This is a genomic window from Streptomyces sp. NPDC085927 (genome assembly GCF_044540975.1).
GTDB classification, from domain to species: Bacteria; Actinomycetota; Actinomycetes; order Streptomycetales; family Streptomycetaceae; genus Streptomyces; species Streptomyces hirsutus.
This window is the reverse complement of sequence record NZ_JBITSN010000010.1, coordinates 111,797-169,467: the sequence shown is the minus strand read 5'-3', so window position 1 is coordinate 169,467 and position 57,671 is coordinate 111,797. Positions and strand designations below refer to the sequence as shown.

At 70.6% G+C, this 57,671-nt stretch carries 41 protein-coding genes and 8 pseudogenes (1 of these 49 cut by a window edge); 24 read left to right on the top strand and 25 right to left on the bottom strand.

Annotated elements, in window-relative coordinates:
• A protein-coding gene (locus tag ACIF80_RS25180) for a Vms1/Ankzf1 family peptidyl-tRNA hydrolase (protein ID WP_399808590.1) crosses the window boundary here: on the top strand, positions 1 to 430 show its final stretch. The gene continues 716 nt to the left of window position 1, outside the view; only the last 430 of its 1,146 coding nucleotides appear in the window; its start codon lies beyond the left edge, outside the window; it ends in the stop codon at positions 428 to 430.
• 170 nt (positions 431 to 600) lie between these two features.
• On the opposite strand, the gene ACIF80_RS25175 is transcribed toward ACIF80_RS25180, so the two are convergent.
• Positions 601 to 2,652: a SpoIIE family protein phosphatase gene (locus tag ACIF80_RS25175; RefSeq protein ID WP_399808588.1), complete on the bottom strand. Its 2,052-nt coding sequence runs from the start codon at positions 2,650 to 2,652 to the stop codon at positions 601 to 603.
• A gap of 584 nt (positions 2,653 to 3,236) precedes the next feature.
• On the opposite strand from ACIF80_RS25175, the gene ACIF80_RS25170 reads away from it, so the two are divergent.
• Positions 3,237 to 4,067 carry a DUF1998 domain-containing protein gene (locus ACIF80_RS25170; RefSeq protein ID WP_399808587.1) on the top strand — a complete coding sequence of 277 codons (831 nt, stop codon included), beginning with the start codon at positions 3,237 to 3,239 and terminating at the stop codon, positions 4,065 to 4,067.
• A 365-nt stretch (positions 4,068 to 4,432) separates the two neighbouring features.
• On the opposite strand, the gene fxsT is transcribed toward ACIF80_RS25170, so the two are convergent.
• The 5 genes from fxsT to ACIF80_RS25145 form a co-directional block, all read right to left on the bottom strand.
• On the bottom strand, positions 4,433 to 7,528 hold the full coding sequence (fxsT, locus tag ACIF80_RS25165; RefSeq protein ID WP_399808584.1) for an FxSxx-COOH system tetratricopeptide repeat protein: 3,096 nt from the start codon (positions 7,526 to 7,528) through the stop codon (positions 4,433 to 4,435).
• A 50-nt stretch (positions 7,529 to 7,578) separates the two neighbouring features.
• Positions 7,579 to 8,652 (bottom strand): AAA family ATPase, encoded by a 1,074-nt coding sequence (locus tag ACIF80_RS25160; RefSeq protein WP_399808581.1) that lies wholly within the window; start codon positions 8,650 to 8,652, stop codon positions 7,579 to 7,581.
• Positions 8,653 to 8,767: 115 nt separating this feature from the next.
• Positions 8,768 to 10,204, bottom strand: a complete 1,437-nt coding sequence (locus ACIF80_RS25155) for an SAV_2336 N-terminal domain-related protein (RefSeq protein WP_399808578.1) — start codon at positions 10,202 to 10,204, stop codon at positions 8,768 to 8,770.
• Positions 10,201 to 11,646, bottom strand: a complete 1,446-nt coding sequence (locus ACIF80_RS25150) for a hypothetical protein (RefSeq protein ID WP_399808576.1) — start codon at positions 11,644 to 11,646, stop codon at positions 10,201 to 10,203. Before ACIF80_RS25150 ends, ACIF80_RS25155 begins: the two co-directional genes overlap by 4 nt.
• 68 nt (positions 11,647 to 11,714) lie before the next feature.
• Entirely contained in the window at positions 11,715 to 16,856 is a 5,142-nt protein-coding gene (locus ACIF80_RS25145) for a hypothetical protein (RefSeq protein WP_399808573.1), read from the bottom strand.
• Between the two features lie 78 nt (positions 16,857 to 16,934).
• On the opposite strand from ACIF80_RS25145, the gene ACIF80_RS25140 reads away from it, so the two are divergent.
• Positions 16,935 to 17,699, top strand: coding sequence for a hypothetical protein (locus ACIF80_RS25140; protein WP_399808571.1), 765 nt, complete (start codon positions 16,935 to 16,937; stop codon positions 17,697 to 17,699).
• 473 nt (positions 17,700 to 18,172) lie between these two features.
• Here ACIF80_RS25140 and ACIF80_RS25135 read toward each other — a convergent pair whose 3' ends face one another.
• From ACIF80_RS25135 to ACIF80_RS25125, 3 genes are all read right to left on the bottom strand, one after another.
• On the bottom strand, positions 18,173 to 18,541 hold the full coding sequence (locus ACIF80_RS25135) for a discoidin domain-containing protein (RefSeq protein ID WP_399808569.1): 369 nt from the start codon (positions 18,539 to 18,541) through the stop codon (positions 18,173 to 18,175).
• A 138-nt stretch (positions 18,542 to 18,679) separates the two neighbouring features.
• Positions 18,680 to 21,103: a beta-N-acetylglucosaminidase domain-containing protein gene (locus ACIF80_RS25130; protein WP_399808566.1), complete on the bottom strand. Its 2,424-nt coding sequence runs from the start codon at positions 21,101 to 21,103 to the stop codon at positions 18,680 to 18,682.
• A gap of 158 nt (positions 21,104 to 21,261) precedes the next feature.
• Positions 21,262 to 23,241: an RICIN domain-containing protein gene (locus ACIF80_RS25125; RefSeq protein WP_399808563.1), complete on the bottom strand. Its 1,980-nt coding sequence runs from the start codon at positions 23,239 to 23,241 to the stop codon at positions 21,262 to 21,264.
• Between the two features lie 638 nt (positions 23,242 to 23,879).
• Between ACIF80_RS25125 and ACIF80_RS25120 the strand changes: the two genes are divergently transcribed.
• A complete protein-coding gene (locus tag ACIF80_RS25120; RefSeq protein WP_399808560.1) occupies positions 23,880 to 25,784 on the top strand; it encodes a beta-galactosidase family protein in 1,905 nt (634 codons plus the stop codon).
• Positions 25,785 to 26,122: 338 nt separating this feature from the next.
• Here ACIF80_RS25120 and ACIF80_RS25115 read toward each other — a convergent pair whose 3' ends face one another.
• Entirely contained in the window at positions 26,123 to 26,323 is a 201-nt protein-coding gene (locus ACIF80_RS25115; RefSeq protein WP_399808557.1) for a DUF397 domain-containing protein, read from the bottom strand.
• A pseudogene (locus ACIF80_RS25110) lies at positions 26,320 to 26,847 on the bottom strand (DUF5753 domain-containing protein); the annotation flags it as partial. The pseudogene ACIF80_RS25110 and the gene ACIF80_RS25115, both read right to left, overlap by 4 nt.
• Before the next feature lie 559 nt (positions 26,848 to 27,406).
• Here ACIF80_RS25110 and ACIF80_RS25105 point away from each other — a divergent pair.
• From ACIF80_RS25105 to ACIF80_RS25095, 3 genes and pseudogenes are all read left to right on the top strand, one after another.
• Positions 27,407 to 29,326 (top strand): ABC transporter ATP-binding protein, encoded by a 1,920-nt coding sequence (locus ACIF80_RS25105; RefSeq protein ID WP_399808554.1) that lies wholly within the window; start codon positions 27,407 to 27,409, stop codon positions 29,324 to 29,326.
• A gap of 173 nt (positions 29,327 to 29,499) precedes the next feature.
• Entirely contained in the window at positions 29,500 to 29,634 is a 135-nt protein-coding gene (locus ACIF80_RS25100) for a hypothetical protein (protein ID WP_399808553.1), read from the top strand.
• Between the two features lie 760 nt (positions 29,635 to 30,394).
• Positions 30,395 to 30,757, top strand: a pseudogene (locus ACIF80_RS25095) (hypothetical protein).
• Positions 30,758 to 31,024: 267 nt separating this feature from the next.
• Here the strand turns inward: ACIF80_RS25095 and ACIF80_RS25090 are convergent.
• Positions 31,025 to 32,851, bottom strand: coding sequence for a glycoside hydrolase family 3 protein (locus ACIF80_RS25090; RefSeq protein ID WP_399808550.1), 1,827 nt, complete (start codon positions 32,849 to 32,851; stop codon positions 31,025 to 31,027).
• Positions 32,852 to 34,218: 1,367 nt separating this feature from the next.
• Here ACIF80_RS25090 and ACIF80_RS25085 point away from each other — a divergent pair.
• Complete coding sequence (locus tag ACIF80_RS25085) at positions 34,219 to 35,688, top strand: dihydrolipoyl dehydrogenase family protein (protein WP_399808547.1); 1,470 nt, start codon at positions 34,219 to 34,221, stop codon at positions 35,686 to 35,688.
• Between the two features lie 227 nt (positions 35,689 to 35,915).
• Here ACIF80_RS25085 and ACIF80_RS25080 read toward each other — a convergent pair whose 3' ends face one another.
• The 5 genes and pseudogenes from ACIF80_RS25080 to ACIF80_RS25060 all read right to left on the bottom strand — a co-directional run bounded on the left by ACIF80_RS25080 (position 35,916) and on the right by ACIF80_RS25060 (position 38,660).
• Positions 35,916 to 36,404, bottom strand: a complete 489-nt coding sequence (locus ACIF80_RS25080; protein ID WP_399808544.1) for a hypothetical protein — start codon at positions 36,402 to 36,404, stop codon at positions 35,916 to 35,918.
• A gap of 81 nt (positions 36,405 to 36,485) precedes the next feature.
• Positions 36,486 to 36,758 carry a DUF6510 family protein gene (locus ACIF80_RS25075; protein WP_399808542.1) on the bottom strand — a complete coding sequence of 91 codons (273 nt, stop codon included), beginning with the start codon at positions 36,756 to 36,758 and terminating at the stop codon, positions 36,486 to 36,488.
• A gap of 56 nt (positions 36,759 to 36,814) precedes the next feature.
• A pseudogene (locus ACIF80_RS25070) lies at positions 36,815 to 37,566 on the bottom strand (ferredoxin reductase).
• On the bottom strand, positions 37,503 to 38,135 hold the full coding sequence (locus ACIF80_RS25065) for a sulfite oxidase-like oxidoreductase (protein WP_399808539.1): 633 nt from the start codon (positions 38,133 to 38,135) through the stop codon (positions 37,503 to 37,505). The pseudogene ACIF80_RS25070 and the gene ACIF80_RS25065 overlap by 64 nt, the downstream one beginning before the upstream one ends.
• Positions 38,136 to 38,237: 102 nt before the next feature.
• Positions 38,238 to 38,660 (bottom strand): cation:proton antiporter, encoded by a 423-nt coding sequence (locus ACIF80_RS25060; RefSeq protein WP_399808537.1) that lies wholly within the window; start codon positions 38,658 to 38,660, stop codon positions 38,238 to 38,240.
• Positions 38,661 to 38,778: 118 nt separating this feature from the next.
• Here ACIF80_RS25060 and ACIF80_RS25055 point away from each other — a divergent pair, with 118 nt between their 5' ends.
• The 3 genes and pseudogenes from ACIF80_RS25055 (at position 38,779) to ACIF80_RS25045 (ending at position 41,215) form a co-directional block, all read left to right on the top strand.
• The gene (locus tag ACIF80_RS25055; RefSeq protein ID WP_399808533.1) at positions 38,779 to 39,219 is read left to right on the top strand and encodes an OsmC family protein; all 441 of its coding nucleotides are present in this window, start codon (positions 38,779 to 38,781) and stop codon (positions 39,217 to 39,219) included.
• Positions 39,220 to 39,408: 189 nt separating this feature from the next.
• A pseudogene (trxB, locus tag ACIF80_RS25050) lies at positions 39,409 to 40,408 on the top strand (thioredoxin-disulfide reductase).
• Positions 40,409 to 40,606: 198 nt separating this feature from the next.
• Positions 40,607 to 41,215, top strand: a complete 609-nt coding sequence (locus tag ACIF80_RS25045) for a TOPRIM nucleotidyl transferase/hydrolase domain-containing protein (RefSeq protein ID WP_399808530.1) — start codon at positions 40,607 to 40,609, stop codon at positions 41,213 to 41,215.
• An 899-nt stretch (positions 41,216 to 42,114) separates the two neighbouring features.
• Here the strand turns inward: ACIF80_RS25045 and ACIF80_RS25040 are convergent.
• Both ACIF80_RS25040 and ACIF80_RS25035 read right to left on the bottom strand, forming a co-directional pair.
• Positions 42,115 to 42,579: pseudogene (locus ACIF80_RS25040) on the bottom strand (short-chain dehydrogenase); the annotation flags it as partial.
• 263 nt (positions 42,580 to 42,842) lie between these two features.
• Positions 42,843 to 43,082 carry a hypothetical protein gene (locus ACIF80_RS25035; RefSeq protein ID WP_399808528.1) on the bottom strand — a complete coding sequence of 80 codons (240 nt, stop codon included), beginning with the start codon at positions 43,080 to 43,082 and terminating at the stop codon, positions 42,843 to 42,845.
• An 87-nt stretch (positions 43,083 to 43,169) separates the two neighbouring features.
• Between ACIF80_RS25035 and uvrA the strand changes: the two genes are divergently transcribed.
• The 4 genes and pseudogenes from uvrA to ACIF80_RS25015 all read left to right on the top strand — a co-directional run.
• Positions 43,170 to 45,638, top strand: a complete 2,469-nt coding sequence (gene uvrA / locus ACIF80_RS25030) for an excinuclease ABC subunit UvrA (protein WP_399808525.1) — start codon at positions 43,170 to 43,172, stop codon at positions 45,636 to 45,638.
• 175 nt (positions 45,639 to 45,813) lie between these two features.
• A complete protein-coding gene (locus ACIF80_RS25025) occupies positions 45,814 to 46,476 on the top strand; it encodes an SDR family oxidoreductase (protein WP_399808523.1) in 663 nt (220 codons plus the stop codon).
• A gap of 32 nt (positions 46,477 to 46,508) precedes the next feature.
• On the top strand, positions 46,509 to 46,889 hold the full coding sequence (locus tag ACIF80_RS25020) for a hypothetical protein (RefSeq protein ID WP_399808960.1): 381 nt from the start codon (positions 46,509 to 46,511) through the stop codon (positions 46,887 to 46,889).
• A 91-nt stretch (positions 46,890 to 46,980) separates the two neighbouring features.
• Positions 46,981 to 47,562: pseudogene (locus tag ACIF80_RS25015) on the top strand (PucR family transcriptional regulator); the annotation flags it as partial.
• A 78-nt stretch (positions 47,563 to 47,640) separates the two neighbouring features.
• On the opposite strand, the pseudogene ACIF80_RS25010 reads toward ACIF80_RS25015, so the two are convergent.
• A pseudogene (locus ACIF80_RS25010) lies at positions 47,641 to 47,837 on the bottom strand (transposase); the annotation flags it as partial.
• A 451-nt stretch (positions 47,838 to 48,288) separates the two neighbouring features.
• Here ACIF80_RS25010 and ACIF80_RS25005 point away from each other — a divergent pair.
• A complete protein-coding gene (locus tag ACIF80_RS25005) occupies positions 48,289 to 48,609 on the top strand; it encodes a DUF2795 domain-containing protein (RefSeq protein ID WP_399808520.1) in 321 nt (106 codons plus the stop codon).
• 128 nt (positions 48,610 to 48,737) lie between these two features.
• Positions 48,738 to 49,265 (top strand): transposase, encoded by a 528-nt coding sequence (locus ACIF80_RS25000; protein ID WP_399808937.1) that lies wholly within the window; start codon positions 48,738 to 48,740, stop codon positions 49,263 to 49,265.
• On the opposite strand, the gene ACIF80_RS24995 is transcribed toward ACIF80_RS25000, so the two are convergent.
• Positions 49,223 to 50,647 (bottom strand): NAD-dependent succinate-semialdehyde dehydrogenase, encoded by a 1,425-nt coding sequence (locus tag ACIF80_RS24995; RefSeq protein WP_399808518.1) that lies wholly within the window; start codon positions 50,645 to 50,647, stop codon positions 49,223 to 49,225. The genes ACIF80_RS25000 and ACIF80_RS24995 overlap by 43 nt on opposite strands.
• A gap of 103 nt (positions 50,648 to 50,750) precedes the next feature.
• Between ACIF80_RS24995 and ACIF80_RS24990 the strand changes: the two genes are divergently transcribed.
• From ACIF80_RS24990 to ACIF80_RS24980, 3 genes are all read left to right on the top strand, one after another.
• Entirely contained in the window at positions 50,751 to 50,951 is a 201-nt protein-coding gene (locus tag ACIF80_RS24990; RefSeq protein ID WP_399808515.1) for a hypothetical protein, read from the top strand.
• 58 nt (positions 50,952 to 51,009) lie between these two features.
• Positions 51,010 to 51,390 carry a DUF2267 domain-containing protein gene (locus tag ACIF80_RS24985; protein WP_399808512.1) on the top strand — a complete coding sequence of 127 codons (381 nt, stop codon included), beginning with the start codon at positions 51,010 to 51,012 and terminating at the stop codon, positions 51,388 to 51,390.
• A gap of 303 nt (positions 51,391 to 51,693) precedes the next feature.
• On the top strand, positions 51,694 to 52,002 hold the full coding sequence (locus ACIF80_RS24980; protein ID WP_399808509.1) for a hypothetical protein: 309 nt from the start codon (positions 51,694 to 51,696) through the stop codon (positions 52,000 to 52,002).
• 78 nt (positions 52,003 to 52,080) lie between these two features.
• Here ACIF80_RS24980 and ACIF80_RS24975 read toward each other — a convergent pair whose 3' ends face one another.
• From ACIF80_RS24975 to ACIF80_RS24965, 3 genes are all read right to left on the bottom strand, one after another.
• A complete protein-coding gene (locus ACIF80_RS24975) occupies positions 52,081 to 52,887 on the bottom strand; it encodes a TIGR03571 family LLM class oxidoreductase (protein ID WP_399808506.1) in 807 nt (268 codons plus the stop codon).
• Entirely contained in the window at positions 52,772 to 53,290 is a 519-nt protein-coding gene (locus ACIF80_RS24970) for a glycogen debranching N-terminal domain-containing protein (RefSeq protein WP_399808934.1), read from the bottom strand. Before ACIF80_RS24970 ends, ACIF80_RS24975 begins: the two co-directional genes overlap by 116 nt.
• A 122-nt stretch (positions 53,291 to 53,412) precedes the next feature.
• Positions 53,413 to 53,790: a DUF2267 domain-containing protein gene (locus ACIF80_RS24965; protein WP_399808503.1), complete on the bottom strand. Its 378-nt coding sequence runs from the start codon at positions 53,788 to 53,790 to the stop codon at positions 53,413 to 53,415.
• Positions 53,791 to 53,922: 132 nt separating this feature from the next.
• On the opposite strand from ACIF80_RS24965, the gene ACIF80_RS24960 reads away from it, so the two are divergent.
• The 3 genes from ACIF80_RS24960 to ACIF80_RS24950 all read left to right on the top strand — a co-directional run bounded on the left by ACIF80_RS24960 (position 53,923) and on the right by ACIF80_RS24950 (position 55,963).
• Positions 53,923 to 54,351 carry a hypothetical protein gene (locus ACIF80_RS24960; protein ID WP_399808500.1) on the top strand — a complete coding sequence of 143 codons (429 nt, stop codon included), beginning with the start codon at positions 53,923 to 53,925 and terminating at the stop codon, positions 54,349 to 54,351.
• A 114-nt stretch (positions 54,352 to 54,465) separates the two neighbouring features.
• Entirely contained in the window at positions 54,466 to 54,975 is a 510-nt protein-coding gene (locus ACIF80_RS24955) for a DinB family protein (RefSeq protein ID WP_345584165.1), read from the top strand.
• Between the two features lie 76 nt (positions 54,976 to 55,051).
• Positions 55,052 to 55,963, top strand: coding sequence for an IS982 family transposase (locus tag ACIF80_RS24950; protein ID WP_399808497.1), 912 nt, complete (start codon positions 55,052 to 55,054; stop codon positions 55,961 to 55,963).
• A gap of 294 nt (positions 55,964 to 56,257) precedes the next feature.
• Here the strand turns inward: ACIF80_RS24950 and ACIF80_RS24945 are convergent.
• Positions 56,258 to 57,186, bottom strand: a pseudogene (locus ACIF80_RS24945) (amino acid transporter); the annotation flags it as partial.
• A gap of 115 nt (positions 57,187 to 57,301) precedes the next feature.
• On the opposite strand from ACIF80_RS24945, the gene ACIF80_RS24940 reads away from it, so the two are divergent.
• Entirely contained in the window at positions 57,302 to 57,616 is a 315-nt protein-coding gene (locus ACIF80_RS24940) for a Beta-galactosidase C-terminal domain (protein ID WP_399808495.1), read from the top strand.
• Positions 57,617 to 57,671: the final 55 nt, after the last annotated feature.

Here is a 57,671-nt window from a genome sequence, read left to right as displayed (position 1 = left end):
GGCCATCGAACAGGCCCGGCAGCAGTACGCCCGTCGCCGCGTCGAGGAGGCGCTCGACCGCTTCCGCGCCGGACGGGTGGGCACCGACCGGCCCACGGACGCGGTGGAAGGCGTCCCGGCCCTGGTGGAAGCCGCCCGGGAGCACCGCATCGACACGCTGCTCGTCCGGCCCGACGGGGCGGATCTGGCCCGCGAGACATGGGTGGGCGGGAACCCCGACCAGGTGGCGGTGCGCCGGAGCGACGCGCAGACCCTCGGCGAGGGCGATCCGACGTCCGTGCGCGCCGACGACGCGCTGCTGCGGGCGGCAGCCGCCACCGCCGCCGACGTACTGATCGTTCCGCCCTCGGACGGGGACGACGGTGAGGACATTCCGGCAGGTGGCCTCGGTGCCCTGCTGCGCTGGACGTACGAACCGGCCGCTGTGTGACGGTGCCGCCCACCGCACGCGAAAGGGAAGGGGGCGGGACATGGAACGAGCAGCGATCCCGCCGGTCCGCGTAAGGACGACGGCATCCGGGTGACCCGGGCGTAGCTGACGCCACCCGGTGAGGAGCGTGAGCGGGCTCGGGCGGGAGCCGGGGCAGGGAATCCGTTCATTCACTGGGGGCTGAGGAGGAGCAGGGCGATGTCGTCGCCGGGAGTGGGGGCGTGGCGGATGAGGAGGTCGGCCATGGCGCCGAGGTCGGTGGGGTCGGCGTGTTCGAGAAGCCCGGCGAGGGCCGCGGTGGCGTCGTCGATGTCGGCTCCGGGGGCTTCGACGAGCCCGTCGGTGTAGAGGGCGAGCACACAGCCCGGCGGCAGGGGGACCTCCAGGGCCGGGTAGCGGGTGTCCGTCTCTATACCGAGCAGGAGACCGGGCGGAACCGGGAGGAGTTCGGTGCGTCCGTCGGCATGGCGCAGGAGGGGCGGCGGATGGCCGGCGGTGGCCAGGCACACGCGGTGGGTGGCGAGGTCGAGGCGGACGTAGAGGCAGCTGGTGAACAGGCCGGGGTCGAGGTCGGTCAGCAGGCGGTTGGTGCCGGCCAGGACGTCCTCGGGGGACGCGCCCACGGTGGCGTGGGCGTGGACGGCGGTGCGGACCTGCCCCATGAGGGCCGCGGCGTCCACGTTGTGCCCCTGTACGTCGCCGATGGTGGCGCCGACCGTTCGCTCGTCGAGACGGATGAGGTCGTAGAAGTCGCCGCCGATGCCCAGGCCCCGAGCAGCCGGCAGGTAGCGGGCGGCGACCTTCAGACCGGGGACGTGGGGGAGCGTGTGCGGCAGGAGGGCGGACTGCAGGCGGTGGACGAGGTGGTGTTTGGCGTCGTAGAGACGGGCGCGGTCCAGGGCCTGCCCGACCAGACCGGCCAGCGACGTGAGAACGGCGCGCTCGCCGGGCGGGAAGGCATGGGACCGGCTGTAGGCGAGGAGGAGGGAGCCGATGGGGCGGCCGGATGCGATCAGCGGCAGAAAGGCCCAGGAGGCCATTCCGTCCTCGTGCACGGTGGACGGGTAGGCGCGCCGGAGTTCCGCGAAGGTCGCGAAGAAGTCCGGGACTCCGGTGGTGAGGACCTCACTGCCGGGGATGTCCGAGCTCAGGGGGATGGAGTCGAAGCGGTCCACGATGTCGGCGTGGTAGCCGCGGTGGCCGTGGATCTTCAGGCGGCCGCCCTCGGCCGTCATCAGCACCATGGCCTGTGCGCCCAGAGCGGGCAGTAGCTGGTCGGCGCTCTGCTCGACCACGTCCCGCACGCCGACGGCCTCGGTGAGGGTGGCGGCCAGATGCATCAGGTGGTACAGCAGGACGGCGCGGCTGGGGCCCGCGGCCGGCGATGCGGGAACACCCCCGGACGGGTCGGTGCCGATGATGCGGACGCTGATGCCGGAGGGGTCCGGGTACAGCTCGAAGGACAGCCACGCGTCCGGGGGGCGCAGGACGGTGAACGCCTGTGGCCGGCGGCTGACCATCGCGGCCCGGTAGCGGTCCTCCACCTGGGGGACGTCCATCCACGGCAGCGCTTCCCAGGGCAGGGCACCCACCAGGTCGGCCTGATCGGCACCGACGAGCTCGGCGGCGGCCGGAGTGATGAAGGTGATGCGGCCCTCCGTGTCCAGTGCGCAGGACCCTCCGGGCAGGCGGTCGATGAAGGCCGTGACCGCTGCCGCCTCGGCAGGGGAGGGGATGCGCCCGGCCGGCGGGGGCAGGGTCCGCGGCCGGCCGGAGGGCAGAAGCGGATCGCCGCGGTCCGAGGCCTGTCGCAGGAGGTCGCCCAGGTGGTGGCAGCCCGTCTCGATGGCGCCACGCTCGTGCGGACTCAGCTGCGGTGGGTGGGCCCCGGGCCACAGCAGCACCAGCCCGCCCTGAAGCGCCGCCCCGGAAGTGACCGGAGCGGCCGACAGTGCGAAGTCGTACGGCAGCACGAGCGCCGGCCGCGGGTAACGGCGCGCCATCTCCTCCTGACCGCTGATCCACACCAGGCGCCGCTCGCGCACGGCGTCCGCCACCGGCATCGGGTCGGACAGCGTGATCCGCCGCCACGGGGCCGTGAACTCGGGAGGTGTCCCCGCCACGATGACCAGCCACAGAGCGTTGTCACCCGGGGACAGCACATACAGCAGCCCCCCGAACGCACCGGTCTCCCGCACCACGGCAGCCATCGCGGCGTCCATCAGCCGTCCACCCGAACCCGCAGCAGCAGAGAGGTCGGCCCGGCCGCGTCGAGCGGCAGCCGTCGGGAACCCCGTGCCCACCGGAAGCGAACCCCGGCCGCCCCACCCCCGGTGCCGGAACGCGCCCCGAACTGCGGCCGTCTCGCCCAGACCCGCCACCAGACCCGCTGCCGGGCCGGTGGCGCCGAGTGCGCCGGCTTCCGGCTGTCGGCCGCGTCCTGCGGTGCGCCGTGGGTGATCTGCCGGCGGTGCCGTGTCCGTTCCGTCGTCTGCCGGCGCGCTGAACGACGGTGGCGGCTGTCGTGTCCGACCGGCTCCGGCAGGGCCGCACCACGACGGCCACCCCGAACATCACCCATATGTGGACAGTACGCCCGGCTCGCCGCGATGGCATATCGCCCTCGGTAGGACGCGGACGAGGACGACGGGTGCCCGGCCCCGGGCCGGCAGCTCGTACGCGCCGATCGTGCCACCGCCCGAGCTGAAGGCGACCAGACGGCCACCGGGGCCAGGGCGCGCACCCCGAGGCCGAGGAGTTCTCCGCCGGCCCCGGCGGAGACGGGAACGCCCCAGGCCTCGTCCCCATGAGCGGGGGAGAAGCAGAGACCGGTGACGCGGGCGCTCACGGCGAAACCGACGACGCCGTCACCGGCGGCGGCGGTGCCTGCTGTCTCGCCGCGCGCGGACCTCAGCGTCGACCGGGGCAGACCCCGCCGCGCCGCTCCTGGTACGGCGACGGCCACATGTCCACCGACACCGCGGACGTCCACGAGGGGACCACCGTCTTCACCTCCGGACACACCACGACCTGGCCGGCGGGAGCCCGGGGCGAGATGGTCGTCGTCTCGGAGGGGCCGGGCGGTGCCGGGTACGAAATCTGCGACCGGTGCGGCTGGGGCCGTCCGCACGCCCGCGGGGCGTCCCAGCGTGCGGGACACCCTCATCTCCTGAAGGACGCGCAGTGCACCGGCCCGCTGCGGGTCGTGTCCCTCGCCCACCGGTACCAGACGGACTTCCTCCAGATCCGCCTCGACCCGCTCACCGCACTCTGCGCGACGCGGGAAACCCTGCGGTCCGGTCTCCACGCACTGCTGGAAGGCGCGGCCACCCACCTGGAGATCGGCCGGGACGACATCGACGGCACGGTCCGCACGGGAACCGATGGCCTGCCTTCGCTGGTGCTCTTCGACACCACGCCGGACGGGGCAGGAAACGCGATCCGGATCGGAGAGCACCTCGAACCGGTCGTCGAGGCCGCATTCGCCGCGTGGGCGGATGCGAGCGCGGCCCGGAGAGCAGCTGCTACGCATGCCTGCGAACCTTTCGCAACGAGCGCTTCCACGAGGTGTTGTGCCGTGGTGAAGCCGTCGCGCTGCTCGATGCCCTGGCGGGCAGAAGTACGAGCTGAAGGATGAGCAGACGCCTGCCTTGCACCACCTCCTTGTGATCGGAACCGAGAACATGGGGCAATCCGGTCTTGACCTGGGCGTTCATCAGGAAAGCCGGTAACGGGTCAGCGAGAGTCCTGAAGCATCTGGCCGAACATGCGAAGGGTCGTGCGCTGCCGGCACCGCCCTTGACCTGCAGAGGCAGGCGGGGAGCGGCGCAGATCCGGAGAGGCCAAGGAGCACGAAGGGGAACCCCTGCCTACTCCGGTCCTGCCGAACGTGCCGTTGAAACTGCGCGGGAACAGGCGTTGAAACCTGCGTGACCCGTGACATCGGGCCGGGATCATCGGAGCCAGGGCAGTCGTGTACGGATGGGTGCGGCTCCTGCTCTGTTACGGAAGGTGGCGTGTCAACTCGGCCAACTCCGCTGCGGTCACCGCTCCGGTGCGCGACCAGCCCTCGCGCACCGTTTTGGCCAGGCGGCACTCCTCGCCGGTCAGGCCCTGTGCCGCCAGCCATCGCAACTGCTCCAGGAGCGCGGACCGCACGGCGGGGTGCCGGGACTCCGCGGCTCGGCAGGCGAGCAGGTGGGCGGTGCGGGAATGGCTCGGCGGGAGGGAGGCGGCGAGTGACCGGGCCCTCCGGCGGGAGCTGTCGCGGTCGCTGTCCGGCATGGAATCGCGCAACACGTGACTCAGCAGGCGGTGCAGTTGGATGGTCGCGGTGCGGTGGTCGATACGGGCCAGCGCATGGCGGTTGATTGCGCGGATGGCGCGGGAGACCGCCAGGGGGTTGCCCGCCGTCGGGCACGCGCCGTCGTAGTGGTGGAACACCGACGTGGGGACCGGTTCGGGAGCCAACCAGGCCAGGGTGTGGAGCAGTTCCACGGCCGTGGGGTTCTCGTTCCGCAACCGGTCCAGGCTGAGGTTCCACGCCGCGCTCACACCGTGCGCGTAGTCGTACGGCGGCGCCTCGTCCAGGAGCGCCAGGAGTTGCTGGTTGAACAGCCCGAGGTACTCGCTCACCGGCATCCCGGTGTCCAGCAGCCAGACGGACGCCTGCTCCAAGGCGAGGGGAAGATCACCCAGTGCCTCGGCCAGAGCGTCGGCCTCGTCCTCGCCGAGGCGGGGGTTGCGGCGGCGCACCAACGCCATGCTCTCCTCCCGACTGAACACGTCGACCTCCAGCGTCCGGGCTACATGGGCCCACTGCGAGGAGCGCGCGGTGACCAGCACGGCTCCCGGGCCGCCGAGGGGGAAGAAGGGGCGGACCTCTTCGACCGACTCGGCGTTGTCGAAGACCAGCAGCCACCGTTTCCGTATATCACCGGCGCGCAGAGCTTCCCGTACGGCAGGCACCGCGTCGTGGCGGGGGCCGTCGGGGGTGGCCAGCAGGCCGAGCGCCTGGGCCAGGTCGTGGAATCCGGAGACCATCGTCGCAGGCTGCGCGGCCCGGATCCACCAGACGAGGTCGTAATCGGTGTGGTACCGGTAGACGTACTCGACGGCGAGTTGGGTCTTGCCCACGCCGCCCAGGCCCGTCAGCACATGGACCGTCTCCGTCGGCCGGTCGGGGGCCAGCAGGCCGTGCAGGGTCTCCAGGAGGTGCTGCCTGCCGGTGAAATGCACGTTGCGGGGCGGTACTTCGCCCCAGATTGTGGATGCGAGGCGGGACTCGGACCGAGGGGAGGCGGTGGCGGACGGCTCCGGCGCGTCCAGGGTGTGGACGTCGGATCCCAAGGCCGGTCGGTCCGGCGCGGCCGTCGTGTGGTGCGACTCCTCGTCGCGGTTCATGAAGTCCGGCCTCGTCCGGAGGGCGGCCTCGGTGCGCCGTGCCGTGGCACGGTGGGGCCCCGACAGGGCCCTCAGCACCGTCGCCGCGAGCAGGATCGAGTCCCGGTTGCCGTCGGTGATCTCGGGTACCGGTGGCTCCCGGCCGTCGAGCGCCTCGATCAGGAAGCGCTGCCCGTCGCTCCACTGTTCGGCGGGCAGGGAGCGGCTGACCTTGCGCACGACCTGTGCGGTGTCCCGGTAGGTGCCGTGGGCGAGCAGTTCCTCCCTTACGCCCGGCTTGAAGTCGAAGGAAAGGCGGGTCGGGCCCGCGTCGGCGGTGCGTTCAACCGGTTCCGGTACGTACCGCAGCAGGCCACCGGCCAGTATTTCGCCCAGGTGCTCCGGTCCCGAGTCCGGGACCATCTCGTGCTGGATCTGCCGGACGATCGGGAGAGTCAGCGGCACCGCGGCGAGACGGACGGCCAGTTGGAACGCGGCCGGCGACAGGACGGTCCGGGCGCGGCGGACGATGTCCGTGCCCGTGACGGGGAAAGGGGCGGGCCCGAGCGGGACCGCAGGCACCTCATGGGTCGCCGCGAGCACCGGCAGCGACTGCGTGGCGGTGACGCTCCTGCCCGCCGTCAGCCGGGCCCAGCGGTGCAGCCAGCGGCCGTTGACCTCCAGCACCGGAACCGGGACCGGCGGCTGCCCGGACCGTCCGGCGTCCGGCCGGTCCGGTGGTCGCCCGCCGTCCTCGGACCAGTACAGGGCTGCGTTGCTCGCGGGTGCGGCGTCGGCGCGCAGGCGCGCCGGAGTGGTGGTCACCCCGGTGAGGTGCCAGAGCCGGGACGGCATCACATGGAGGACGGCCAGCACCTGCGACCGGCCGAGGTGGTGCAGCAGGGGCGTCACGGTGCCCGCGAGCCAGGCGGGGCCGAGTCCGTCGGTCAGGACCAGGATGAGCCTGCTGCGCGCCGGTGAACTCAGGGCCTCCAGTGGGAGGTCACGAGCACGTGAGCGCAGTCTCGGTACCGCGGGCGTGCCGCCTGGGACGGGCCCGTCGCCCTCGGGACCCGTGCTGAGCCGAACCGTGCGCACGGACCGGAAGACGCCGACGCGGGAGAGCAAGTCGGTGAACTCCCTGACCGTCTCCTGCCACAGGACCATGGACGGGCTGTCGTCCACGATCAGCACCACCTCCGTCCAGGCCCGGTCGTACGCGGGGCGCAGGACAGGCAGCCACAGGCCGCCCTCGACGGCATGCTCGGCGGTCGCCTCCTCGTCCAGCAGCATCGTCGTACGGGCGGATCCCCGCCCGCGCAGAGGGCGCAGCGCCCGTTCCAGTGCCCGCGGGTCGGCGAGCGTCCGCCGCGTCCCGCCCCCGGCCCCGTCAGCGGTCGTGCCGCTCGGGTGGGACGCCGGGGGCAGGACTGCGGAGGTCGCGCGCGCCTGGACGTCCTGCCTGGGCGGCGGAGGGGCGTCGGGTACGCCGTCCGGGAGGCGTTCCCCGGTGGGGGAGGGCGCCGGTGGCGGCCTTTCGGGCATGTCCGGGAGGGCGGCGCCGACGTCGGAGCCGTTCGCGGCCGTACCCGGCCCGGGTCCCGTCAGCGATGCCAGCCACAGGAGATCGGCGATCTCCGTGGCCGTCAGGCCGTCCGGGTACACGGGCTGCTGTTCGTCCACCGTGTGCCTCCCGGGCTGTGTGGATCCGGTCATCAAGGGCGCTCCGCGACCGCCGGGGCCGTCAGCCCCGGCGCGGGTATCGGTCAGTAGTCATTGAGCCGCCGCCAGACCGCGGTCATCAGCTCGTCCCAGTGACCGCTCTGCGGCCGCGGCCCGGCCTGGGTCATGAGATGGACGGCGTTGAGCAGCTGGTCGATGGCAAGACTGCCACCGTCGACGCTGCGTTGATGGAAGGTCGCGATGATGTCCCGGGCCTCCTCGGCCACCTCGGCGGAGAAGTGGGCCGCCACCATGGCGGCCAGTGCTTCGGGACCGGGGACGGGCAGTGCGAGCCGCAGACAGCGCCGCAGGAACGCCGGAGGGAACTCCCGCTCGCCGTTGCTGGTGACGACCACGACGGGAAACTCCCGGCACTGCACCCGCCCTTCCACGACCGGAGCCCTGACGTGGGCGTCCTCGGTCAGCACCGACACCTCCCGCTCGCGTGCCCGGACCAGCTCGGGGATGGCGTACGCGCCCTCCTCGAAAACACTCAGCAGGTCGTTGGGCAGGTCCATGTCGCTCTTGTCCAGCTCGTCGACGAGGAGGACACGAGGCCGCTCGCGGGGGAGGAGCGCGGTACCCAAGGGGCCGAGGACGATGTAGTCGCCGATGGAGTGCGGTTCGGTGAGATGACCGGGAGTATCGGTCGGCGCTGTCGTGGTGCCCGCCGGCTTCGTGGACGTCCGCAGGACGGCGGTGTCCTGCACGCGACCGATGGCGTCGTAGGCGTACAGGCCCTGCTGGAGGGTGGTACGGCTGCTGATGGGCCAGTACAGCACCCGGCCGAGCCGCAGTTCGTGGGCGATCTGGTACGCCAGGGTCGACTTGCCGGAGCCCGGCGGGCCGGTGACCAGCAGGGGCCGGCGCAGGCAGAGTGCCGCGTTGACAACGTCCAACGTCGCTTGGTCCAAAGGCATGATGTGGGCGAACGCGCCCAGCCTGCGGTCCGTCTCGCGTTCCTCGTGACGCGGCGGCGGCAGCGGCGGGCCGCCGTGGAAGGTCCGCCACGGTGGCGCGGGCGGCAGCGCCGCGGCTCCGTCCGGGCGGGGGACCCCGTCGCCGCGGAAGACTCGCCACTCACGGGTGGCGCTGTTGCCTGAGATGGGTACGGTCACGGGTTCCTCCCCTGCCGGCGACGTCGTCGCGCATCCGCTTCCGCCGCCTCGGCGGAGGTTCACGGACCTCCATCCTTCCCGAACAGACCGGTCATGGGCCACCGATGGCGGAGGATTACGCCGGCCCGGACCGTTCGGTGCCTTCGGCCCGTACTGATTGCGTCAACGTCCTCTCCAAACGGCGGGCGTGAGCGTCGTACGGGCCGGACAATGCTTTGAGTACGGCGAGTTGCACCCGCAGGAACGGCTCGGAGTGCTCCGTCACCGGGCCGGACGCCAGAGCCTGGGGGTTCCTCAACAGCCGGTCCCAGCCCTGGACTTCCCGGACCCCCAGCTCCTGTTCCAGGAAGTGGACGGCGTCCTCGAAGACGTCGGCGGTCGTCGCTTTGTTCAAGGACGCGAGCAGTAACTCCCGTACGCCGTCCTGGAACTCGAACGTCACACGGTCGTGGCTGCGGATCTCGGCACGGTGCACCACGGGCACCAGGAGACCCGCGATGAAGATCTCCGACAGCAGGTCCGGCGCCGTCCCCGGCAGCAGCCGGTACTGCATCCGGTGCATCACCGGCAGATTCAGCGGCACTCCGGACAGCCGGGTGGCCAGCGTCTTGGCCTCCGGCGAAGCCGATCCGAAGTCCCGGAGCAGGTCCTGGGCCGTGGCGGCCGTGCGGCCGGGTGGCTGCGGCGCGGGGTCGCTGGGCTCGGCAGCGGCGGATCCGGAATCGTCCGCGGACACCAGGATGGTGGGCAGATGGCTCCAGCCCTCGGGGCCCCGGGCGATGAACTTCGCCCAGCGGTGCAAGTGGTTCTCGTGCAGGGCCAGTACCGGCACGGCGACCGTCACAGGAGCCGCCCCCTCGCAGTCGACCAGAGCGGTGGGCGCCCCCGGGGACGGCGAGCGCAGTGCCCGGAGCTGCGGCACGATCGCGGTGCTGGGCCACAGTTTCTCCGGCAGCAGATGAACGACGGCGACCGGGGACCGCAGAGCCCAGGCATGGAGCTGAGGGACGACCGCGCTGGTGCGCCACGCCATGGCCAGCCCGTCGGTGAGCAAGAGCACGGGGCGCGCCGTCCGTGCCGTGCCGTCCGCCTCCGCGCCGTCCGGGGCCGGTGTGCCGATGCGGGCCGGCACCGACTCCGTGTCGAGGGTGGGAAGGGAAGCCTGACGGTACAGTCCCACCCGCCTCAGCAGCGCGACGAATTCCTCCACCACCGGGCCCCAGAACTCCATCGACAGGCTTGCGTCGATCACCACGGTGATCTCCCAGGCGGCCGCATCCGCCGGGTGGCGTTCCTCCGACTGCCAGGCCGGGCCCGGCGCGGACGGCCAGCCGAGGTCCCGCAGTGCCGCGCTCGCCGCGGGCGGCGTGGGCAACAGCGGCTGAAGCGCCGGGGCTATACGGCGCTCCACCAGCAGGGCCGCTGCCGTAGACGTGTTCGGCGCGACCCAGGCCGGGCGGCGCAGCGCCCGGGCCATCACCCACGGCCGGGCGGTCTCCCGGGCGCCTCCGGGGCCGTCCAGCCCTTCGGGCTGCGCCGACTGCGTGTTCACCAAGTGCTCCAAGGCGTACCGAGGGCTCCACCTGAGTCGGGCTGTTGCGTCGGGTCGTCCCACAGCACGACCACATGCCGGTCCAGGCGGCCGTCCCGGCGCAACCGCCCAAGCCGCTGCGGCAGTTCGGCCAGCCGTCCGCCCGACAGGAGCTCCTCCGCAGCCGCGCGGAACCCGGGCCGCTGACAGTCGAGGCGGTCCCACACCACGATCGGCAGGCCGTGCCACAGGGCCGCGCGGACTTCGGCGTACCCATCGCCGTCGTAGGCGCCTGGCGGTCTGCTCAGGACGCACGCGACCAGGTCCGGGTCGTCGACGAGCGCGTCCGTCAACCGCTCGACGGCGCCCCTGCCATCGGAGGAACTCCACAGGACGTGGCCCTCGCCGCTCGACAGTTGCTGCCAGCGGGTGTGCCACCGGCGGTGCGTGTGGCGGGCGCGCATCCGGTCCAGGCTGCGGACGACGACGGGGTGGCTCGGCACCGGAGCGTCGGGAGCGGATCCGGGCACGACCGTCCCCGCACCCCACCGCTCCACCGGCGAGTTGAGCAGTTCCCAGGGCAGGACGAACTCCACCGTGACGTCGGGCAGGTGCCCGAGCGCCTTCTCCTCCGCGTCGGCCAGCATCCGGGAGACCGCCTGCTCCAGCTCCGCGCGGGCGGCCACTGTCTCCGTCAGACGGTAGGGCGACCAGTGGTCCGGGGCCGTCTGCATCCAGCAGGTGAGGTGGTAGCGATCGGGGTCCAGGGTGTCGGGGACGAGCTGTACGACGACCGACGGGGGCAGCGCGCCGGGCGGCTGCCCGGCGGACTCGGAGCGGTACTCGTCCGCCTGGCGGTCGTACTCGTCCGCCAGCGCGCTGTGCCGGGCCCAGGCACGCGCCCGGGTCTCCAGCCGCCGGTGGCGCTCCTGGCCCAGTTCCGAGCGGACGGCCGGGGAGTGGACGAGCAGGAGCAGGAAGGCCAGGGCCGGTGGCAGACCGGACGGCGGTGCGTTCAACGTCGTCAGATGCAGCAGCGCGTGCCAGGCCGTGCCGCCGGTGGGGCCCTCGCCCGGCGGGAGTCTTCCTTGCGTCGCCCGGTTGACGAGCCGCGGCAGGTCGGGCGGCGCCACAACCGTGAGCAGATCCCGCAGACCGTCCCAGTCGGCGGCAGGGTGGAACGACAACGCCTGCCATTCCTCCGCGAGTTGCTCCACGGACTTCGCCGTCTCGGGCGAGGCCCCCATGAGGCGCAGCGTTCCCGCGAGGCCGGCCAGCCCGAACGGCTCCCTCATGCAGGCCCTGACGAGGGCGACGACGCGCGTGTGGGCCGGTACGGACGGCTGGAGGACACCCAGGACCAGGTGTTGCCCGAGGCGATGGCCCAGTTCGTCGAAGCGCGCGAGCCGCGCGTCGGACAGGACGGGATCACCCATCAGCACGTGGACCACTTCGGATGTCACCCGAAGCTGCGAACGGGCCGCTGTCCGGCTCGGCTCCGGGCCGTCCGCCCGCACGTCTGTCCGGTCGCTCACCACGACCACCGCCGCTCGTGGCCTTGTGCCGTCGGGCCGTCGATGTACCGGCCCAGCCGTCGGCTCAGTGCCGTGACCATGCCCGTCAGGACGTCCTTGACCTCGGTGCTGGTCACCTCACCGGATGCGAGGCGGTCCGTGATCCAGACCGCCGTGCTCTGCGCATCGCCCGGTGGGCTCGTGTCCCAAGGGACGGGCAGCCAGTGCAGCACCACCTCCGTGGCGGCCTCGTGCAGGATGGGGTCTTCGGGCGTCAGCCCGTGCAGCACCGGCAGCCAGTCGCCCAGCAGTCCCAGCCCCACCAGCCGCGCCCGCTCCAGGCTGGGATGGTGACCCCGGGTGTCCATCTGCCGCAGCCAGGAGCGCGCTTCCCGCATGGCGCCCAGCCGCTGCCGCTCTCCCGCAAGCCGCCCGAACCAGCCCACGGCGGTGACGGCATGAGCGGCCAGGGCCAGCTCGACGACCCCGTGGTGCGAGTGGCCGAACGTCACCAGGGCCCGGGCGGCCCGCTCGGAGCGGGCCACCGCCTCGACGAACGGCCCGGCTTCCAGGACACCCGCGTAGGCCACGGCCTGGACGAACCGCAGCACTTCGGCCGGGTCGGCGACCGCGTCGCTCGCGGCGGCTGCCGACCCGTCCCAGCCCGCCGGGCGGTGCGCAAGGACGCGGGCGCGGGCCTCCTGCGACAGGACCAGGCGTTGCGGCCGGCCGACCGCGGTGAGCAGGAAATCCATGCCGCTCATATAGTCCAGCGCGAGTCGGTGGCCGTCCTCGTCGTCGCGCTCAAGGAGGGTGGCCAGCACGTCGTGGTCGACGTCCGCGGCGTAGTACGTCTGGGCCCACGTTCCTCTCATCGCGTGTGCCGCGTCCAGTCCCCGCACGACGTGGGCGGCCGCGTGCAAGAGCTGGACGTGCAGCACGGGCGACTGCTGTCCCACCGCCCCGATCAGGGCGGCCAGCCCATGGAGCCATCGTGGGTCCCCGGGCCGGGGCCGAGCGATCAGGTCCCTGACGAGTCGCTCGGCCATGGACAGCTCCGCAGGGGCGAGACTCAGCACCACGGCCGCGGCGGCGAGCAGCCGCGGCCCGGAGGACTCGGCGGTGACCAGGTCCAGCAGATGCCGGGGCGGGACCTCGCCGTCGGACAGCAGCCGGTGCGCGGCGGCGACCGCCTCTTGGTCCGACCCCTCGGCGAAAGCACGCACCGCCCGCAGACGGCCGTCGCCCTCGGTGGTGGTGAGCAGCAGCCCGGCGAGCGGATCGCCGGAGCCGGCGACGCGATGCCGGGCCGCGGTGGACAACAGCTCCGACCAGTTCGGCAGCTCGGCCAGCCCGGGGTCGAATCGATGCTCCAGCAGTACTTCCAGGGCGTCGGGGCCGTGCGACTGCGCCACGACGGACAGCAGCTCCCCGCGTTCCCGCGCGAGGGCCGCCCCGTCGGTCAGACGCGCGGCCTCCAGAGCTTCCCGGTCCGCGGCGGCGAGCCGCCGGCGGCAGGCCGAGTCCTGGGCCTTCTGGGCGTCGGGGGTGAGTTCGACATCGAGCGCCTTGAGCGCGGCGGCGGCCTCCCGTACGACCGGCCAGGGCCGTTCGGCGTCGACGCGTTCGGTCAGGTAGCCGGACAGCGCGAGCAGCCGCCCCTGCCCGATCGCCCGTACGGCGGCTGCCTCCACCTCCACAGGCGCCGTACGGGCCAGTACCGCGACAACGGCCCTCCGCAGGGACCTTCGCGCCCTGTCCTCACCGGTGGCTCCCTCGCCGCGTACGGCGGCGCACATCGCTCGGAGGGAGGCCGCCACGGCTCCGGTAGGAGTATCGGCGGACGACACCGCGTCCTCCAGCGCCGACCAGGCGGCGTCCGCGCGCAGCAGGGTGAGCGCGACGGCCGCGCGGTCCCAGTCCCGGACCGCCGCCGAACTCGACGCCAGGATGTGCCGCTGCCGCCCGACGAACGTCTGCGAGAACCCGGCCGGCACCGTCGGGGCTTCGTGCATCAGCCACGCCGCGTACCGGGCGTCCGCGTGGGCGGCGCACTGCCACACGCGTTCCAGGACCGCAGGGTCGACGTTCGGGAGGCCGACGAGCATGCGTGCGGGCTCCTGCCATTCGAACCGCAGGACGCGCCGCAGCAGTTCCGCCTCGTCCCGCACGGCCAGCCGGGCCAGGACCCGGCCCGCGCAGTATGCCTGGAACAACTCGTGCCGGAACCGCACGAACCCGTGGGTCACCACCAGGAACTGGGTGGTGACGACCTCGTCCAGAACGGCCCGCCAGTCCTGGCGTACCCCGGCCAGCCGGGACTCCATCCGGGTGAGGGGCATCGAACCGTGCTCGACAAGCAGTTCGGCGACCGATTCGAGCAGGTCGAGTTTTTCATCCGGTCCGAACCTGGAGTCCGCCGGGCCCGCGTCGGCCCGGTGCCGGTGGTGCCGCTCCGCCAGGTACCACGTGGAGAAGACGGCGAACAGCTCACCGGCTGTGCGCGGAGGCGTCTTCACGGAGCCGTGGGACTCCACCGCCATCCACAGGAACAGCGGGGTGTGCAACAGCTCCAGCAGCCCGGTGGGGACCAGACCTTCACCCGTACCGCCCGTCCGCTGCCCGCTCTGCGGACGCCCCTCGCCGAAGAGCAGCGCGAACCACGGCGTGCTGCTCGCCTCGGCGAGGTGTTCGGCCGCGTAGCGACGGGCCTGTTCCGTCGTGACGGGGTGCAGGGTGATCACCGGTACGGGGAGCGATTCGGCCGCCGGGGGCGTGGGGTAGGCCGATGTGCGCTGGCACAGCACCACCGGTGTGTCCCGGTGGCTCGCACGAAGGTCCCCCAGCCACCGCAGCACGTCGGCACGTTGGCGAGGGGGCACTTCGTCCAAGCCGTCGACCAGCAGTTGCAGCCCTCGCAGCACCAGGAGCCGGGCGCAAGCAGATCCCCCGAGCAGGGCGCCGGCGGAGCAGGCGGCGGCCAGGACCTCGCCGTGTCCACCGGGTGTCCCGAGTGCCGCCGCGAGGTCCGCGGCGTGTATGAACAGCGGCATCCGCGGTGCCGGCGCGGGGTCCGTCGCCTCGCCGGTCACCGCTGAGGCGTACAGATGCTCCAGTTCTCTGAGCAAGGTCGACTTCCCGGCGCCCGCCCTGCCGACCAGAGCCACCGACCCGTGTGCGGCGGCGAGGCGCAGCGCGTCCTGCGGCAGTTCAGGAAACGTCCTGACCGGTGGTTCGAAGGACGGCGCGGAGGTTTCCGCGGACACGGATCCGTACAGCGGGATGAACGTCGTCCTGCCGCGCGACAGCCTACGCAGTCGCTGCTCCGCGGCGTCGGAGCACAGTACGCGCACTGCCCGGTCGCAGGCCGCCCGCACCACCTGCCGTACCGGGGGGTGAGTGCGGCCGCCCGGTCGCCGGTCCAGTTCAGAGGCGATCTCCAGCAGCAACCGCAGTTCGTCGTCGTGTCCCGGGTCCAGCCCGGGAAGTACCCGGGTGGCCAGCTCGTGCAGTGCCGTCGACGGCCAGTGAGTGAAGCATCCCGGTACGGCGGGTCCCTCGCCCGCCAGGAACTCACCGGCGACACCGGCGGCGATCAGCGCCGCGGCCACGGTGTGCGGTTGCTGCTCCTGCCGGGGCCACTTCAGGGTCCGGCAGGCGGCGAGGGTGAGTTGCGCGAGGTACTCACGCCACCATGGCTGCCGCCCCTCGGGGGGATAGCCGCCCCGGGCCGCCGCCCGCACCTGCCACAGAAGACGGAAGGCCACCCGGAAGGCGTTCGACTCCTCGGTGAAGGGCCACACGGGCGACTCGGCACCGCCGCCGTCCTTCTCGCCGTCGGTGCTGAGGAGGCACGCGACCGCGAGGCAGCGGTTCAGCCGGATCAGTTCGGACCGGCTCAGCGACGGGGCCACCACGTTCCGCAGCAGATTGATCTCCAGCCAGGCGGGGTCGCCCAGCAGGGGGAGGTCCCCCTCGGCCCGCGCGTGATCGATGAGGTACGGCTGGTCGTCGGTCTGGAGGTCTCCGCGGGGCGTGTGCCGGTCGTCGGCGGTGAGGACATTGCGGGGATTGAGGTCGTCGTGGACCGTGGCGGTCACCCATCCTTCCGCGACACCGCAGAGGATGGACCGCAGCCGGGCGAACGGATGACCGACGAAGTGCTCGCCGATGCGCAGTCCGTGCTGCTCCGGCACGGCCTCGTCACCCAGCAGTTCGCGTACGAGACTCCAGTAGCCGAGGATGCGGGTGCTCACGACCCGGGCCCGCAACCGGCCCCGCACCTTGCACACGCCGTCATCCCGTACGTCGGAGACCTTCAGACGCCTGATGGCCTCCGCGGTCGGACGCACCTCGATCCGGGTCTCCTCCGAGGGACGGACCGACAGCACCCCGTTCCTCAGCAGTACCTCCCGCACCGGTACGGAGATCCAGGACCCGACGGCGAAACTGGGATCGTCGTCGCCCGTACCGGCCGAGCAGGAGGCCGCGAAGAGATCCGCCGGATATACCTGCCGCACCGCGTCACCGGGGTCGGCGTCGTCGTCCAGCTCCACGACCAGGTCGGCGCCCAGCCGGGGATTCAACCGCTCCAGCCGTTGACTGGTGGGATGAGGACGTGCCGCGCGGGACAACGTCGCACGCAGCCGCCGAACCAGCCGGTCCACCAGCAGCACCGCGCGGCGTGCCGCTTGCTCGGACCCCGCCATGGCCGACCGTGCGAGCTGCTCCAGGGTGACCACCGGGACCCCCGGCTCCCCCATGCGTTCGCTGACGTGCAGGTAGACGACCGCCGCACGCTCTCCGGCCGGAGGCCGGCCGGGTTCCAACAGCGACCGGCTCACCGCGGCGACCTCCGTGAGGTACGCGGCCTTCAGCTCGGACATGTGGTCGCGGTAGGCCTGCCACTCGGTCCGGGCGGCGTCGGCGTTCTGGAGTTTCACCACGTACCACACCTCGGATGTCGGAGAGCCACAGAGGACCTTGATCTCCAGGACCTGTGCCCCGCTGCGCCCCCCGGAGATCTGCCGGACGACCTCCATGCGGTGTACCGGACCGGGCAGACGGCCGGGCCCGTCGCCCTCGTCGATGCCGTGCAGCACCCAGTCGATCTCCGGCTGTTCCTCGGCCGGGATCTCGCAGCCGGGCGGAAATTGCACTTCCACCTTGTCCGCCCCCCACCCAGTCGGTTCACTGTAGTTTGGCATCCGGGCGGGTACGGGGGGACGGGGACGCAGGTGCTGGAAGCCATTTGGACCGGATTCCTGGTCGCACTGCTGTGCTGGATCGCGTCGGTGCTGTGGAACAACCGTCGCAGGCTGCGAGTGCTGGGCGTGTCCTGGCGCCTTGCCCGCGAAGTGCGCGTGTCCGTCGCGTCGTTGCTCCGGGTTCAGGACGACGACGGCTATGTCCTGGTGCACTCACCCTACCGACCAGGCTCCTACGGCCCGCCTGGTGGAGTAGTCAAGTACCACCCTTCAGCGCGCCCGGCCCTGGACCGGCTCGGGTTCCGAGAGGAACTGAGGGTGGACCAGCGCATGCGCGGCGATCTGCGCGGCTTTCTGCCGGGTCGCGCGCTGCCCGGCTTTGTTCGCTGGTTCGACCGTCGTGAGGACCGCGAGTCGGCGCTCGAATGCGTCCGCCGCGAACTCGCCGAGGAACTCGCCGAGATCGGGCATCAGGAGCTGGCCGTCGGCATCGACCGCCTCCACTTCACCCATGTGCGGGACGTGGTGGACGGCCCGATAAAGGTGCCCGGACGGTCCTACCGCGTGGTCCGCCTCTTCGACGTCTGGGACCTGAGCCTCGACACCCCCGAGGCCGTGCGGCTGAAGGAGGTGTTGACGGCGCTGGCCGCGGACCCCACTGAACACGGCGTGCTCATCGCCACTGCGGACGACATCGTGCACGGCCGCCGCCGGCGCTCCTACCTGGCACCGCACACGGCCTACCTGATGGGGGAACGCCGCTTCCACGCCGACCTGCCGCCCCTCAACTCGTGAGCCGCACCGGTGGTTGTGCGGGCTTCAGGTGGCGGGACGCCCGTCACGCGGCTCGGCGTGCTCGTGGCGACGTCGATCACGGCGAACGGACACAGCACTCCACCGGTCAACAGTGCCGGGGCGCCCGATGCCCAGCCGGCCACGAAGCCGCCGCGCAGGTTGCCCAGGTGCGGACCCGCCTGGCCGGTGGCCGGTTCGGCGGCAGCCACCCTGCCCAGCAGGAAGTCCGGCGTAAGGGCCGGACGATCGTGGTCCGTGAGAAGGACGGGGACAGGCTTCATCTCCGGCAGGAGCGCGCAGAATGCCGTCAAAACCATGACCGTCACGGATGGCGACGGCCGCGGTTCTGCGTGTGGCGTGCTGTCAGCCGAACGACCAGCGCCGGCCGGCCGCTTCGGTGTCCCCCTGCTGGGTGAGCGGTGCGCCGTCGGCCGTACTGTCCGCGGCCAGGACCAGGCCGCTCTTCTTCGACTTCAGGGTGAATCGGAACTGACGGCGAAGGTCCAGTCACCGATGCGGCCGTTGGCCGCGGCGTCCTGACGGGGCGGGCAGCGGAATCCGGCGAGCTGCCGCTGCCCGCCCAGGCCGAGGGCCAGGTGGTGCGGGAGCGGTGTCGTCGCGGGCGTGCAGGCGGTGTGCCAGGTCGTGTACGGGTTGTCGTCGACGGCGTTGACGGCGCGCCCGTTCTCCCCGGCCGTCTCCTGGCTGTCGGCGGTGGCCGTCGTACCGGCTTTGGGCAGGGCGGTGAGACGGCCGGTCGGGGAGCCGGCGACGGCGTCCACCCGGGCGAGAACCGCCCACACGGAGGAGGACCGCGGTGATCCCCGGGTGCGTTCGGCCATCACCTGCAGGGGGGGGGGCGGCGCGCGAAATGGCCGAGGAAGGCGGTCCCGGCCCCGGACGAGGGCGGGTGCCGCCCGGCAGGACCACCGGGCGGCACCCGCCCTCAAGGAGCACCCGCCCTCAAGGAGCACCCGCCCTCAGGAGGCGGGTGTCCCGTAGACACCCATCTCGTGGATGGAGTACCCCCAGGTCGTCCTCCGCTCCACCCCCTGGACGCGGACGTACCGCACCGCCTCGTCGTCGGCGACCCGGACGACGTCGTTGCCGCAGGTCTCCGGGCGCTGCGTGGACACGGTCTTCCAGCTCTCACCGTCCTGCGAGGTCTGGACGGTGTACTCCGCCGCGCAGGCGTTCTCCCAGGCGAGGGTCACCGCGGCGACCTTCGCCGGGGTGGCGAGCTCGATCTGCACCCACTCGTCGTCGGAGTAGCCGGACGCCCAACGGGTTTCCGTCTTGCCGTCGTTGACGTGCCGGGGCGCCAGCCGGTCCAGGTCCTGTTCCACGCTGGACGCGGACGCCGTGCCCTTCGGGGCCAGGTTCTCGCCGCCTCCCGCGGAGTCCCACAACCGCAGCCGGAGCTCGGCCTGCACGAGGAAGGCGTCGAGCACTCCGTCACCGACCTTGGGCTGAACCTCGCCCCAGGAGTTGCGCGGCGGGTCGACCCGTACGGCGCGGGCCCGCTGCTGCAACTCGTCGGATTCGGCCAGCAGCCGGTCCGAGGTCTCCTCGTCCCCCGCCTGCCGCGCCGCGAGCGCGTCGAGCATGGTCACCATGGCCTCGCCCCACAGCTCGGTGGCGTCCAGCCAGGGCGCCGCGTCGACCGTGAACCCCTCCTCCACTTCACCGGCGCGGATGGTGGCCGGGGCCCGCTCGACGGCGGCCGCGTAGGCGCGCAGGGACCCGACGGCCCCGTCACGGTCCGCCTCGTCCCACGTCTTCCAGAACTCCGCGACCCGCCGGGCGAGTTCGGGCGCCTGGGGCTGCCAGGGGGTGTCGCCGAAGGTCGGGGCCATGTGCTGGAGGTCGCCGAAGACGAGCAGGGCCTCGGTGGCCGCGCGGTCGCCGCCCGCGAGGTAGGACATGGCGTTGCGCCAGTTCTCCCGGGCGTCGTAGGCGCGGTCGTTCCATGTGAAGTCGGCGGTGCCGAAGACGGCGACCTTGCTGGCGTGCGGTTGGTTCATGGGGTTGGCCACGATGCCGGAAAGGTGGTCGGACAGTCCGGCCTCGCGCTTGTCGTACGGCGCGAGCAGCAGGCGCCCGCTGGTGTTGCCGAAGTCGTTGACCGGGTAGTTGTCCCAGACGAAGACCTTGCGGCCGAAGACCCTCGCGGCCTGCTCGGCCTCCTCGTTGGTGATCTGTGTGGGCACCACGCCCACGCCGGTCCACATCACCTCGACCGAGGGATCCAGGGTCTCCCGCAGGGCCCGCTTGTAGGCCGACTCGCTGTGGTTGTAGTACTCGGTGGGCACCATCTGCAAGGGCCAGGTGCCCTCGTGGGTGGCGACGAAGTCGCGCTGCACGTCGTTGAGCAGGTCGACCTGCGCCTCTCCGGCGGCCCCGGCGCCGGGCTCGCCGTACGCGGCCCGGTCGGCCTCGCAGTTCCAGCGGGTGTAGTCGATGTCGTCGAGCGGGATGGAGAAGGCGCGGGTGCCCAGGTCGTACAGGGCCTGGAGCTTGTCCTTGAGGGCCTGGCGGTCGGCGGGGTCGGAGTAGCAGATCGACTCCCCGGGGGAGACGGCGAAGGTGAAGCGCACGTGGTTCGCCGTGGCCCGGTCGACGAGTTCGCCCAGCTCCGCCAGCTTGTCCGCCGGGTAGGGGTCGCGCCACTTGCCCCGGTGGTAGGGGTCGTCCTTGGGCGCGTAGATGTAGGTGTTGGCCTTGACGTCCCCGTAGAAGTCCATCTGGTCGAGGCGTTCGGCGTGTGTCCACGGCTGCCCGTAGAAGCCCTCGATGGTGCCGCGCAGGGGCATCGACGGATGGTCGCTGGCCTGGGCGCCGGCCACTCTCCAGCCGTCGTTTCCGGTACGGACGAACAACTGGCGCAGGGTCTGCACGGCGTAGAACTGACCGGCGGCGTCCGTGCCGCCGAGGGCGATCCGCGCACCCCGTCCGGCCCGCGCGACGCGCAGGGCGTAACCCTCCGCATGGTCCGGCACCGCCGTGTCGCCGAGCGCCGCCGCTATGTCGGGGCGGGTGGCCGGGCCGAGCCGGACGGTGAGCAGGCCGGCGGCGGCCCGGGGAACGTTTCCGGGGGTGACGACGTCCACCCGGTCGGCTCCGTGCGCCTTCAGCTCCCTCACGAGACGGTCACGGGCGGCGGGATCCGTCTCCTCGCCCGCCGCGACGATCACCCTTCCGGTCACGACGGCGTCGTCACCGGTGCGGGTGAGGGACTGCGGGGTCGGTGAGACGGGTGGTACCGCGGCAGGGACGGAATCCTCCACGGCGGATGCCGGCAGGGCTCCGAAACCCATGGTGATTGCTAGCGCGAATGAGATGCCGATTGTGGTGATGGTGCTCTGGCGTCTCTCCATGGGATCTCCAGGGTTGGTGTAGACCATCAAATCTCCTTGACTTCAAGGATGATGCAGGCATTGACGGTAAGAGGTAAGACGTATGGGGTCTAGACCTCTCTGTCACACACCTTTACTCTGGCCAACATTGGTCGCCGCTGTTTCCGGTTCGGGGCCCGTCGGACAATGGCCGGGCCCCGCCGGGTTCAGGGCTGTGGAACGAAGGTCCATGTCTGGAGCGCGGTGGAGCCGGCCGGCTGCTGGGAGATCAGTCCTCCGTCGGTACGGGACGCCAAGGTCAGCAGCAGGCCGCTGGACTTGGCGGCCAGGGTGTAGCCGCCGTTCTTCCACGTGGCGGTCCAACGCTGGTTCGCCGCTCCGCTGCACGGCCACTGGGCGATGGCGGCCCCCGCCTGCTGGGAGTTGTCGCGGACGTCCGCGCACAGACCCGAGTTCACGTTCCGCAGGGTGTGGGTGCCGTCCGTGTTGCGGGTGACCGTCCACTTCTGGTTGTTGCCGCCGTGCCACTTCCAGCCGTGCAACTGGGTTCCCTGAGAAGTGGAGTTGGCCGGTACGTCGATGGCCTGGCCGCCCACGGAGATCTGGTGCACCCCGTTCGCCGGTCCCGTGGGAGCGGTGCAAGCCGTCGTCGCCTGGTGGGCGCCGCGGTCGGGGACGCAGCCGGCCGTGACCGGGTTGCCGAAGTAGTCGCGGCCGCCGGGTGAGGCCAGGGCCCGGCCGTTGGCGAGCGCGGACGAACCGGCCTGGAGCCGGTAGCCGCCGGCATCGGCGCGCGAGGTCGCGGTACCGGGTGCGGCGAGCTTCGGATCGGCGGTCACCTTGTTCGGATCGGCCGGTTCACCGGCCGGGTGGCTGCCGTGGAAGACGTTCGAGTCGAAGGCCAGGCCGCCCACATTGACGTACGAGGCCTCCGACGTGGCCACGTGGAAGATGTTGTTGCTGAAGACCGCGTTCGCGGCACCGGAGCCGTTGGCGTTGTTGATGATCTCCACCGGACGGGAGAGGTAGAAGGTGTTGTTGTGGATCTGCGTGTTGGACGTCTTCGCGCAGACCATGTCGAAGAGCTGCCCGCCGTCGTTCTGGCTGATGTTGTAGCGCACGATGTTGTCGGCGGTGGTGGAGCCGGAGCCGTTGCACAGGAGGATGAAGCCACCCTCGTTGTCGTGGCTGTAGTTGTACTGGTAGACGGTGCCGATGTTGGCCTCGTCGATGTCCAGGCCCTGTCCGTCGCAGGTGCTCTTGCCCCCGCTGACCTCGTTGTACTGGTACAGCGCGCGGTTGGTGTTCCAGCCCCAGATACCGGCGGCGCAGTGGGCCGGTTCGCGCTCGCGGAAGCCGTCGACCCGGTTGTGCTCGACGAGGGCGCCCTCGGTGTGATGCGGCACGATCGCGTCGCCGCCGATGTCGGTCACGGTGTTGCCGCGGACGACGATCCGGGTCTGCGGTGTCCAGGGCCCGCAGGTCGCGCCGCAGTTGGGGTTGTTCAGCTCCGGACGCCGCATCCAGCGCGTCCAGAAGTGGATGCCGTAGCGGTCGACGGTCCGCACCGTGTTGTTCTCGACGACCACGTCGTCGAACCGGGTCGGTGTCGTGTTGCCGAGGACTTCGAAGAAGATGCCCGCGCTGGCGTCGTCGTCCTTCTTGGTCTGGTTGCCGTTGACGTCGTGCACGTCCAGCCCGCTGAGCCGGTAGTACGTGCCCGTTCCCGAGTCGGTGCGGGTGATGTGGACGCCGCGCCGGGTCGCCGAGGCGTCCCCCTTGTTGGAGATGTCGAGGTTGGCGATCTCCCAGTACTGCTGGTCCGCGAGCCGGACCACGTCCGTCACCTGCCCGGCGCCGGCCAGTTTCGGCTTGGCCCCGCTGCCGTAGGCGTCGATCCTGATCGGGCTCCCCGCGGACCCCGATCCCTTGGGGAAGAGCTGCTGTCCGGTGCAGGTGGAACCGCGTCTGAGGAGGATCGCGTCACCGGGCCGGAAAGTACGGGCGTTGACCGTTGCCAGGGTGTTCCAGGGGCTGGCCTGACTGCCGTCGCCGCCGGCGGTGGCACCGCAGTCCACGTGGAAGGACTGGTCCTGCGCCGACGCCTGGGCTGGATGCGTGAGTCCCACGGAGGTGAGGGGGAGGGACAGGACGGACAGGAGCAGAGCGAGTTTTCGTAAGCGCACGGATGGCTCCCTGCTGGGTCGTCGGACGGAACCGGGGAGGTGCGATGTGCTCGGACGTACCGGTCGAGCGTGACGGCAGACGTCTGATGTCTCGACCATCGAGACGGTAGAGATCCATAGGGGCACCGTCAAGGATGTGCGCGCGCCGTATCCCTGGAACCGGACAGTGCCTGCCGGGGCATCACCGGATGCCGCCCGGCGGGACGTTGTCCGGCCTTCCCCTGCGGGTCAGGTCCGCCGACCGCTCCGGGAGCGGAGCGGCGCGGTGACGTCAGGGACCTTGCCCAGCACCAGACCGTTGCGGTAGCCGGACGCCGGGGTCCGGTCGCCCTCCAGCGCCGGTGGCGCGGATGGGCCGGCGTCCTCCGGCGCGGCATGCCGGGCGGCGCACCGGACAGCGGCGTCCCCGCGACCGCGGCCGCATGCCCGCCCGCCCGCCGACCGTGCCGCAGACCACCCACGACGGCACCGTTGGCAGCGATCACAACATCTGTCATAGTTCCCACCGTCGTGCTCGGGGGCGGCCATGTCGTGCCCCGGAGCTTGCTCCCGGTAGTCCCGATCCCGTCCTGGGCGCGGTAGGCGTAACCTGCCGGACGTGTCGGAGCGGGTTCGGCGGAAGGGGTCGCGTGGCATCGATGGCATCGAAGGATCCCCGCGACGGTGCGGGCGGGCGCCGGACACCGGAGGACGGGCCCGCCGACGGCCGGAAGGGCGACGGACCATCCCCGCCCGACGGGCCGTCCTCACTCCCGCGGGCCGCGCAGGGCCCTCTCCTGACCCATCCGCACGGCCGCCTGCTGCGGGCCGGGCGCCCGCACCGGATCCTGGCGGGGAGCCTGCACTACTTCCGCGTTCACCCGGCCCAGTGGGCGGACCGGCTGGAGCGGATCGCCGCCATGGGCCTCAACACCGTGGACACCTACGTCCCGTGGAACTTCCACGAGCCGCGCCCGGGGCAGTACCGCTTCACCGCCGGACACGACGTCGAGCATTTCCTGCGCACCGCCCAGGAGACCGGCCTGGACGTCATCGTGCGGCCCGGACCGTACATCTGCGCCGAGTGGGACAACGGCGGTCTGCCCGTCTGGCTGACGGGCAGACCGGGCATGCGCCTGCGCTCCTCCCACCCGCCCTACCTGGCCGAGGTCGGACGCTGGTTCGACGAGCTGATCCCGCGCATCGCGGCCCTCCAGGCCGGCCGGGGCGGACCGGTGGTCGCCGTCCAGATCGAGAACGAGTACGGCAGTTACGGCGACGACCGCGCCTACGTCCGCCACGTGCGCGACGCCCTCGTCGCCCGCGGGATCACCGAACTGCTCTACACGGCCGACGGGCCCACCGAACTGATGCAGGACGGCGGCAGCCTGCCCGGACACCTCGCCGCCGCCACCTTCGGCGCACGTGCGGGAGAGGCCGCCGCCCTGCTGCGAGCACGCCGTCGCGACGAACCGTTCCTGTGCGCCGAGTTCTGGAACGGCTGGTTCGACCACTGGGGCGAGAAGCACCACGTCCGGTCGGTGGAGAGCGCCACCGGCGCCCTCTCCGACATTCTCGGTGCCGACGGCTCGGTCAGCGTCTACATGGCCCACGGAGGCACGAACTTCGGGCTGTGGGCCGGAGCCAACCACCACGGCGACACGTTCCAGCCGACCGTGACCAGCTACGACTCCGACGCGCCGATCGCCGAACACGGGGCGCTCACACCGAAGTTCCACGCCTTCCGGGACCTGCTGCACACGGCCGCCGGAGCACCGCGGCGCCCGCTGCCCGCAGATCCGCCCCTGTTGTCCCCCCGCACGGTCCCCGTCACCCCCGGAGCCGGCCTGCTGGGGGCGCTCCGCGCGGTCTCCGACCCGGTGGACTCTCCCCACCCGCTGAGCTTCGAGGAACTGGACCAGGCCTCGGGCCTCCTGCTCCACCGGGCCACGCCGCGCCTGCCCGGAAGCGGCCACCGGCTCACCGTCCACGGACTGCGCGACCGCGCCCAGGTCTTCCTCGACGGCACCCCCCTCGGTGTCCTCGACCGGGAGACCTGCTCCCTCGACCTGCCGGACCGCAGCGGACAAGCCCGTCTGGAACTGCTGGTGGAGAACCAGGGACGGGTGAACTACGGCCCCCGGCTCGGCGAGCACAAGGGCATCCTCGGCGGAGTCGCGGTCGGCCCACGGCTGGTGCACGGCTGGACGATGCACCGGCTGCCGCTCGACACCTGGACCGAGGAGGACCTGGCGCACGCGGTCTCCGCCGGGCCACCGGACGGCACCGCCGGGTTCGCGACGGCACGGTTCACGGTCACGGAGCCGGCCGACGGTTTCCTCGCCCTCCCCGGCTTCGCCAAGGGTTTCGTGTGGGTCAACGGCACCCTGCTCGGCCGTTACTGGGAGATCGGCCCCCAGCGCACCCTCTACTTGCCCGCACCGCTGCTGGTACCGGGCGAGAACACCCTCACCCTGCTGGAACTCGAACGGCTCGGCGACCGGGTGGAAGTCCTCGACCGGCCCGGCCTCGGGCCGACCGAGGAGTACGTCGAGACCTTCTGACGAGCGAGGGGCGAACCCTGGAGCCACCGTCACCCCACCCACCCCGACGCAGACGTGCTCCGCGCCCCGTGACCCTCCGTCCGGCAACTGCAGCCGAAGTTCCGGGTATCTGGCGGTCACGGGTCCCCTCACACCTGTACGAGGGAGGTCTTGCGGCAGCCCACTGGGCCCCACTGGCAATGGTCGTTCAGCCGGCCGTCCCGGCCCCAGGGAGAGTGGGGACGACCGCACCCGCGGCCGATCTTCGGGCGACCGGTGGCGGAGCCGGACGGTACCGCCACCGGGGAGGGGAGGGGCCGTGCCAGGAGGCTGCGCGCCACGGCCTCGGGCGCGGCAGGTCAGATCCGGTCCCGCCCCAGGTCCGCGACGAACCCGGACCATGCGCTCCGCGCGAACGCGAGCCCAGGGCCACCGCGCTCCTTGGAATCCCGTACGTGTATGGCAGTGGCGTCGGCGGCGACTTCTACGCACGCCCCTCCTTCGCCGCTGCTGTGGCTGCTCTTGAACCAGTCCAGCCGTGCGGGCTGTTCAGTGTTCATCGGTCTCCCAGCATCTTCTCGATCAGGGTCAGTGACTCTTCCGGTGTGAGCGCCTGTGCCCTGATGCTGCCGTAGCGTGCGGAAAGGATACGTACCTCGTCCGGATCCGTGACCAGACGGCTGACGTGCTGTACTTCCAAGTACGCCACCTGGGGCTTGCCCTTCGGGGTGAGCAGGATGAAGGGCCCACCCAAGCTGGGATGCTCCTTGCGTTCCGTCGGCAGCACCTGAAGCTCCACGCTGCGTAGCCTGCCGAACTTCAGCAGCCCTTCCAGTTGTTTCCGATGAACGTCCCACCCGCCGAGCGGGCGACGCAACACGGATTCCTCGATGGTGAAGGTCGTGAACGGCGGAGGCCAGCGGTCGAAGATCTGCTGGCGGTCCAGCCGTGCGGCCACGCGCTGTTCGACGGTCGCCTCGTCCAGTAGAGGCTGGCGGGTACCGAATACCACGTGTGCGTGTGCCTCCGTCTGAAGGAGCCCGGGAATCGCGAGCGAGCTGTAGTCGTGCAGCTCAACTGCTTCCCCGCCCGCCCCACTCACCACAGCCCGGCCATCGGCCGGCCAGTCCTCAGGACGTGCCCCGCCCTCTCGGCGGTCCCGGAACCACATCAGCGTCTCGGCGAGCAACTCCCGGTTGCGCTCCTTCTCCAGCAGGGGCAGCCGGATGCTGGGCCGCAGCTCCAGCTTGCCCTCCGGGAGGTCGACACCGTCCAGGGCGTTGAAGCGGGTGAGGAGTTCGGCGCGCAGCGCGTGGTCGGTGCGGTGAATGGCTCCCGCGCGGCGAGGTACTGGAACACCACCTCCGCCGTGCCCCCGCGCCCGGCGCCCGGGTAGAGCGTCAGCGGCCGGATGCCGCGGCCGGGGCCGCCCGCCTCGCCGAGCATGAGGTACGCACTCGTGGTGACGTGTCCCGCGCCGTGGCCGATCCGGCCGCCCAGTGTCTCCCCATGGACGAAGAGCGCGCGGACCGCTTCGACCCGGCCCTGCTCGCGGTGTCCGATTCTCGCCCGTACGCGTTAAATGCCTGGACTGGTGTCGTCTTCCAACGGGAAACTTCTGGATTCCGACCTTCGGGAGTGTGATGGCGACAACAGATACGCAAAGGCCGGTGCCGGGCAGGAGCGCGGTCGTTCTCGCGCTGCGCCGCTACGGCCGGGAGCTGCTGCGACTACGACGACTGGCTCTGCCCGCGCTGCTGCTGCCGGCCGTGGGCAACATCGGCATCCGCTACGTCGCCCCTCTGCTGATCGCCAAACTCGCGGGGCAGGCCGCCGACGACAGGGGTCTCACCCTCGCCTCGGCGCTGCCGTACGTGCTGGGCTTCGGCGCGGTGCTGCTGCTCGCCGAGATCGTGTGGCGGATCGGGCAGCACTGCCTGAACCGTGTGGACGCCCTCGGCATGGAGCACCTGTACGTGCTCGGCATGGACGAACTCCTCGCCAAGGACGCCGCGTTCTTCCACGACAACTTCGCCGGCTCCCTGACCAAAAGGGTGTTGAGCTTCGGCAAGCGCTTCGAGGATTTCGTCGACACGCTGACGTACCGGATCGTGGGCAGCCTCGTGCCCCTGGTGTTCGGCGCCGTCGTGCTCTGGCACTACGAACCGCTGCTCGTCGCCGGCCTCTTCCTGATGATCGCAGCGACCGCGGTGGCCGCGACGCCTCTGATCCGTCGCCGGCAGAGGCTCGTCAACGATCGTGAGGCGGCGATCGCCCGGGTCTCCGGCCACGTCGCCGACAGCCTCACGAACATGGAGACCATCCGGGCGTTCGCAGCCGAGCAGCGGGAGGCCGACGAACACCGCAGCCGTGTCGCGGACTCCCGGCGCCTGACGCTGAAGTCGTGGGACTACGGCAACCTGCGCGTGGACACCCTGGTCGCCCCCATGGCCGTGCTGACCAACGTGCTGGGCCTGGTGGTCGCCATCGCCCTCGGTGGCCCGGGCCAGGGAGTCGAGGAGATCGTCGTCGCTTTCACCTACTACTCCAACGCGACCCAGATCATGTTCGAGTTCAACCAGATCTACCGGCGCCTGGAGAGCTCGATGACCGAGGCCGCACAGTTCACGGAGTTGCTGCTGGACCCGCCCACCGTGCTGGACCCGGCGGAGGCCGAACCGCTGGCGCCGCGGAGCACCGACATCCGCTTCGAGGCGGTGACCTTCGCCCATGAGGGTGCGGAGCCGATCTTCAAGGGTCTCGACCTGGACGTGGCCGGCGGCGCACGGATCGGTCTGGTCGGCAGGTCCGGCGGCGGCAAGACCACACTCACCCGGCTCCTGCTGCGGATGGCGGACATCGACGACGGACGCATCCTGATCGGCGGCCAGGACATCAGCCGGCTGCGCCAGGCCGACCTGCGCTCACTGATCGCCTATGTTCCGCAGGAACCCGCGATGTTCCACCGCAGCCTGCGGGACAACATCGCCTTCGCCCGGCCCGGCGCCACCGACGAGGAGATCCACGCGGCAGCCGAGGCCGCACACGTCACGGAGTTCGCCGATCAGCTTCCCGAGGGCTTCGCCACCCTGGTGGGCGAGAGGGGGGTGAAGCTGTCGGGCGGGCAGCGCCAACGGGTCGCCCTCGCCAGGGCGCTCCTGCGCGACGCCCCGATCCTGCTGCTCGACGAGGCGACCAGCGCACTGGACTCGGAGAGCGAGATCCTCGTTCAGGACGCCCTGTGGCGGCTGATGGACGGACGGACGGCCCTCGTCGTCGCCCACCGTCTGAGCACCGTCGCCGGCATGGACCGTCTCGTCGTCCTCGACCGGGGACGCGTCGTCGAACAGGGCACCCACGGGGAACTGCTCGCCGCGGACGGCGCCTACGCCAGGCTGTGGCGGCACCAGTCTGGCGGTTTCCTCGGCGAGAATGCTGAGCCGGCACCCGACGACGATCCATCGGGAGCCGGTCTCGCCGCACTGCCGGGACCGGCCGAACCGGCGCCGGACCGGGGAGGGAAGGTGTCGCCGCGGGCTCGTACGAGCACCGGGCCCGCATGATCGAGCCGGTTCCCGGCCGGCGCCGGGCCGCCCGTCCTCACGAGGCCCGGCGTCGGCCCACCTTCCACACCGTCAATGACCACCGGATCCCCTCGCACCTGGTGATACCGCTGCGTGCCCGGGACGGGGGTCGCGTGGTTCTTCCGTCACCGCATTCCCGAGGCGTCGTCGGCATGCCCGCGAAGACCGGTCTTCGCCCGATCGCCGCTCACGACGCCCTGGTCGGCGAAGCGCTCAACGCCGAGACGGACATCCGTCACGCCAGGTTCGGCATCGACCGGAACGGAAAGCGCGCTGAGATCCCGTGATGCGCGTGTGCGTGTGACCGGTGCGACGCCAGGAAGGTCGGAGACGGGCCGGTGTGAGTGCTCGAACACCCGGCGACGGCTGACCGGACAGGCCCATCGATGTAGTCTCCGGGCAACGCCCTTGACCCGCAAAAGCAGGCAGGGAGCAGACACAACGGGAGTATTTTCGTGTTGCGCACCATGTTCAAGTCCAAGATCTAGCGTTTGGGTGTTTGCGCAGGTCAGAGGCATGATGGAGTCGCTCGGGTCAGCAAACGGTCAGTATCGGGCGCGGAGGCGTCCCGGCTTGCTGACCTGGTGACCGCCGCGGCGGGGGCCTGAGCGCGAATGCCTGGCTCCCGTGCGGAAGGTTCGCTACGTGACTCGACAGCTCGTCCGCGGCATGGATCCTGAGCGAGTGGGCTGCGTTCCGGGTCAAAGCGGCGTGTCTTGCGGGTGCCGCCTGCCCCCTTCTGGCCGCTACCGCGACCCTGCCGCCCCGGCGTCGTTCTCGTCCACCGCGCCGGCGCCATGGGCCTCGACTTCGGCACCGTCGTCATCCCCGGCACCGAGACCGACGCCGCAGCCGACCCCACCGCGGCGGCCACACCGCACTCGGCGGCCAGCCACCCATCACCCGTGTGAACAACCCTGCGGGCCAATACAGCTAAGCGCCCACCGGGTGAGATGTCCGAGGGAGGGGAAGGCGGCGCCCGCCCCGCACGGACGACAGGGGCCCGTACCCGCCATGCCGCCGCCTCCCAGCAGTGGTACTGGATGCATGGACACGACGATCACCGCCCCCCGCGCCGAGGTGCTGCGGGACCGCTACCGCAGCCGACTGCCCGAGCGCTTGCAGGAGCTGGTCGGCCCCATCGAGGGCAACGTGGACCTGCCGCTCCACATCGTCTGATCCGGGCGGACGAGTTACAGCCTGGACCGCCCGAAGTCCCGCATGACGCTCTACCGGACCGTCCTCGCCGAAGGGCTGCGCGAGGACCTGGTAGCCCTCCTGCACCACCGGCTGCTCACCGAGCAGTGGCCCGTGCTGCGGCGCTTGGTCAGTCCCTACATCCGCGAGGTCTGGGAGGACGCCTTCCCCGAGCTGCTCCGCACCGCTCCGGCCGACACGACCGCCGCGTGAAGCTCACTGTTCGGCTCGGGCGGCAAGGTCGGGGAACGGGATCGGACGTTTTGAGCGGGGTTGGGGCTGGGGCTTCGAGTGTGGGGAGACTTGGTGGGTGCTGTCCTGCTGTGGAGGTCTGACTTCTGACATCGTTGACCGGAGTGTCTTGCTCACACTGTGTCGACCGCTGGCCGGGGATGGTGCGTTGCCGGCATCGGGCCGGCCGGCCCCGGTGCTCCCGCCTCAGGGGGTACCGGGGCGGAAAGCTGTGCGAGGACGCGGACGTCAGTCGTCGTACGACAGGCCGTGCCCGGAGCGGAAGAGGACCTTGGCCGGGTCGTCGGCCCGCTGGATGGGCACGGGCAGTTTGCCGCGCGGCTCGACCCGGCCGACGATCACCCGGGCGGCGGCGCGCAGTTCGACCTCGGTCCAGCAGTAGGAGGCCAGTGAGGCGGGGACGTCACCGAGGTGGGCGATGTCGTAGGGGTTGCGCACCGCGAGGTGGACGACGGGGATGCCCGTCGCGAGCAGCCGGGACACCAGGGTGCGCTGGGGGCTGGTGGCGCCGACGTTGTCGGTGGTGACCACCACCGCGTCCCGTCCCCGTGCGGCGGCCACGGCCTCGTCGACCTTCGCCGCGTCGGGCGCCTGGCCGGTGGCGAGGTGGGTGGTGCTGTAGCCCAGTTCGTCGAATGCCTTGGCCAGCTCGGGCACGGTGGTGCGGGTGTCGTCGGTGGGAAAGGCCGGGCTGGCGCCGACCACGAGCAGCTTCTTCTGCCTGCGGCGCAGCGGGAGCGCCTCGTCCTCGTTGACCAGCAGGGTGGTGGTGCGCTCGGCGATCCGGGCGGCGGCGAGCCGGTGCTCGCGGGCGCCGACGACCCGGTCGACCTCCTTCAGAGAGACGTAAGGGCTGCCGCTGAGCAGGCCGACCTTGTCCTTGACCCGCAGGATGCGCAGGACCGACTCGTCGAGTCGGTCCTCGGTGATCTCTCCGCTGCGAACGGCGGCCAGGACGCCGTTGTAGGCAACGTCGATGTCCGGCGGGAACAGTAGTTGGTCGGCGCCGGCCTTCAGGGCGAGGACGGGCACGCGGTCGTCGCCGTACTTGGTGCGCACGCCGCGCATGTTGAGGGCGTCGGTGACGATCACGCCGTCGAAGCCGAGTTCGTCGCGCAGCACGCCCTGGAGGATCGTGGGTGACAGGGTGGCCGGTTCGTTGCTGGGGTCGAGCGCGGGGACCTGGAGGTGCGCGGTCATGATCGAGTCGACGCCGGCGGCGATCGCGGCCTTGAAGGGCGGGGCGTCGATACGGTCCCACTCCTCGCGGGTGTGGGTGATCACGGGCAGTTCGGTGTGGCTGTCCTCCTTGGTGTCCCCGTGGCCCGGGAAATGCTTGGCGCAGGCCACGACGCCGGCTTGCTGATAACCCGTCACCTGGGCTGCCACCATGCGACCGACCTCACGGGCGTCGGCTCCGAAGGAGCGGACGTTGATGATGGGGTTGGCCGGATTGACGTTGACGTCGGCGACCGGGGCGAAGTTCTGATGGATGCCCAGGGTGGCGAGTTCGGTGCCTGATATCCGTCCGGCGGTGCGCGCGTCGGAGAGAGAGCGGCCCGCGCCGAGCGCCATCGCGCCCGGCAGCTGGGTGGCGCCGCTGCCGATGCGGACGTTGACCCCGTGCTCCTGGTCGATGGAGATCAGGGACGGGATGGGGGTGGGCAGGGCGAGCGAGGCTCGCTGCACACCGTTCGTCAAGTCTGCGATCTGGCGGGGGCCTTGGATGTTGTTTGTCCAGCCGGAGAAGTAGATGACACCGCCGATGTGGTATTTGGCGATGAGCTCGGCCACGGTGCGGACGCCGAGTTCCCTGAGGTTGCGGTCCTGGTCGAACTGGCTGGGAGAAGTCGCCGACGTACCGTAGAAGTACGGCACGAACAGCTGGCCGACCTTCGCCTCAATGCTCATCTTGGAGATGATCTTCTTGAGGTGGTTGTCGCGCTTGTGCGCGACCGCGGGGGTAGCCGTCACGCCCACGAGGCCCGTTGCACTCGCAGCGGCCACGGTCGCGGAAGCGAGAACGGTTCGTCTGGACAGACTCCGGTCCTGCATGCGGACATGCTCCTTCCAGCCTTGCACATCAAGGGAATTGAAGGAAACGTGAAGGACTCCGAACAGCGGGAAACGTAGCCCGCAGGTCAGGGGCGGGGCAAGAGGTCTAGACAAAATAGGTCTAGACGAAATGAGGGCCCTCCTGCCGTATGCGTGGGCGCCCCAAGCCGGGCTGATACGTGAAATGCGCCGCTTCCTGTGATCCTTGAGGCGCCTGGCTTGATCTTTAACCTGTGCGGCGGCGTCGTGGGGTGGCTGACTTCTTCGCGTGGCGTTGCGCTGGCTGTGTCCAGTCCCTTGCCCGCCGGCTGCTCATCAATCCGGCGGACGTCCCCTGGCACCTTCCGGTCCGGGCGTACTGAAGCCCCCGGACCGCCTGTGGACGTCCTCCGGGCAGGAGGACGACCGAGACGATCAGGCGCTGGAAAGGCTTGTACGAGAACTGGCCGGTGCACGGCTGTACGAAGCCGAGCAGCTGCAGCCGGGGCTGGTCCCGGCGGTCCTGGCCGATGCCCGCCGCAGACTCGGTAGCGAGCATACGAAGGACAGGTACAGGACTCAGCTCCCTGCCTACCGAAGCGCCGACGAACAACTGCCGCCGGACACCTACCTCGCGACCGAGGAAACGGTCGCAGAGGCAGTCCAGAGGATGGCGGCGGGCAGCCGCGCGCACCGGCTCTCGGCCGGTCCGGGCCTGTCTGATCCGCGAGCCTGGGAAGACCGACTGGCCACCGCACTGACGGACAGCCCGATTGTTCCCCTGGCCTTCGAGGCAGCGCGCCGGCCGCGCCCCGGCCTTCGGATCCCGCCAGGTCCGGACGAGCCGGCCGATTCAATGGCCGGCGTAACCGCGGAGACCATCTCCGTGCGGCCTTTGGCGGAAGCGGACGTCCTGAGCGGCCGGCCACTCAATGGCTGGTACATCCTCGCTTCCGTGGAGAAGCGCAGGTTCCTGTCGTTGCACAGACGGACGACCGACTCGGTCGGCTTGAGGTTGTCGGGCCCGGAAGTAACGACCCGCAAGGGCCATGGGGCCCCGGACGTCCCGCCGGTCCTCGGACGGCGACCTCGTTGAATGGGCTGAGGGGCCGGCGCGGCTACCTCTGGGACTTTCCCAGGTCGGCTTCCCGCTGCTCGGTGTCGACCGCGACATGGTTGCGGCCGTGGACGCCGCTCATGATCTGGGACTGCCCGATCTCACCCTCACACCGCGCTGATGGCTCCGTGCCGCGCTGCGCCTGCGGCCCGGGGCCCTCTTCTCCCTGGAGGTCAGGCAGCGGGCTCCCGGTCGCTGACACGACGTCAGGTACCAGGCGAACCCACTCCCGCCGAAGTCCGGGACGGGCCACCGAGTCACAGGAACAGTGATGAACCAAGCAACGACGAACGAGGACCGGCGCATCTACGACGTGATCGTCCTCGGCGCGGGCCCGACCGGCGAGAACGTGGCGGAACGCACCCGCGCCGCCGGGCTCAGCACCGTCATCGTGGAGAACGAACTGCTCGGCGGCGAGTGCTCGTACTGGGCCTGCGAGCCCAGCAAGGCGCTGCTGCGGCCAGTGCTGACCCGGGCCGACGCGCGCCGCGTGCCCGGCCTGCGCCAGGCGGTGGCAGGGCCACTGGACGTCGCCACGGTCCTCGACCACCGCGACGAGATCGTCTTCCACTGGCAGGACGACAACCAGGTCGGCTGGCTCGATTCGGTGTCCGTCGATCTGATCCGCGGCCACGGACGGCTCGACGGCCCCCGGCAGGTGGCGGTGCGGACCCCGGACGGCGACACGGTGTTGCTGACCGCGCGACACGTGGTCGCCGTCTGCACCGGGACCGGCGCGGCCGTACCCGACATCCCCGGGCTCGACGCCGTACGCCCCTGGACCAGCCGCGAGGCCACCAGCGCCGACCGGGTGCCGGGCCGCCTGGCCGTGGTCGGCGGCGGAGTGGTGGCCGTCGAGATGGCCACCGCCTGGCAGGCGCTCGGCTCCCAGGTGACCATGCTGGTCCGCGGCGACGCCGGACTGCTCCCCGGAATGGAGCCGTTCGCCGGTCGACTGGTCGCGGACGCGCTGCGCGAAGCGGGCGTCGACATCCGCTTCGGGGCCTCCGTGGCGTCCGTCGCACGCGAGGACGGCGATGTGCGGGCCACGCTGGCGGACGGTGGCGAACTGGCCGTGGACGAGGTCCTCTTCGCGACCGGTCGTGCCCCGCGGACCGCCGATCCCGGCCTGGAGACCATCGGTCTCACGCCGGGCACCTGGCTGACCGTGGACGACACATGCCGCGTGACCGCCGTCGCGGACGGCTGGCTCTACGCGGTGGGCGACGTCAACCACCGCGCGTTGCTGACCCACCAGGGCAAGTACCAGGCCCGCATGGCCGGCAACGCCATAGGGGCCAGGGCGAAGGGAGAGCAGGCCGACGAGACGACGTGGGGCGCGCATGTCGCGACCGCCGACGTCGCGGCCGTACCCCAGGTCGTCTTCACCGACCCGGAAGTCGCAGCCGTCGGTCTGACCACGCGCGAGGCGGAGCGCACGGGGCACCGGGTCGAGGTGGTGGACTACGACATCGCCAATGTCGCGGGCGCTCACCAGTACGCCGACGGCTACCGCGGCCAGGCCCGCATACTGGTCGACACGGACCGTGGCACCGTCGTGGGCGTCACCTTCGTAGGCCCCGGCGTCGGCGAACTGCTGTACTCGGCCACCGTCGCGGTGGTGAGCGAGGTGCCGCTGCAACGGCTCTGGCACGCCGTGCCGGCCTTCCCGACGATCAGCGAGGTATGGCTGAGGCTGCTGGAAACCTACCGGGACCGGCATCAGCCCGGCCGGTCGTAGCAGCGCCGCCGCCGATCGGGGGCGGGGCACGCCTCGGCGGCGATGGCGGCCCGTGGGTGCTACTGCGCGGTCGTGTGGTCGGCATTGCCTTCGTGACGGACTTCCTCGGCGAAGGCCGCCTCTGTCTGCGCGCTGCGGTCGGCTTCTTCCGACACGGCGAGGACCTGCGCGGCGGGGATGACGCAGCGCCGTCCGCGTCCGCGAACACATAGTCCCCGGACGGACGATCACGCCGGACACGACGACCGGCCGGTTGGCCTCGGACGGTGTCGCGACATCGCCGCCCCACTTGGCCGTCGCGCCCAAGCAGTACACGGCGAGTCGTACGTGGCGAGCTCGGTGAAGTCACTGAGGCGCCCGTCGGCCAGAACCCCCGCGAGACCTCGTGCCGCCACTACCGAGAGCTTCGACCCGCCTCCGAACGACACGTCGGTGTGCCCGGGGGCGGCCAGGACCGGCACCCGCCCCTGTGCGCCGTTTGCGGTGGCCTCGTCGAACAGCCGGAAGAAGTCGTATCGCTCAGCCGGGAGCGCTTCCTCGCACGCGGGCAGAAACGAGATGGTCACCGCGGGGCCCGGAAGGAGACGGCTGGGAGCCGGGCTCACCAGGTCGTCGATATGGCACCGGTGGCGGTGCGTCCGTCCCATGGCATCGACGACGTCGGGGGTACCTACGCGCGCGGCGATGTCGCGCAGGCGGTCGTCATTCTCTGCCATCGGGTCTCCCGAGCCGGAGGACGGCCTTGTCGCAGTCGCGTCGCGCGGCGCTCGATCCGCTGATCCCAGCCGTGTCGTACGTCATGCCGGTGCGGGGATCGCGATGTAGTCCAGTCCGCCCGCGTCGAGCCACATCCGGGTGGGAGAACGGACGAGGCGGAGCAGAACGCTGTCGCAGCCCGGACAGCGCAGCACCATCCCAGGACCACCGAGATATGCGTGCGTCTGGGCGAGCACCATCTGTGCGCCGCAGCCGTGGCATCGTCCGGAAGCCGTCGTCATGTCCGTTCCGAACAGCGCCTCGAGGTCCCCGGCGGCAGCGTTGCCGTCGAGGAAGTCAGGCGGCACGGTCATGGAAATTCACCTCCCGTGGAGGGCCGAGTACAGCCGCGTCGGGTCGCGGACCGCTATCAGGCGGGGCCGAAACGCTCGGTTCTGATACGGCCGGGGTGGTGGCCGATGGCCACCAGCAGCCCGGCGGCCGTTTCGACGAAGCCGGTGGAACCGCAGACGTAGCAGGTGGGTTCGGAGTCCGGTGGCCATCCGGCGCTCGACAGGTCGGAAGCGCGGTGAACCGCCCGGGGGGCCGCGGCCATTGTGGTGGGGTCGAGCGGCTGTAGAGGTACGTCTTGTCGAGGCCCGGCTCGTCCCGTCTCAACTCGGAGACGAAGAGCTGGTACTCGGGGCTGCGTACGGAGTAGATCAACCGGAACGGCGTACGACTGCCGACCGCGCGCCGTGTGCGGATCATCGCCATCAGCGGCGCCATGCCGGAGCCACCGGCCAGGAGCAGAATCGGCTCCTTCTGCTCGGGACGCCACACGAACCAGCCGCCGACCGGTCCGCGCAGTTCGACGACGCCCCCCACGGCGAGTACGTCCGTCAGGTACGGGGAGACCTCACCGTCGTCCACACGCTGAACGGTCAGCTCGACGCTGTCGCCGTCGGGTGCCGACGCCAGTGAGTAACTGCGCTGTGTGCTGTAGCCGTCCTCCGCGGTGAGCCGCACATCGACATGCTGCCCCGCCACGTGCCCCGGCCAGCCGGGCACCTCCAGGACGAGGGTGCGCGCGACTTCCGACTCGGCGCGCCGATCGGTCAGACATGCGGGCCGCCACCGCAGCCGGTCGCCTGGTCGCCTTGGTACCGCTGCTCGCGCCATGGGTCCCCGTAGTCGTGGTAGCCGATGTTCTCCCAGAAGCCCCGCTCCTCCTCATGGAACAACTGGATGCCGCGCACCCACTTGGCGGACTTCCAGAAGTACAGGTGCGGGATCAGCAGTCTGGCGGGGCCGCCGTGCTCCGGCGGGAGTTCCTCACCGTCGTACCGGTACGCGATCCACGCCTGCCCGTCGAGGAGGTCCTCCAGAGGCACGTTTGTGGAGTAGTCGCCGTAGGAGTGAACGAGCGTGTACTCGGCACTTGTCCCCACGTCCTCCAGGAGGACGTCCAACGACACTCCCTGCCACTCCGTGTCGAACTTCGACCACTTGGTGACACAGTGCAGGTCGACGGTCGGCGTCTGGCTGGGCAACGCCATGAACTCTTCCCAGTTCCAGCTGTGCCGAGCGTCCGTCTCGGTGCGGATGGTGAACTCCCACTCGGCGAGGTCCACCCTGGGGGTGGGTCCCGCCGACAGAACGGGGAAGTCGGCGGTCTCGTACTGCCCAGGAGGCAGTTTGTGCCGGGTGTCCCGTGCTCGGCCGTGGAACCCAGGTGAAACGATGGGCATGGCGTGCCCCCATTCTCCGCACCGGCCTTTCCCATTCTTCAGGACATCACACGCCACAGCATCTCGGCGGCGCCTGCCGGCCGGCGGAGCGCGGGAAACGCCTTAATTCGGCTTTCCCTCCGGCCACGGCCCCGCGGATGCCCGCGAACGGTTCAGCAAGGGCAGCGCGATCAGAGGAAACACGATCACGGACAACAGGCCCGCCGCCACCAGTGCCGCCGCGTTGGCCGGTCGGATCGCGTCCAGCTCCAGCCCGATCGTCGTCGCCGCCACGATCAGGGGCAGGGACGTGGCCTGCAGGAGTCCACTGGCCATGACCTCCGGCCAGGAGAGGCCCGCCCTGCGGTAGACCACAGCGGGCAGTCCCCGAACGAGAAGAAGCGCGGCGAGGAACATCGGCACCCGCAGCACCGCCCCGGTGTCCGCGAACAGCGCCCCGAGGTCGAACTGGACACCGCTGGTCACGAAGAAGACCGGGACGCAGGCGGCTACCGCGAGAACGATGACCAGGTTGTCGTACGACATCGCGACTCCGGTGGCACGGTGTGCGGTGCACTGGCTACGACCCACGTTGCCCTATTTCGCCGCGCCGTGGGCTGCCGACCGTTCCCTGCTGATCGGCCTGGGCATTACGGTCGACGGTATGAGCGACAACTCCGAGCGTTCCGTGGTCGTCGAGCGCACCAGCAGTGGCCACTTCGTCGCGACCAACGCCCGTGGGGGAACGATCAGTTTCGGTACGACCTCCGGTGCCGGCGGCGACACCGAGTTCACCCCGGTCGAGCTGCTCCTCGCCGCGATCGGGGGCTGCACGGCCGCGGACGTCGATACCGCCACCAGCCGCCACGCGGAGCCGAGCGAGTTCTCCGTCGCGGTGACCGGCGACAAGATCAGCGACGAACTCGGCAACCGCATGATCAACCTGGCGGTCACCTTCACCGTCGCCTTCCCGGACGGCGAGGGCGCCGAGCGCGCCCGCGCGATTCTTCCCCGGGCGGTCAAGTCGTCCCATGACCGTATGTGCACGGTCAGCCGCACGATCGAGACCGGCACGCCGGTGACCGCGATGATCAAGGACGCCTGAAGTCGGTTCATCCGCGCAGCCGCTCTCGCACAGGTGGCAGCGCCCGCCGACGGGATGCGCACAGATCTCCGCTGGTGCATGGTGGACTCGACTGTCGCTGGGACTGTGCCTGAGGCCGGTTTCGGCCTTCGGCTGGCGTTCCGCCCTTCCTCCCAGCCCAGCCCAGCCCAGGCATGGCCCAGGTAGGTGATCGACGTGAATGAGACCGTCCGGCAAGTGATCGTCGTCGGCTCCGGTCCAGCCGGCTGCACCGCCGCGCCGTACGCGGCCCGTGCACTGCTGCGCCCGCTGGTGTTCGAAGGGTCCGTCTCCGCCGGCGGTGCGCTGATGAACACCACGGACGTGGAGAACTGTCCGGGTGCCCGGAGGCGGTGCTGGGCCCGGAGCTGATGGCCAAGATGAGGTCCCAAGCGGAACAGTTCGGCGCCGAGATGGTCGCCGACGACATCGTGGAAGCCCGTCTCCGGGGGAGGTCAAGGAGGTCGTCGGCAGCGCGGGGGAGACGCACCGTGCCAGGGCGGTCACTCTCGCGACCGGGTCGCGCTACCGCGAGCTGGGGCTGGAGAACGAGAAGCGGCTGTCCGGGCACGGCGTGAGCTGGTGCGCCACCTGTGACGGCTTCTTCTTCCGCGACCAGGACGTCGTGGTCGCGGGTGGCGGTGACTCCGCCATGGAGGAAGCCAACTGCCTGACCGAATTTGCCCGTTCCGTCACCGTGGTGCATCGCCGTGACACGCTGCGCGCCTCGAAGATCTTGCAGGAGCGGGCACGCCGCAACGAGAAGGTCCGGTTCCTGTGGAACCACGGGGTGGTCGACATCCTGGGGCAGGACAGAGTCACCGGCGTCCGCGTGCGCGACGTGAAGACCGGTGCGGAAACCGGCCTGCCGGTGACCGGGGTCTTCGTCGCCATTGGGCACGATCCACGCGTCGAAGTGGTCAAGGGGCAGGCCTCCTTCGACCACGCCGGTTACACCGCTGTCGAAGGCCAGTCCACGCGCACCAACCTCAACGGCCTGTTCGCCTGCGGCGACGTCGTCGACCACGAGTACAGACAGGCCATCACTGCCGCCGGGACCGGCTGCGCGGCGGCTCTGGACGCCGAGCGGTACCTCACGGCGCTCGACGACTGCATGACCCCGGACGAGGCCCGCCTCGAAGCGGTGGCTGTGGCGGAGCTCGCGCACTGAGGCGAGGGCCCGTTTCCCCCGTCGGTCCACGACTGCCGTTCCGCGCCGGTCAGTTCGGTCCCCGGGTGGGGCACCGGGCGGCGAGGCCCATGGAGTTCGAAAAGGCGTGCCCGAGAGGGCGCTGGGCATGTCGAGCAGGGCCGTCGAATATTCCGTGCTGTGCCGTCGGTTCACGTGTGTACTCGCCCCACGACGCACATGGCCACCTTCCGGGACGAGGTCAGTGGCCGAGCGGCCGGCGGTCCCGGCGGCCCGGCGAGTGACCTGGCTGTTCGACTGGGAGTGCGGACGGCGGTGTTGTTGGAAAGGCCGAGCGACCTCGCGGCCGTTGAGGCGCTGGCCGCACGGCGTGGCCGGGAGCTGGCCGCCGAGGGGGTGTGCGTCGTGTCGATGGGCGGGGCGATGAGCATCGGCCGCTACGCCGACCTCCTCGGGCCGCCCGGCCTCGGTCTGCGCCTGGCAGGACTGTGCGACGAGCGCGAGCAGGGCTTCTACGACCTCGGCCTGAAGCGGGCAGGGGCGCCGCGCCGGGGTTTCTTCGTGTGCGTGTCGGACCTGGAGGACGAGCTCATCCGCGCGCCGGGCACGACGAGGGTCGAGGAGATCGTCCGGGACGAGAGCGACCTCCGCGCCTGGCAGACCTTCCTGCGGCAGCACGCACAACAGGGTCGGGCCCGGCAGCAGCAGTTGCGGTGCTTCCTCGGAACGAAGAAGGGCCGCAAGATCCGCTACGGCCGCCTCCTCGTCGAATCCCTCGACATCGAACAGGTACCGACCCCACTCGACGACCTCCTCACGGGCCTGTGACCGGCGGTGGCGGCGGTGTCGTTGTCGCGTGGTGCCGATCTCAAGTCGTGACAGCTGGCGTTCCAGGCCGATGGGCCGGGTCTCGGGATCCAGGAGCGCAGGCGGCGCCCGGCGTCGACGCTGCCACGACGGCCATGCTCATCGTCAGCGCCTGCGCGGTGCCGTCTACCAGTCGCTCCTCGCCCCTGAGGCGGTGCCCATCGACGCCGCGCTCGGTGAGTTGAAGCGCCTTGTCGATGGGCTGCTCCTGGAGTGACTGCCCCCGAGGGGGCGTCCTCGTTGCCTTGGGTAAGCAAGTCCTGTGGTCGACGGCGGTGCTGAGGGGGCGGCCGCCCAGGTGGCTTGCCCGGTCGCTGGTCGCCCAGGAATCGACTGCCCTGACTGGCGCGCTCTCGGATGTGCTGGCGACGCGGGGATATCGGGCAATAGCCGGGCGTGACCGCGTACAGTCGCGTATTCGGCGCTCGGCTTCTTTGGGCGCCCGCGTCGCGGAAGCGGGCTTGGTTCCGTTCGACGCCGGTGGCGGGAACAGCTCGTCCGGCTTTGCCACGTGTCGTCGTCCAGTGTGATCGCGAATGCACTGTGCACCCGTTGCGCCGGGGCCCGGCCTGGCGCGTTGGTCGGCCGTGTCCTGATGTGACAAGTGCGCCTGTTCGATGCAGGGCCGGCACTGTAGCTGGCGTAGAGGATGTTGTCGGCACGGCGGACGCATCGTCTGCCGTTGATGCCTGGTGGCCATGGAAGGCGGATCAGAGCGCACCGGGTGTACAAGCCGACCGATGTCACGCCGGACACCTCCTCGCCCACAGCGGCGTCGGTTACGGCACCGCCGGCGACGCGACGACGCTCGCGGCCTCCGGGCCCGGCCGTCGGATGGTTGTATTGGGTGTGGCTCCGGACTACCGAAATCCGAGGTTCGGATCGGTGCCGGCCAGCTCACTGCTGGCCACCCCAAGGCGAGAGGCGACGGCCGGGTCGGCCATGTGAGAAGGGACGGGCTCACGCCGTGGTCTGCCGCGCAGGCCGAAGACCCTCGGCCCCCACTGCTGCCCTCCCTGCACCTCCGGGTCGAGGACGGCACGGATGATGGGTCATGCTCCGGCGTCCTTGGCCTGCCCCAGGAGCGCGGCGGGCAAGGCGCGCAGCCACTCGCCGGGGGCGTCACGCTGACCTGCGGGCGGGACGGGGTGAGGGGGTCCAGTGCGCCGCTGGGGTGGGCCACCACACTGAGCACCATGCTGGCGAAGGCGCGCAGGCGGCGATCGAGTTCGAAGCCGAAGCAACTGCAGATCGCCGAGGGCCAGTCGCTCGGACCGCGCCGCGAAGCTGCCCACTGTCACGGTGCGGCCCGCCGACGCTGCGGTCTCGACGCGGCCGGAAGACTATTTCCCGTACCAGGAGGCGCGGCGCTCTGTCACCGGCGCCGTCACCCACCCCGGTGCGCGGGTCCTGATCCATCACCTTCCGCAGCCACGGCCGCCCGCACCCGCTGCTCCTCGCGAGCGGAGCCGACGTCCCGTTCCAGGGGTGTGCGGCTCACGGTTGTCGCGAGGTCTTCCAAGGCCCGCTTCTCCAGTTCCGCTTCGCGCCGCACGACCGGGCTCCCATTGCCGGCGGCGGCGCCCTCTCACGCGTGGAGCGCCTCCTCCACGCGCCCCCAGTCCGGATTCCTGTGCTCGCGCACGTCGACTGCCGCCTTTGCGGTGTTCGCCTCCAGGACCTCGGCGAACCGCTCCGCCTCGGGGACGAAACGGCTGTCGGCCCGCGGGACGTGGCTCTCCATGAGCATCGCCGCGCGGCCGAACCTCTTAAGCGCCTCCTGCACCTCCTGCGCCTCGCGCGACGTCAGCCCCCTGGAGCGTGTCATACCAGGATTTCTCCGAGTGCTCGTGTGAGCGGGCCCGGTGACGGCGCCTGTCGCGCGGTTCCCGGCGCGATCAGGTAATCAGGAACGGTGAACAAGGACGCGACCGACCCCTTCGTGCATGTCCGGGGCGCCAGTGAGAACAACCTGCGGAACGTCGATGTCGACGTTCCGCGGGACGCGATGGTCGCCTTCACCGGCGTCTCCGGTTCGGGCAAGTCCTCGCTCGCGTTCGGCACGCTCTACGCGGAGGCCCAGCGGCGCTACTTCGAGTCCGTGGCACCGTACGCCCGAAGGCTGTTGCAGCAGGTCGGCGCACCGCACGTGCAGGAAATCACCGGACTGCCACCCGCCGTGGCCCTGCAGCAGCGACGCGGGGCGGCCAGCTCGCGCTCGACGGTCGGCACCATCACCACGCTGTCCAATCTGCTGCGCATACTGTACTCGCGCGCCGGCACCTATCCGCTCGGGGCCGCACGGCTGGAAGCCGAGTCGTTCTCACCCAACACCGCGGCCGGCGCCTGCCCGGAGTGTCACGGACTGGGCGTCGTGCACGACGTGGCCGAGGATCTGCTCGTCCCGGACCCCTCGCTGAGCATCCGTGAGGGGGCGATCGCCGCCTGGCCGGGCGCCTGGCAGGGCGCCAACCTGCGCAGTGTCGTGAGCGGCCTGGGGATCGACATCGACCGACCGTGGCGCAGGCTCAGGAAGAGGGACCGGGACTGGTTGCTGTACACGGACGAGCAGCCCTCCGTGTACATCGAGCCGGAGGAGGACCGCGTCGACTACGGCTACCAGGGCAAGTTCTGGAGTGCCCGCAAGCATGTCATGCACGTCCTCGCCGACTCCAAGAGCGAGAAGATGCGCGAACGGGCGCTCCGGTTCGTCAGGAGTGTGCCCTGCCCCGAGTGTGGGGGCAGCGGGCTGCGGCCCGAGGCGCTCGCTGTGACCTTCGCCGGACGTTCCATCGCCGAGATCAACGCGATGCCGCTCACCGAGGTGGTGGCGCTGCTACGGCCGGTCGCGGGGCGGTCGAAGGCCGATGTCACCACGTCGACCGCCCGATCCGGGGAGACGACCGAGGTCGCGGTGCGGATCTGCGGCGATCTGGTCTCGCGAGTCGAGGTACTGCTCGATCTGGGTCTCGGGTATCTCAGCCTCGGGCGCCGCTCGACGACCCTGTCACCCGGCGAGGCGCAGCGCCTGCGGATCGCCACCCAGCTGCGCTCGGGGCTGTTCGGCGTCGTCTACGTCCTCGACGAGCCCTCCGCGGGCCTGCACCCGGCTGATGCGGAACCGCTGCTGGACGTGCTGGACCGTCTCAAGGCGGCGGGCAACTCGCTGTTCGTCGTGGAGCACGACATGGACGTCGTACGGCGGGCGGACTGGGTGGTCGACATCGGCCCCGGCGCGGGCGAGGGCGGCGGACGCGTGCTGTACAGCGGCCCGATGGCTGGTCTTGAGCGGGTCGGGGAGTCGGCCACGAGCCAGTACCTGTTCGGGCGCGCCCAACCGGTCGATCACCGCCCGCGCACACCGCACGGCTGGCTGCACCTGCGCGGCGTCTCCCGCCACAATCTGCGCGACGTGTCCGTCGACGTACCGCTCTGCGTACTGACGGCGGTGACGGGCGTGTCCGGTTCCGGAAAGTCGACGCTGGTGACGCAGGTGCTCGCCGAGGTCGTCCGCGGCCACCTCGGACTCGTACCCGAGGAGCCCGACGAGGCGCAGCTGGAGGTCGACGTCCAGGACGCGTCGGGGGTCGAGTCGTTCGACCGGCTGGTCCTGGTCGACCAGCGGCCCATCGGCCGGACTCCCCGGTCCAACCTGGCCACGTACACGGGGATGTTCGACGCGGTGCGCAAGCTGTACGCGGCGACCGACGAGGCCAGGGCGCGCGGGTATTCGGCCGGGCGGTTCTCCTTCAACGTGCCCGAAGGACGGTGCGAGACCTGTCAGGGCGAAGGGTTCGTCGCGGTGGAACTGCTGTTCCTACCCGGCACCTACGCGCCGTGCCCGACCTGCCACGGCGCCCGGTACAACGCCGAAACGCTGGAAGTCACCTATCGCGGCAAGAACATCGCTGAAGTACTGGCGCTGTCCGTCGACGCCGCCGCCGAGTTCCTGTCCGCCGTCCCGGCCGCTTCCCGCAGTCTGGAGACGTTGCGCGAGGTGGGACTGGGGTACCTGCGGCTGGGCCAGCCCGCGACGGAACTCAGCGGTGGTGAGGCGCAGCGCATCAAACTGGCCACCGAACTGCAGCGAGCCCGCCGGGGGCACGCGCTCTACCTGCTCGACGAGCCGACGGCGGGGCTGCACCCTTCGGACATCGCGCTGCTGCTGCGACAGTTGCACCGGCTCGTCGACGCCGGCAACACGGTCGTCGTCGTCGAGCACGACCTGGCCACGATCGCCACCGCCGACTGGGTCATCGACCTCGGGCCGGGCGGCGGTGACGCGGGCGGGCGGGTGGTCGCGGCGGGCCCGCCGACCAAGGTGGCGAGGGCCCGCCGCAGCGCCACCGCGCCCTATCTCGCGGCCCGGCTCGCGCGCTCCTGACGACAGAATCGCGATCGCGAATCCCCGAGCACCTGCGGCGCGACCCGGTGGCCGGGTGGTCTCGCGCACCAGCGCGGTGCACGAGTACACCGACTTTGCGGCAACCGTGGGACCCGACCTGCCGCGGCAGTCCCGCAGCCCGGCGTGAGCGGTCGCGTGTGGCAAGAATGACCCCATGCACATTGTGATCGCGGGTGGACACGGAAAGATCGCGCGCCGGTTGACCCGGCTGCTCTCGGCGCGCGGCGACAACATCACAGGGTTGATTCGCAACCCAGACCACGCCGACGACCTGCGCGCGGACGGTGCGGAACCGGTGGTGTGCGACCTGGAGCACGCCTCGGTGGACGAGGTGGCCGGCCACCTTGGCGGCGCCGAGGCGGCACTGTTCGCCGCGGGCGCCGGACCGGGCAGCGGCGCGGCCCGCAAGCAGACGGTGGACCGGAACGCGGCCATCCTCCTCGCAGATGCGGCCGAGCGCGCCGGGATGCGCCGCTTCCTGGTGATCTCCGCGATGGGCGTGGACAGCCCGCCGCCGCCCGGCACCGACCCGGTGTTTGCCGCCTACCTGAAGGCCAAGGGCGAGGCGGACGCCGACATCGCCTCCCGTCCGGGACTGGACTGGACGATTGTGCGCCCGGGGACGCTGACCGACGACCCCGGTAGCGGCCGCGTCACGCTCGCCGAGCACACCGACCGCGGCCAGGTGCCGCGCGATGACGTGGCTGCGGTGCTCGCCGCCCTGCTCCACGAGCCCAGGACCGCCGGGCGCATCCTCGAGCTGATCAGCGGGTCCACCCCGGTCGAGGAGGCGGTACGCGCCGTGGCCGGCGGCTGACGCCGCACTCCGCCTTCGCCCGGGTGCGGGTAATGACTCACACCCGGGCGCTGCAAGAGGCGCAGCGCAGCGAGGCCGACACGGTGTTCAGCAAGCTGAGGGACATCGCCGCGCCGAGCGGTACACCCTTCGAGCACCAGTCGATCGGCTACGCCTTCGGGTACGTCGAGGCGATGTCGGAGAAGGGGCACGTCGCGGAGGCCCGGACAAGCTGGGAGGATGGACGTGAGCGACGAAGGAGGCCCGTCATGAAATCCGGAGCCCCTGATGACGACGCCTGGTACTCGCGCACACCCTCGCAGGCCGAGGGCGAGCGGGACGAGACGGGCGAGCGTACCGCAACGGAACGGCACCCGGACGTCCCCCGGAGCGAGCCATCCCAGGCCGAGGGCGAGCGGGGCGACGACGCCTAGCGCCACTGGACGACCCGTCGCCTGGGGCCGGGTGAGGGTGCACTTTCCCGCGCTGTCACCGGTTCCCGGCGGGCAACCTGTCCGAGGGCGCGGCCGGGCGGCCTCTGCCGTGGGCATGCGCTCGCTGCTGACCCGACGCTCCGACCTCGTGGTCCTGGTCGCCGACGACAGGCCGCACCCCCGCGCGCTGTACGAGGCGCTCGCCCGGGAGACCGGGACACGGTCCGGGACGATCGGGGTGAGCGCCCCCTGCGACTCCCTGGACGACATCCCCCGCCGCTACCAGGAGGCGCAGCGCGCCCTGGACGTGCGCCGCCACTCCCGCGAGCGCTACGGCACGACGTTCTTCGACGAGCTCGGCCTCTACCGCATCCTGGGACCCGGCAACGATCACCGGGAACTGGAGACGTTCGTCCACGAGTGGCTCGGGCAGCTCATCGACTACGACTCCCGGCACCACGCGGCCATGGTGGAGACCCTGTCCCGGTACTTCGACTGCGGCGGCAACTACGACGAGACCGCCGAATCCCTCGCCATCCACCGCAGCACGCTGCGCTATCGGCTCCAGCGCATCCGCGACATCAGCGGCAACGACCTCGCGAACGTCGAGGACCGGCTCAACCTCCAGGTGGCGACCCGGGTATGGAAGATCATGCTGGGCGGACCGGGCTGACGCGCTGGAACTCCGGTGGGAGTGGTGTCAGCAGCGCTGCAGTGGGTGGGCCGGGCGGCGGAGGAACATCTGGGCCGCCCTGCGGATGCCGGGACGGCCGGCGACCTGGTCGAGCAGCCGGGTGCCGGCTGCGGAGTCCTGGATACCGGCCGCGGTGACCAGCACCGCCAGGAGGAGGCCGACAGGTCGGTCACGACGCGTCGCTTGCGGCCCACGATCTTCTTACCCGCATCCGTGCTCTGGCTGGCGGAGGGAACGCTGGTGGAGGTCTTCAAGTCCGTACTCGGGCGGCAAGCGCGGAGGTCCAGGCGTGGCCGCGGCGCTCGAAGCCCCAGGCTGCAAGAACCGGGCTCATGTATTGGCCTTCTTGATGCGTCTCCAGCAGACAAGGCTGCAGGCGACGGTGATGAAGGCGTCGTGGACTTCGGTGCGCCGCTCCCAGCGGACAGCGGGACGACCAAGGCGCGAGCTCTCGTTGGCGGCCCCCGGTTGGCGTCCTGGTCGGAGAGCCCCGACCGCTCCGCCTCCTTGCGGGCCCTCGCGCGCTCGGTGTCGTACCTGTTGCTCCCGGGTTCGGGCACGACGATCACCTCCTGCCGGGCAGGGTCCTCCCGGCCCAGACCGGCAAACCGGGGGAAATCAGGCGGGTGAAGGAGGTGAGTGAGCGGCCCCTGCCGGTTACCCGGGTGGCCCAGGATTCCGGATTCCGATGAGGGAGAAGGGGCCATGACTCACAGTACGAGTGCCCGGGACGTGGTGAAGGCCATCAAGGATGTCGACTTCCCCGCCGGCAAGGACAGGCTGATCGAAGCGGCGAGCCGGTCGGGCGCTGCGCCGGATGTCGTCAAGGCGCTGCGCGGCATCCCGGCCGAGCAGTACGCCAACCGCGAGGAGGTGGCCCGGTCGGTCCGCGTGGACCCCGACTCCGACCTCGGGCTGAGCCCGGCACAGCGAGCCGAGCAGGCCCGAGAGGGCGGCAGGCCGGGACAGTCCCAGCATCTGCGCGAGGTGCCGAAACCGCCAGTCGAGGAGGAGCTGGACAGCTGACGGCCGGGCCGCTCGGTGCCGGTCGCGCCCCTCAGCGGGCGTGCCGCCTCGCCGCCCGGTCGGCGTCGCCGCCGGCGCCGAGCGGCCCGGCCGGAGCGAGCTCCTCCTCGACCTCCAGGCGGGGCAGCCTGTCGGCCACGCGCGGCACCAGCGGTGGCAGCACGGGCCGCACGGAGTCCAGAGCCGGGGTATGGGGCCGCCTGCACGAAGCCGTCCTTCACCGGCTCGACGACGCCGGTCTCGTCGACGTCACCCGCGTCGTCCTGGACACCGCCCATGTCAGGGCGAAAAAAAGGGGGGCGAACACACAGGTCCGAGCCTCCGTGGACCGCGGCAAGCCGGGTTCCAGGATGCACCTCTTGTCGGACGCGAACGGACTGCCCCTTCTCGTCGGTGTCTCGGCCGGCAACACCCACGACAGCGAAGGGTTGAAGCCCATGGTCGAGGGTCACCGGGACCACTACTTCAAGCCCCAGCGCCTACACGCGGACAAAGCTCAGGCCCGCGCCGACCTACGGAAATGGTTACGTGGCAAGCGCATCGGGATGCGGATCGCACGCAAAGGCATCGAGTCCAGCGAGCGATTGGGCCGCCGCCGGGTGATCGAACGCAGTCAGCCCAGCACCTCTCCGATCGGGGCGTCGGCGTCCAGGTAGCGCACGAGCTTGCGGTTCGCGAATTCCACGATGCCCACGTCGCCGAGTTCGCGCCCGTAGCCGGAGCGCTTGATGCCGCCGAAGGGCAGCTCCGGTCGGGACGCGGTCGGGTGGTTGATCCACACCATGCCCGCCTCCAGCCGGTCCGCGACTCCGCGAGCACGTTCCGGGTCGGCGGCGAAGACCGCGCCTCCCAGGCCGTAGGAGGAGGTGTTGGCCAATGCCACGGCCTCGTCCTCGCCGGCGACCCGGTAGACGACGGCGACGGGGCCGAAGAGCTCTTCCCGATAGGCCCGCATGTCCGGTGTGACGTCGGTGAGAAGGGTCGGCTCGACGAAGGCGCCCGGCAGGTCGGGCCGCCCGCCGCCCAGCACCACCGTGGCCCCCTTGCCCACCGCGTCACGGACCTGCTCCATCAGGAGTTCGGCCGCGGCCTCGGAGGACAGCGGGCCGAGCGTGGTGGCGGGGTCGGCCGGATCTCCCGGTTGCACCTCGCTCATCCGGTCACGCAGCCCGGTGACGAAGGCGTCGTAGACGTCGGCAAGGGCGATGAAGCGCTTGGCCGCCACGCAGCACTGCCCGGTGTTGCCCATCCGGCCGAGGAACGCGGCGTACACGGTGCGCTCGAGGTTGTGACCGTCCAGCACGACGAAGGGATCACTGCCACCCAACTCGAGGACGGACTTCTTGACATTGCGGCCGGCGATCTCGCCCACGCTCACGCCCGCCCGCTCGCTTCCGGTCAGTGACGCTCCCTGCACACGGGAGTCATCGATGATCTTCCCGACGTCCCTGCCCCGCACGAAGAGATTGGTGTAGACCCCGGCCGGCACACCCGCATCCGTGAACAGCTGCTCGAGTGCCAGTGCGGACTGGGGGCAACTGCTCGCGTGCTTGAGCAGGATCGTGTTGCCGAGGACGAGGTTCGGACCCGCGAATCGGACCACCTGGTACAGCGGGAAGTTCCACGGCATCACACCGAGAAGGACGCCGAGCGGCTCGTTCACCAGCACGGCCGTGCCCTCGGGCACCGGCAGGGGTCGCTCTTCCAGCAGCTCGGGGCCGTGCTCGCCGTAGTAGGTGAGGATGTCGGACGCGAGGTCGACCTCTGCACGGCTCGAGTCGATCAGCTTGCCGACCTCAAGGGTCAGCAGTCGCGCCAGTTCCTCCTTGCGCTCCCTCATGAGCCGGCCGGCGCGTTGCACGAGGGCCCCCCGGTCGGCCGTCGACCGGGCACGCCAGTTTGGAAAGCTACGGTGCGCCGCGTCGATCGCGCGCCCCACGTCCTCCGCACTCAGCGCCGGGAACTCCCGAACCCTTTCACCGGTGTACGGATTGACCGTGGCGATGGGACTTCCCTGGGCAGTGACATGGGCGTCCATGACGCCTCCCTGGAGTCGGGACACCTCGGGTTTCCACGCCCGGACCCGGTCACACGTGCTGATTCGTCCCATGCCACGGCAAGCTGTGGCACTCGGGTCGTCTGTGGTTCACGTCGAATGCGCAGAGTCGCCGCCCGAGTTCGGCTACGTCGGCGCTCTCCTGGTGTGGCTCTTCGCCTGTGTGCAATACGACGAGCTCGACCTGGCCGGCGAGGCCCTGCACACCACGGTGCACGGAGGCGTCAGGCTGTGGGTGGTCGAGGTCACCGCCGTCCGTGCGCGGGCGCGGCCCGGGTCGGTGTGACAGGCTTGCAGGGGGTCCGCGCCGTTCGTCGCAACACAGCAGCGAAGGAGGACGACGCATGGATGAGCAGGAATTCGTCCGTACCGTCGCCGAGCGCACCGGACTGAGCCGGCAGGAGGCGGCGGACCTGACCTGGGCCACGCTCGAGACGCTGGCCCACCGGCTGAGCCCGGGGGAGGCCAGGGACCTGACCACCGAGCTTCCCGAGGGCCTCGCGGAGGCGGTGCGCCGGGGAACCACGGATCGCATCGAGCGCTTCGGCCACTACGACAGCGTGCGGCGCGTGGCCGAACGCACCATGCTCAAGGAGGAGGAAGCCGATCGGGGTGTGCGGACCGTACTGGCCGTGCTCCGCGAGGCGATCAGCGAGAAGGAGTTCAATGACCTGATCTCGCAGCTCGGAACGGACTTCTCCCAGGCCCTCGAATCCGCCGGGTGACCCCGGGGCCTTCGGCACGGCGCCCGCGTCACGGCGCCAGCGGCTTGAACGCCGCGTGTGTGCCGGAGCACGGTGGGTGATACCCGCGGACCGCTGGCCCTTCGCGGCCGCCATGGCGCGGGGCGCACACGGAGGTGTGGTCATGACGGCTGACGTGCCCGAGACGTCCCCCGGCAGATACGTGCGCGTCGTACCGGTGGCCGACCCAGGTCTGCCGTCGGAGATCGCCCGGGCTCTCGCCCCCCGTTGCCCGACCATCTCCGCCGGGCAGTCCGTGCTCGGGGCGGATGGCAGGTCGACACGATGACCGCCCCGCTCAACGTGCGCGAGCAGGTCGACGTCTCCGGCATCGCCGAGGCCGTCAGAAACCACCTGGACGGTGCCGAATGGGACGTGGCGATCTTCCTCGCCGACCTTCCGCGGCGGGCCCGGCTCTACCCGATCAGCGTCGAGGTCGACACCGCACCTGGTCGCCGGAGCCGCCGCCGAGTGGCTTCCCACGCCCCTGGTCACTACCCAGGAGGTTCGTCCTGCGCCCCGGCGGCCGGCAGGCGCTCGGCGCGGCCGGCGCGCTGGGCGCCTTCGCCTCCGCCTTCGCGATCCTCGGCCTGATCTCCACCCTCGGGGCGAGCGTGCTCCACGGCACCCTGCACACCGACTCGCACCTCGTGGTCGGCCTGGCGGCCTTCCTCATGTTCGGTTCCGCGGCGGCCGCCCAGCTGGTGCCGGGCAGCCTCCCACTGCCCCGGCTCCTGACCGCGGGGCAGTGGTCCTCCCGGCCGGGCTGGTCCTGTGCGCCGTGGCCTCGGTCAGATCCAGATAGGTGGCCTGGGCGTACGGCTTGAACCCACCGCCGTCGCCCCGGGTCAGCTCCCGCCACCGCTCGATGTTCTCGGCCTGCTGCTGGAGCGGCGGGGTGTAGTACAGCCAGCCGTCCGTGGTGTCGGCGATCCACCGGACGTCCTGCCGGCCGCGTCCCGTCATCAGTACGGGGATCCGCCGGTACACCGGCCTGGGCAGCAGATCGGTGCCGCGCATCCGGCCGAGCGGCGACTCCACGTGCGGGAAACGGTGCTCGAGGACGACACGGAAGTACTCCAGCGACTGCCGGAACCTCTCGGCCCGGCCGCCCAGGTCCTGACCGAAGGCCGGGAACTCCACGGGCCGGTCACCGGTGGCCACCCCGAGCAGGAGCCGTCCGCCTGACAGCTGGTCCACCGAAGCGGCTGCCTTGGCGGTGTGCAATGGATGCCGCAGCGGCATGACGATGCTGGCGGTCCCCAGCGTGATCGAGGTGGTGCGGGCGCTGAGCTGCCCCAGGTACACCCAGGGGTCGAAGACCTGCCCGGCGTCCCCGAAGCTCGGGTCCAGCAGCGGCACGTCACGGACCCGCACCGAGGCGAAGCCGGCCCGCTCGGCCTGCTGGATCCGCTCGACGTGCCCGGCCAGGGACGGCACGGGCCCGTCGAAGCCCTCCAGGGGCGTGATGGCGCCCACGGTCATCCTGCCGCCGGGATACGCCCGGGCCATGCCCGCGTGCTCGGAGAACGGCCGCTGCGCCCCGCCTTCGACGTCCACGGATGCGCCGGCTGAGGGAACTGTCGGCTGTGTCATGCGATCCTCCGGCGATCTCATGCCGAGTCCGGGTCCGCATCGGACGTGTGCTGAGGTTGCGCAACCGGAGGTCCTCGCGCATCCCCTCGCCGACGTAGCGCCGACGTTCCAACAGGATTTCGCTCTGCGCGCCGTGTGGCGGGACGCGGGAGACGAACGTGGTGCTGTAGGGGTCCTGGGAAAGCACGGTGAGGTGGTGCGGCCGGTGGCCGTCCACCCGGATCTGCCAGTCGGAGATGACCCGCATGTCGCGGAAGAACAACCCCTGCGGCACCTCGGCCTCCATGTCGCCAGAGGTGCCCGAGACGCAGAACGTCGGCCCCTCGACCAGTGTGACGGTGGCCGCCGTGAGTACGGCCGGTTCCGTCTCCTCGATGATGGCGCCGACCTCGTCGGTCATGGCTCCTCCTAACCCGGGGAGCCGACGAGAGCCTCGAAGTCCCGGGGCAGCTGGGACATCACGTGGCGGAACTCGCCATCACTGACCGCGTCCCTCAGGGTGCTCAGCTCGGCCCGTACGCCCTCGCGGGCTTCGTCCGGGCTCACCCCTGCTCGCCTGCTCACCCGATTGATGAACTCGTCGAGCCCGAAGGGATCGGCCTCCGGAGTGGGAGAGACCAGCGGTTCCTTCAGCGGCTTGGGCAGTTCGGACGCGAGGTCCTCCGCCTCACCCCTGGTGAGCCGCTCGGCCAGGGTTTCCAGGGTGGCGCGGGTGAGGGGCTCCGCCTTCTCCGGGGGGACAGGGGCGCGCCGGGTGACGGTGTCGAGGAAGGTGTTGTAGTCCATGAGCCGTTCCCTTTCTAAAGCTTTGCAACTGCCTGTTCTAAAGCTTTGCAACTGCCTGGCGTGGGACCTGAGACAGCCACCGAAGGGTGCGTCGTGCGTGTGGGGGTGGCCGGCTGATGCGCGTCATGGTGCATGCGTCTCAGCAAAGGCCATTTCCATGCTCCGGATGTGGGCCACACCCTGCCTGCTCCCGACGGGAGGAAAAGCGGCGGGCTCCATGGACCTCCTAGCGCAAGTACAGACGGTTTCCGCCACGGCAAAGGGGACACCGCCGCCGGTCTGCCGGATGTGCGTCAGGGCGCCGTGCCTGTGGGCGCGGTCGGCTTTCCCGCCGTCGCGTTTCCGGCCGGCCCGTTCGGCCTGGTGTTTCCCCTGCTCGTGCCTGCGATCGGCGTGGTCACGGCGGTCATCGGCGTCCTGACCGTCACCCCGCGCGCCCAACTTCTCATAACTGACATATCGTCAAGTAAGTCGGCGTCTGATCAGCATCAGTCCCTAGATGATCGATTCCAAGGGGTGGTTGTGGTTACGGTTAAGCGATCAGCCTTGCTGATCCTGTGACTGGTGACCTCCGTGGTGACGGTCAGGTCGGGTTGACGGCCCTCGTCTGGGGACAGTCGACGGGAGTAGATACTGGCCATGCATGCATGCAGGCACGGATAAGGAGCATGGCCAGTGACCAGCGACAGTCGCATAGGACCGCCCAGTTTTGGAAGCGAACGTGACACGCTGCGGGCTTTCCTCGACTACCACCGCGCGACCCTCGCCATGAAGTGCGAAGGGCTTACCGACGAGGAGCTGCGACAGCAGTCGATGCCGCCGTCCACGCTTTCGTTGCTCGGTTTGGTGCGACACATGGCGGAGGTGGAGCGTGCTTGGTTCCGTCGAGTGTTCGAGGACAACGACGTGCCCCTGGTCTGGTCCGACAAGATCGACTTCCAGGCGGCGTACGACGCGAGCGCGTCGACCAGGGACGAGGCGTTCACAGCCTGGGAGGCCGAGGTGGAGAACTCGCGCCGCATCGAGCGGGAGGCTGAGTCCCTGGACCAGGCCGGGTATCAGCCACGATGGGGCGAGGAGGTCTCGCTGCGGATGGTGATGGTGCACGTGCTCCTGGAGTACGGCCGTCACAACGGGCACGCGGACTTTCTGCGTGAGGGTGTCGACGGGACGGTGGGCGCCTGAGTCCGCAGGAGCCAGATGCCGATCTTTTCCGGAGAATCGCCTGCGCGGCTGGAAAGAGGAAACCCAACGTCAGTGTGTGAAGACAGAGTTGGACTCCCTCGCCACCGCACTTTATGTGAAGACCGACGATCTGCTGAAGGAATCGCCGCAGTGGGCCCCGTGGCGGCCGGCCGTGGGTATCGCGCCGCGGCTCAGCGACGCGGAGCTGGTGACGCTGGCGATGATGCAAGCCATGTTGGGCTTCACCTCCGAGGCCCGGTGGCTGCGGCACGCCCGCGCTCACCTGCGTCATTTGTTTCCCTGCCTGCCCCAGCAGCCCGGCTATAACAAGCGGTTGCGTAAGGCGGCTGATCTGATCCGGCGCCTTACCCGCACGCTGGCCCGCGACACCACGCTGTGGACCGACGATGTGTGGGTGGTGGACTCCACGCCGGTCGAATGCGGCCGCTCCCGCGAGACCGTCAAACGCTCCGACCTGGCGGATTGGGCCCAGTACGGGTATTGCGCCAGCCACTCGCGCTACTTCTGGGGACTACGGCTGCACCTGGTGTGCACCCTGCACGGCCTGCCGATCGCCTTCGCATTGACTGGAGCCAAGGCTGACGAGCGCGAGACGCTGCTGGACCTGCTCGCCGTCGAACCACAGCTCACCGACGAACGGCCAGGACAGACCGTGATCGGCGACAAGAACTACTTCGGTCGCGACTTCGAGCAGCAGCTGACCCATCTGGGCATCCGGCTGCGGCCTACCCGCAAGAGCGAGGCCGAGCGGCCCGGATCGCATCTGTTCAAGCCGCTGCGGCAGGTTATCGAATCGGTCAACGAGACCTTCAAGGGCCAGCTCGACCTCGAACGACATCGCGGCCGCACCCCCGGCGGCGTGGTCGTCCGCATCCTGCAGCGCATCCTCGCTCTCACCGCCGCCATCTGGCACAACGACCACACCGGCCAGACGACCAGACGCGCACTCACCGCCTATGACCACTGAACCCCTTGGAATCGATCATCCAGAGGGTCTTGCTGGCAGACGTCTGATCGGCGGCGTCACAACAGCCTGACTCGCACGAAGCGCAGGCAGGGAGCCTTCTTCTCATAGTGGACCGATGTTGTTCACGATCTTCGAGTCCGATGCGTGCCAGTGTAGAGTGAAGAACGCCCTTGACCTGCAAAAAGCAGGCAGGGAGCCGTTCCTCAGGAGTCCAAAGTGCTGCGTACTCTGTTCAAGTCCAAGATTTAGTGTTTGGGTGTTTCCGCAGGTCAGAGTCCTGGCAGCCGCCTCCTGGAGGAAGAAGCGCAGGAAGTTGGCGAAGGGGTTGCCCTCGGTCCACTCGAAGTAGATGTGCGGGATGGCGCGGGTTGTGTCGCGGACGTGCACGAGCAGGGCCGCCAGGGCATCGGGGATGGAGAAGGACTCCAAGGTGAGGACGCGGTAGCGGTCGTGCATGACCTCGCCGCGTACCGTCAGACCCGCCTCGAACTCGGAGGGGTCGGTGACCGTGACCTCGACGAAGACGAAGTCTTCCTGCTCGGGCAGGTCGTTGTCGGTGCGGATCTGCTCCATCTTGTCGCGGTACTCGGCCTTGTCGCGCCGGTCGGGCTCGTTGGCGATAAAGCGGATCTTGCGGCTGGCTACGTCCCGGACGAAACGTTGCGCCATGTCGTCCAGCGTCACGCTGGTCACCCGGAGCTCGAAGGCGCGCAGCAGCCGAGAGAGCAGGGAGATCAGGACGATACCGGCGATGAAGCAGGAGCCGATCTTCACGCCGTCCGGCCGCTCGATGACATTGACGACCGTCGTGTAGAGGAACACCGCCGAGATGACGCCGAAGCCGATGGTCCAGCTGCGCTGCCCGGCCTTGCGGGCGGCGATGGTCACGGCGATCGCGGCGGAGCTGATCAGCACGAGGACGCCGGTGGCGTAGGCGCCGCCCTGAGCGTCCACGTCGGCATCGAAGATCCAGGTGACCAGGAAGCCGACCAGGGTGAAGACGATGACCATCGGGCGGACGGCGCGGGCCCAGTGGGGGCCATACCGTAGCGGGGCAGGTAGCGCGGCATCAGGTTCAGCAGGACGGCCATCGCGGAGGCGCCGGCGAACCACAGGATGAGGATGGTCGAGGCGTCGTAGACCGTGCCGAAAGCGTTGCCCAGGTAGTCGTGCGCCAGGTAGACGAGGGCGCGGCCGTTGGCCTTGCCGCCCTCCTCGAACTCCTCAGGCGCTGAGCCGAGCGTGCGACACCGGGCTCCCCACCGCGTACTGGCGGCGGTGACGGTGTGCCGCTCGGGCGCGGCCGCCGAGCGAATCGCCGGCGCTGCACTCGCGCGCATGGGCCGACGGCCCGCTGGCGGGCCGCCCGGCCGTCACCCGCCACGACGTAGGCGACGGCTCCGCCTGGTACGTCGCCCACCCGCCCACCCGCCCACCCGCCCGGACGCCCACCCGCCCGGGGCGTCGCGGACGTCGTTGACGCCCTGCTCACGACGGCACGCGGACGACGGCTCCCGCTTCCTCTTCGTCATCAACCACACCGACGACACCGCCGAGGTACCGGCCCACGGGCGTGAACTCCTCCACGACCGTGACGTCGCTGGACGACTCGTTCTGCCGCCGCTGGACACGGCCGTTGTACACGAACGCTGACACCGGTCCGTCCGGAACCCCGGTCGGGACGTCGCGTGCTGCTCTACGGGGCCAA

Bases quoted from the DNA above. Each gene is read 5' to 3' on its own strand.
- ACIF80_RS25175 (WP_399808588.1), bottom strand. From the start codon at position 2,652: ATGGACGCCGCGATGGCTGCCGTGGTGCGGGAGACCGGTGCGTTCGGG.
- ACIF80_RS25170 (WP_399808587.1), top strand. From the start codon at position 3,237: ATGAGCGGGGGAGAAGCAGAGACCGGTGACGCGGGCGCTCACGGCGAA.
- fxsT (WP_399808584.1), bottom strand. From the start codon at position 7,528: ATGACCGGATCCACACAGCCCGGGAGGCACACGGTGGACGAACAGCAG.
- ACIF80_RS25135 (WP_399808569.1), bottom strand. From the start codon at position 18,541: ATGGCCGAACGCACCCGGGGATCACCGCGGTCCTCCTCCGTGTGGGCG.
- ACIF80_RS25130 (WP_399808566.1), bottom strand. From the start codon at position 21,103: ATGGTCTACACCAACCCTGGAGATCCCATGGAGAGACGCCAGAGCACC.
- ACIF80_RS25120 (WP_399808560.1), top strand. From the start codon at position 23,880: ATGGCATCGAAGGATCCCCGCGACGGTGCGGGCGGGCGCCGGACACCG.
- ACIF80_RS25115 (WP_399808557.1), bottom strand. From the start codon at position 26,323: ATGAACACTGAACAGCCCGCACGGCTGGACTGGTTCAAGAGCAGCCAC.
- ACIF80_RS25105 (WP_399808554.1), top strand. From the start codon at position 27,407: ATGGCGACAACAGATACGCAAAGGCCGGTGCCGGGCAGGAGCGCGGTC.
- ACIF80_RS25100 (WP_399808553.1), top strand. From the start codon at position 29,500: ATGCCCGCGAAGACCGGTCTTCGCCCGATCGCCGCTCACGACGCCCTG.
- ACIF80_RS25090 (WP_399808550.1), bottom strand. From the start codon at position 32,851: ATGCAGGACCGGAGTCTGTCCAGACGAACCGTTCTCGCTTCCGCGACC.
- ACIF80_RS25085 (WP_399808547.1), top strand. From the start codon at position 34,219: ATGAACCAAGCAACGACGAACGAGGACCGGCGCATCTACGACGTGATC.
- ACIF80_RS25080 (WP_399808544.1), bottom strand. From the start codon at position 36,404: ATGGCAGAGAATGACGACCGCCTGCGCGACATCGCCGCGCGCGTAGGT.
- ACIF80_RS25075 (WP_399808542.1), bottom strand. From the start codon at position 36,758: ATGACCGTGCCGCCTGACTTCCTCGACGGCAACGCTGCCGCCGGGGAC.
- ACIF80_RS25065 (WP_399808539.1), bottom strand. From the start codon at position 38,135: ATGCCCATCGTTTCACCTGGGTTCCACGGCCGAGCACGGGACACCCGG.
- ACIF80_RS25060 (WP_399808537.1), bottom strand. From the start codon at position 38,660: ATGTCGTACGACAACCTGGTCATCGTTCTCGCGGTAGCCGCCTGCGTC.
- ACIF80_RS25055 (WP_399808533.1), top strand. From the start codon at position 38,779: ATGAGCGACAACTCCGAGCGTTCCGTGGTCGTCGAGCGCACCAGCAGT.
- ACIF80_RS25045 (WP_399808530.1), top strand. From the start codon at position 40,607: ATGGCCACCTTCCGGGACGAGGTCAGTGGCCGAGCGGCCGGCGGTCCC.
- ACIF80_RS25035 (WP_399808528.1), bottom strand. From the start codon at position 43,082: ATGACACGCTCCAGGGGGCTGACGTCGCGCGAGGCGCAGGAGGTGCAG.
- ACIF80_RS25025 (WP_399808523.1), top strand. From the start codon at position 45,814: ATGCACATTGTGATCGCGGGTGGACACGGAAAGATCGCGCGCCGGTTG.
- ACIF80_RS25020 (WP_399808960.1), top strand. From the start codon at position 46,509: ATGACTCACACCCGGGCGCTGCAAGAGGCGCAGCGCAGCGAGGCCGAC.
- ACIF80_RS25005 (WP_399808520.1), top strand. From the start codon at position 48,289: ATGACTCACAGTACGAGTGCCCGGGACGTGGTGAAGGCCATCAAGGAT.
- ACIF80_RS24995 (WP_399808518.1), bottom strand. From the start codon at position 50,647: ATGGACGCCCATGTCACTGCCCAGGGAAGTCCCATCGCCACGGTCAAT.
- ACIF80_RS24985 (WP_399808512.1), top strand. From the start codon at position 51,010: ATGGATGAGCAGGAATTCGTCCGTACCGTCGCCGAGCGCACCGGACTG.
- ACIF80_RS24980 (WP_399808509.1), top strand. From the start codon at position 51,694: ATGACCGCCCCGCTCAACGTGCGCGAGCAGGTCGACGTCTCCGGCATC.
- ACIF80_RS24970 (WP_399808934.1), bottom strand. From the start codon at position 53,290: ATGGAGGCCGAGGTGCCGCAGGGGTTGTTCTTCCGCGACATGCGGGTC.
- ACIF80_RS24965 (WP_399808503.1), bottom strand. From the start codon at position 53,790: ATGGACTACAACACCTTCCTCGACACCGTCACCCGGCGCGCCCCTGTC.
- ACIF80_RS24960 (WP_399808500.1), top strand. From the start codon at position 53,923: ATGCGTCTCAGCAAAGGCCATTTCCATGCTCCGGATGTGGGCCACACC.
- ACIF80_RS24940 (WP_399808495.1), top strand. From the start codon at position 57,302: ATGGGCCGACGGCCCGCTGGCGGGCCGCCCGGCCGTCACCCGCCACGA.